47 protein-coding genes (2 of these 47 only partly in view) are annotated in these 57671 nt (G+C 72.2%); 28 read left to right on the plus strand and 19 right to left on the minus strand.

Translation table 11 applies throughout. The annotated features are described in order from the left end of the window. The 5 genes from ctaD to ACFYV1_RS28335 form a co-directional block, all read left to right on the plus strand. Positions 1–560 carry the 3' end of a cytochrome c oxidase subunit I gene (gene ctaD / locus ACFYV1_RS28315; RefSeq protein WP_389398428.1) on the plus strand. The gene continues 1201 nt to the left of window position 1, outside the view, so 560 of the gene's 1761 nt are visible here — the last part of the coding sequence; its start codon lies beyond the left edge, outside the window; it ends in the stop codon at positions 558–560. Further along, a complete protein-coding gene (locus tag ACFYV1_RS28320) occupies positions 557–919 on the plus strand; it encodes a hypothetical protein (RefSeq protein ID WP_389398429.1) in 363 nt (120 codons plus the stop codon). Before ctaD ends, ACFYV1_RS28320 begins: the two co-directional genes overlap by 4 nt. Before the next feature lie 62 nt (positions 920–981). Further along, on the plus strand, positions 982–1863 hold the full coding sequence (locus ACFYV1_RS28325; protein WP_389398430.1) for an oxygenase MpaB family protein: 882 nt from the start codon (positions 982–984) through the stop codon (positions 1861–1863). Positions 1864–1998: 135 nt separating this feature from the next. After that, positions 1999–2829, plus strand: a complete 831-nt coding sequence (locus ACFYV1_RS28330) for a PP2C family protein-serine/threonine phosphatase (RefSeq protein ID WP_389398431.1) — start codon at positions 1999–2001, stop codon at positions 2827–2829. 411 nt (positions 2830–3240) lie between these two features. Continuing rightward, complete coding sequence (locus ACFYV1_RS28335; protein ID WP_389398432.1) at positions 3241–4242, plus strand: MASE1 domain-containing protein; 1002 nt, start codon at positions 3241–3243, stop codon at positions 4240–4242. 69 nt (positions 4243–4311) lie between these two features. Here the strand turns inward: ACFYV1_RS28335 and ACFYV1_RS28340 are convergent, their stop codons facing one another. Next, the gene (locus ACFYV1_RS28340) at positions 4312–4869 is read right to left on the minus strand and encodes a transglycosylase SLT domain-containing protein (RefSeq protein WP_389398433.1); all 558 of its coding nucleotides are present in this window, start codon (positions 4867–4869) and stop codon (positions 4312–4314) included. 431 nt (positions 4870–5300) lie between these two features. Here ACFYV1_RS28340 and ACFYV1_RS28345 point away from each other — a divergent pair, with 431 nt between their 5' ends. After that, on the plus strand, positions 5301–5846 hold the full coding sequence (locus ACFYV1_RS28345; RefSeq protein ID WP_389398434.1) for a hypothetical protein: 546 nt from the start codon (positions 5301–5303) through the stop codon (positions 5844–5846). 179 nt (positions 5847–6025) lie between these two features. On the opposite strand, the gene ACFYV1_RS28350 is transcribed toward ACFYV1_RS28345, so the two are convergent. Next, a complete protein-coding gene (locus ACFYV1_RS28350) occupies positions 6026–6646 on the minus strand; it encodes an L-threonylcarbamoyladenylate synthase (protein WP_389398435.1) in 621 nt (206 codons plus the stop codon). Between the two features lie 258 nt (positions 6647–6904). On the opposite strand from ACFYV1_RS28350, the gene ACFYV1_RS28355 reads away from it, so the two are divergent. The 3 genes from ACFYV1_RS28355 (at position 6905) to ACFYV1_RS28365 (ending at position 12571) form a co-directional block, all read left to right on the plus strand. Beyond that, positions 6905–9103: a discoidin domain-containing protein gene (locus tag ACFYV1_RS28355; protein ID WP_389398436.1), complete on the plus strand. Its 2199-nt coding sequence runs from the start codon at positions 6905–6907 to the stop codon at positions 9101–9103. A gap of 72 nt (positions 9104–9175) precedes the next feature. Continuing rightward, entirely contained in the window at positions 9176–11347 is a 2172-nt protein-coding gene (locus ACFYV1_RS28360) for a discoidin domain-containing protein (RefSeq protein WP_389398437.1), read from the plus strand. A gap of 99 nt (positions 11348–11446) precedes the next feature. After that, the gene (locus ACFYV1_RS28365; protein WP_389398438.1) at positions 11447–12571 is read left to right on the plus strand and encodes a DUF1996 domain-containing protein; all 1125 of its coding nucleotides are present in this window, start codon (positions 11447–11449) and stop codon (positions 12569–12571) included. Positions 12572–12798: 227 nt separating this feature from the next. Here ACFYV1_RS28365 and ACFYV1_RS28370 read toward each other — a convergent pair whose 3' ends face one another. From ACFYV1_RS28370 to ACFYV1_RS28380, 3 genes are all read right to left on the minus strand, one after another. After that, on the minus strand, positions 12799–13839 hold the full coding sequence (locus tag ACFYV1_RS28370; RefSeq protein ID WP_389398439.1) for a LacI family DNA-binding transcriptional regulator: 1041 nt from the start codon (positions 13837–13839) through the stop codon (positions 12799–12801). A gap of 10 nt (positions 13840–13849) precedes the next feature. Beyond that, the gene (locus ACFYV1_RS28375; RefSeq protein WP_389398440.1) at positions 13850–16642 is read right to left on the minus strand and encodes a glycoside hydrolase family 3 C-terminal domain-containing protein; all 2793 of its coding nucleotides are present in this window, start codon (positions 16640–16642) and stop codon (positions 13850–13852) included. A 71-nt stretch (positions 16643–16713) separates the two neighbouring features. Beyond that, positions 16714–18003 (minus strand): ROK family protein, encoded by a 1290-nt coding sequence (locus ACFYV1_RS28380; RefSeq protein ID WP_389398441.1) that lies wholly within the window; start codon positions 18001–18003, stop codon positions 16714–16716. Positions 18004–18197: 194 nt separating this feature from the next. Between ACFYV1_RS28380 and ACFYV1_RS28385 the strand changes: the two genes are divergently transcribed. From ACFYV1_RS28385 to ACFYV1_RS28405, 5 genes are all read left to right on the plus strand, one after another. Continuing rightward, positions 18198–19511, plus strand: coding sequence for an ABC transporter substrate-binding protein (locus ACFYV1_RS28385; RefSeq protein ID WP_389398442.1), 1314 nt, complete (start codon positions 18198–18200; stop codon positions 19509–19511). 11 nt (positions 19512–19522) lie between these two features. Then, positions 19523–20518 carry a carbohydrate ABC transporter permease gene (locus tag ACFYV1_RS28390; protein ID WP_389398443.1) on the plus strand — a complete coding sequence of 332 codons (996 nt, stop codon included), beginning with the start codon at positions 19523–19525 and terminating at the stop codon, positions 20516–20518. A gap of 37 nt (positions 20519–20555) precedes the next feature. Further along, a complete protein-coding gene (locus tag ACFYV1_RS28395; protein WP_389398485.1) occupies positions 20556–21395 on the plus strand; it encodes a carbohydrate ABC transporter permease in 840 nt (279 codons plus the stop codon). Between the two features lie 50 nt (positions 21396–21445). Beyond that, positions 21446–22813, plus strand: a complete 1368-nt coding sequence (locus tag ACFYV1_RS28400; RefSeq protein ID WP_389398444.1) for a GH1 family beta-glucosidase — start codon at positions 21446–21448, stop codon at positions 22811–22813. A 306-nt stretch (positions 22814–23119) separates the two neighbouring features. Beyond that, positions 23120–24595, plus strand: a complete 1476-nt coding sequence (locus ACFYV1_RS28405) for an MFS transporter (protein ID WP_389398486.1) — start codon at positions 23120–23122, stop codon at positions 24593–24595. 6 nt (positions 24596–24601) lie between these two features. On the opposite strand, the gene ACFYV1_RS28410 is transcribed toward ACFYV1_RS28405, so the two are convergent. Further along, entirely contained in the window at positions 24602–25096 is a 495-nt protein-coding gene (locus tag ACFYV1_RS28410) for a MarR family winged helix-turn-helix transcriptional regulator (protein WP_389398445.1), read from the minus strand. A 76-nt stretch (positions 25097–25172) separates the two neighbouring features. On the opposite strand from ACFYV1_RS28410, the gene ACFYV1_RS28415 reads away from it, so the two are divergent. The 7 genes from ACFYV1_RS28415 to ACFYV1_RS28445 all read left to right on the plus strand — a co-directional run bounded on the left by ACFYV1_RS28415 (position 25173) and on the right by ACFYV1_RS28445 (position 34016). Next, entirely contained in the window at positions 25173–27278 is a 2106-nt protein-coding gene (locus ACFYV1_RS28415) for an MMPL family transporter (RefSeq protein WP_389398446.1), read from the plus strand. 43 nt (positions 27279–27321) lie between these two features. Then, a complete protein-coding gene (locus ACFYV1_RS28420) occupies positions 27322–28863 on the plus strand; it encodes an SDR family oxidoreductase (RefSeq protein WP_389398447.1) in 1542 nt (513 codons plus the stop codon). Between the two features lie 9 nt (positions 28864–28872). After that, the gene (locus ACFYV1_RS28425) at positions 28873–29382 is read left to right on the plus strand and encodes an MSMEG_6728 family protein (RefSeq protein ID WP_389398448.1); all 510 of its coding nucleotides are present in this window, start codon (positions 28873–28875) and stop codon (positions 29380–29382) included. Further along, positions 29379–30269, plus strand: coding sequence for an SDR family oxidoreductase (locus ACFYV1_RS28430; RefSeq protein WP_389398449.1), 891 nt, complete (start codon positions 29379–29381; stop codon positions 30267–30269). The genes ACFYV1_RS28425 and ACFYV1_RS28430 overlap by 4 nt, the downstream gene beginning before the upstream one ends. Before the next feature lie 167 nt (positions 30270–30436). Then, entirely contained in the window at positions 30437–31936 is a 1500-nt protein-coding gene (locus ACFYV1_RS28435; RefSeq protein ID WP_389398450.1) for a phytoene desaturase, read from the plus strand. Beyond that, entirely contained in the window at positions 31933–32946 is a 1014-nt protein-coding gene (locus tag ACFYV1_RS28440; protein ID WP_389398451.1) for a phytoene/squalene synthase family protein, read from the plus strand. The genes ACFYV1_RS28435 and ACFYV1_RS28440 overlap by 4 nt, the downstream gene beginning before the upstream one ends. Next, the gene (locus tag ACFYV1_RS28445) at positions 32943–34016 is read left to right on the plus strand and encodes a DUF5914 domain-containing protein (protein ID WP_389398452.1); all 1074 of its coding nucleotides are present in this window, start codon (positions 32943–32945) and stop codon (positions 34014–34016) included. Before ACFYV1_RS28440 ends, ACFYV1_RS28445 begins: the two co-directional genes overlap by 4 nt. Before the next feature lie 58 nt (positions 34017–34074). On the opposite strand, the gene ACFYV1_RS28450 is transcribed toward ACFYV1_RS28445, so the two are convergent. Genes ACFYV1_RS28450 through ACFYV1_RS28460 form a run of 3 tightly spaced genes read right to left on the minus strand, consistent with a single transcriptional unit; the run spans position 34075 to position 37582 of the window. Next, complete coding sequence (locus ACFYV1_RS28450) at positions 34075–35634, minus strand: FAD-dependent oxidoreductase (RefSeq protein ID WP_389398453.1); 1560 nt, start codon at positions 35632–35634, stop codon at positions 34075–34077. After that, positions 35631–36365 (minus strand): class I SAM-dependent methyltransferase, encoded by a 735-nt coding sequence (locus tag ACFYV1_RS28455; RefSeq protein WP_389398454.1) that lies wholly within the window; start codon positions 36363–36365, stop codon positions 35631–35633. Before ACFYV1_RS28455 ends, ACFYV1_RS28450 begins: the two co-directional genes overlap by 4 nt. Next, complete coding sequence (locus ACFYV1_RS28460; RefSeq protein ID WP_389398455.1) at positions 36362–37582, minus strand: lycopene cyclase family protein; 1221 nt, start codon at positions 37580–37582, stop codon at positions 36362–36364. The genes ACFYV1_RS28455 and ACFYV1_RS28460 overlap by 4 nt, the downstream gene beginning before the upstream one ends. Positions 37583–37838: 256 nt before the next feature. Here ACFYV1_RS28460 and ACFYV1_RS28465 point away from each other — a divergent pair, with 256 nt between their 5' ends. Beyond that, the gene (locus tag ACFYV1_RS28465; protein WP_389398456.1) at positions 37839–39623 is read left to right on the plus strand and encodes a bifunctional metallophosphatase/5'-nucleotidase; all 1785 of its coding nucleotides are present in this window, start codon (positions 37839–37841) and stop codon (positions 39621–39623) included. 87 nt (positions 39624–39710) lie between these two features. Here the strand turns inward: ACFYV1_RS28465 and ACFYV1_RS28470 are convergent, their stop codons facing one another. Genes ACFYV1_RS28470 through ACFYV1_RS28485 form a run of 4 tightly spaced genes read right to left on the minus strand, consistent with a single transcriptional unit; the run spans position 39711 to position 43445 of the window. Then, positions 39711–40604 carry an SDR family oxidoreductase gene (locus ACFYV1_RS28470; protein ID WP_389398457.1) on the minus strand — a complete coding sequence of 298 codons (894 nt, stop codon included), beginning with the start codon at positions 40602–40604 and terminating at the stop codon, positions 39711–39713. After that, positions 40574–41824 (minus strand): NAD(P)H-dependent flavin oxidoreductase, encoded by a 1251-nt coding sequence (locus ACFYV1_RS28475; RefSeq protein ID WP_389398458.1) that lies wholly within the window; start codon positions 41822–41824, stop codon positions 40574–40576. Before ACFYV1_RS28475 ends, ACFYV1_RS28470 begins: the two co-directional genes overlap by 31 nt. Further along, the gene (locus ACFYV1_RS28480) at positions 41821–42579 is read right to left on the minus strand and encodes a CoA-transferase subunit beta (protein WP_389398459.1); all 759 of its coding nucleotides are present in this window, start codon (positions 42577–42579) and stop codon (positions 41821–41823) included. The genes ACFYV1_RS28475 and ACFYV1_RS28480 overlap by 4 nt, the downstream gene beginning before the upstream one ends. Continuing rightward, a complete protein-coding gene (locus ACFYV1_RS28485) occupies positions 42576–43445 on the minus strand; it encodes a CoA transferase subunit A (protein ID WP_389398460.1) in 870 nt (289 codons plus the stop codon). The genes ACFYV1_RS28480 and ACFYV1_RS28485 overlap by 4 nt, the downstream gene beginning before the upstream one ends. Before the next feature lie 85 nt (positions 43446–43530). Here ACFYV1_RS28485 and ACFYV1_RS28490 point away from each other — a divergent pair, with 85 nt between their 5' ends. Beyond that, on the plus strand, positions 43531–44373 hold the full coding sequence (locus ACFYV1_RS28490; protein WP_389398461.1) for an SDR family oxidoreductase: 843 nt from the start codon (positions 43531–43533) through the stop codon (positions 44371–44373). On the opposite strand, the gene ACFYV1_RS28495 is transcribed toward ACFYV1_RS28490, so the two are convergent. Then, positions 44358–45269: an SDR family oxidoreductase gene (locus ACFYV1_RS28495; protein ID WP_389398462.1), complete on the minus strand. Its 912-nt coding sequence runs from the start codon at positions 45267–45269 to the stop codon at positions 44358–44360. The genes ACFYV1_RS28490 and ACFYV1_RS28495 overlap by 16 nt on opposite strands. A 107-nt stretch (positions 45270–45376) precedes the next feature. Here ACFYV1_RS28495 and ACFYV1_RS28500 point away from each other — a divergent pair, with 107 nt between their 5' ends. Continuing rightward, complete coding sequence (locus ACFYV1_RS28500) at positions 45377–46132, plus strand: enoyl-CoA hydratase family protein (protein WP_389398463.1); 756 nt, start codon at positions 45377–45379, stop codon at positions 46130–46132. 30 nt (positions 46133–46162) lie between these two features. Here ACFYV1_RS28500 and ACFYV1_RS28505 read toward each other — a convergent pair whose 3' ends face one another. Together ACFYV1_RS28505 and ACFYV1_RS28510 are read right to left on the minus strand one after the other, a co-directional pair. Continuing rightward, positions 46163–47320: an acetyl-CoA C-acetyltransferase gene (locus ACFYV1_RS28505; protein WP_389398464.1), complete on the minus strand. Its 1158-nt coding sequence runs from the start codon at positions 47318–47320 to the stop codon at positions 46163–46165. Positions 47321–47346: 26 nt separating this feature from the next. Continuing rightward, positions 47347–47943 carry a TetR/AcrR family transcriptional regulator gene (locus tag ACFYV1_RS28510; protein WP_389398487.1) on the minus strand — a complete coding sequence of 199 codons (597 nt, stop codon included), beginning with the start codon at positions 47941–47943 and terminating at the stop codon, positions 47347–47349. 173 nt (positions 47944–48116) lie between these two features. On the opposite strand from ACFYV1_RS28510, the gene ACFYV1_RS28515 reads away from it, so the two are divergent. Genes ACFYV1_RS28515 through ACFYV1_RS28525 form a run of 3 tightly spaced genes read left to right on the plus strand, consistent with a single transcriptional unit; the run spans position 48117 to position 51231 of the window. After that, on the plus strand, positions 48117–48965 hold the full coding sequence (locus tag ACFYV1_RS28515) for an enoyl-CoA hydratase (protein ID WP_389398465.1): 849 nt from the start codon (positions 48117–48119) through the stop codon (positions 48963–48965). Next, positions 48965–50134: an acyl-CoA dehydrogenase family protein gene (locus ACFYV1_RS28520; RefSeq protein ID WP_389398466.1), complete on the plus strand. Its 1170-nt coding sequence runs from the start codon at positions 48965–48967 to the stop codon at positions 50132–50134. Before ACFYV1_RS28515 ends, ACFYV1_RS28520 begins: the two co-directional genes overlap by 1 nt. Next, on the plus strand, positions 50134–51231 hold the full coding sequence (locus ACFYV1_RS28525; protein WP_389398467.1) for an acyl-CoA dehydrogenase family protein: 1098 nt from the start codon (positions 50134–50136) through the stop codon (positions 51229–51231). The genes ACFYV1_RS28520 and ACFYV1_RS28525 overlap by 1 nt, the downstream gene beginning before the upstream one ends. A gap of 40 nt (positions 51232–51271) precedes the next feature. Here the strand turns inward: ACFYV1_RS28525 and ACFYV1_RS28530 are convergent, their stop codons facing one another. Further along, positions 51272–51718 carry an SsgA family sporulation/cell division regulator gene (locus ACFYV1_RS28530; RefSeq protein ID WP_389398468.1) on the minus strand — a complete coding sequence of 149 codons (447 nt, stop codon included), beginning with the start codon at positions 51716–51718 and terminating at the stop codon, positions 51272–51274. A 434-nt stretch (positions 51719–52152) separates the two neighbouring features. Here ACFYV1_RS28530 and ACFYV1_RS28535 point away from each other — a divergent pair, with 434 nt between their 5' ends. Continuing rightward, entirely contained in the window at positions 52153–55533 is a 3381-nt protein-coding gene (locus ACFYV1_RS28535) for a pyruvate carboxylase (RefSeq protein ID WP_389398469.1), read from the plus strand. Between the two features lie 154 nt (positions 55534–55687). On the opposite strand, the gene ACFYV1_RS28540 is transcribed toward ACFYV1_RS28535, so the two are convergent. Continuing rightward, positions 55688–57412, minus strand: a complete 1725-nt coding sequence (locus tag ACFYV1_RS28540; RefSeq protein WP_389398470.1) for an acyl-CoA dehydrogenase family protein — start codon at positions 57410–57412, stop codon at positions 55688–55690. Between the two features lie 146 nt (positions 57413–57558). Next, positions 57559–57671 carry the final stretch of a PadR family transcriptional regulator gene (locus ACFYV1_RS28545; RefSeq protein WP_389398471.1) on the minus strand. It continues 511 nt past the right edge of the window, so the window shows 113 of its 624 coding nt (coding positions 512–624); the start codon falls outside the window, past its right edge — the gene reads right to left on this strand; it ends in the stop codon at positions 57559–57561.

Consider the following 57671-nt stretch of genomic DNA (forward strand, 5'->3'; position numbering starts at 1 on the left):
ACTTCCACTACGTCGTCTTCGGCACCGTGGTCTTCGCGATGTTCGCCGGATTCCACTTCTGGTGGCCGAAGTTCACCGGCAAGATGCTGGACGAGCGGCTGGGCAAGATCACCTTCTGGACGCTGTTCGTCGGCTTCCACGGCACGTTCCTGGTGCAGCACTGGCTGGGCGCGGAGGGCATGCCGCGGCGTTACGCGGACTACCTCGCCGCCGACGGGTTCACCGCCCTGAACACCGTCTCCACGATCGCCTCCTTCCTGCTCGGCGCCTCGATGCTGCCCTTCGTGTACAACGTCTGGAAGACGGCGAAGTACGGCAGGAAGATCGAGGTCGACGACCCGTGGGGCTACGGCCGTTCACTGGAGTGGGCCACGTCCTGCCCGCCGCCGCGGCACAACTTCACCACGCTGCCCCGGATCCGCTCCGAGTCTCCCGCGTTCGACCTGCACCACCCGGGCATCGCCACCCTCGACCAGGTCACCGACGCGGGCCGTCGGGACGTCATCGAGCCGGGGAAGGGAATCGCCCCGCCGCTCGGCGAGGGCAAGGAAGGCAAATGAGGGGCCCGGTGCGGCGGCCCGAGTCGGAGGCCGCCGCGGGAATCGCCAGGCTCGAGGGCTATCTGCTGGCGCAGAGCCGGATGCGGGAGGCCGAACGGGAGGCGGAGGCGTTCGCGGGCCGGATGCCGTGGCTGACCACCGCGCAGCGCGAGGAGGTCGTCCGCATCTACACACAGGACCGCATCGCCCTGTCACGGCGCGTCCTGGAAGCCGTGGTGTCCCGGGCACACGAACTGCGGCTGGAGTACGCCACGCGTTACGAGGAGCTCCGCCGCCGGCTGCTGTGCGCCGGGGCCGCCGCACTGCTCGGCTCGGCGGCGCTGTGCGTCCTGGCGGGAACGCTGGTCACCCACCGCTGAGCGCGGTGTCCCGCCCGGCACGCCCGGCACGCCCGGCACGTCCGAAAGCGGATACTGGTGGGATGAGCATGTCGGCGCGCCGGGTCCAGAGTCTGCGGAGACAGCTGGGCAGCAGTCTGTTCACCCGTGTCGCGGGCCCGGCCGGCGCGGAGACCCGTTCCCGTATCCATGACACCCCTGGGCCACGGTGGTTCGGTCCCGACCGGCCGATCCGCACCGTCCACGGTGACGCGTCGATGTTCGTCGGCGGGCTCAGCGCCCTGCTGCTGCAGTCACTGCACCCCTTGGCCATGGCCGCGGTCGCCGCCCACTCCGGGTATCGCGGCGACCCGTGGGGGCGGTTGCAGCGGACCAGCACGTTCCTCGCCGTGACGACCTACGGCACGGCCGACGACGCCCGGGACGCTGTCGAGACCGTACGGGCCGTCCACGAGCGGGTGAGCGGCAGGGCCGGCACCGGAGAGCCGTACAGCGCCGCCGACCCGCACCTGCTCGGGTGGGTGCACGTGGCGGAGGTGGACAGTTTCCTCCGCGCCCACCAGCGCTACGGTGCGCATCCGCTGGACCGCGCCGGCTGCGACGGGTACGTCGCCGACACGGCACGCGTCGCGGCGGCCCTCGGTGTGGTCGACCCGCCGCGTGACCTGGCCGCCCTGGCCGACCGCCTCGCCGCCTACCGTGCCGAACTCCGCCCGTCACCGGAGGCGAGGGAGGCGGCCCGCTTCATCCTGCTCCACCCGCCCCTGCCCCGGCTCGCCCGAGCGCCGTACGCGCTGCTCGCCGCGAACGCCGTCGCCATGCTGCCGCCGTGGGCCAGAGCGCCACTCGGGCTCCCGTACGTGCCGTCGGTCGAGAGGTTCTGCGTACGCCCGACCGGAACGGTGCTGACCCGCACCATCCGCTGGGCCATGACACCGCCTCCCCCGCCCTCCGGGCAGGCGTGACCGGGCGCATCCCGAGCAGGCCCCGGCCCGCGGAAATACAATGAACGCGGGCTCCACGGCCCAACCGGGCCGATTTCCCCGTGCTTCGCACGAGCGACCGGGCCGGCCGGCTTCGGACGCAGTTCGGAGAGGTCCATGATCCGGCGCCGCCCCGTGCGAACGGCGACCGCGGACGAGATGCTGACCGCGCTCGGACGCCTCACCGACCGCGCTCGGAAGGGCGCGGAGCGGCAGAAGGCCCGGGTCGAACTCGCCGAGGCGCTGCAGCGCTCCATGCTCCCGGTGCCGGCGGACCTTCCCACCCTCCCCGGCCTGCGGGTCGCCGCACGGTACGCACCGGCCAGGAACGGTCTCGACATCGGAGGGGACTGGTACGACGGCTTCGTCCTGCCCGATGGCTCCCTGGGCTTCTCCATAGGCGACGTGCAGGGTCACGACGTCGAGGCGGCGGCCTTCATGGGGCAGGTGCGCATCGGCCTGCGCGCCGTCGCCATGGCGACCACCGACCCGGGCGAGGTACTGCGCCGCGCCAACGAGCTGCTGCTCTCCGTCGACCACGGACTCTTCGCGACATGCAGCTTCCTGCGATACGACCCGGTCGCCGGCGAACTCCAGAGCGCCCGTGCGGGCCATGTCCCGGCCATATGGGCGACGGCGGGCGGGCACGGCGGGATCGTCGACGACGAGGCGGGAGTACCGCTCGGCATCCTGCCCGGCGAGGTGTATCCGGTGGCGAGGCGGCGGCTCTCCCCGGGCGATGCGTTCGTCCTGCTCACGGACGGCGTCGTCGAGGGCCCGGCGTACCCGATCGAGGAAGGACTCGAGGCCGTGGCCGGGCTGGTCCGCTCGGCGGCCCGGGAGCACACGGAGGCGGGGGAACTGGCCTCACGGGTGATGAGCACCGCGGCGCTCACCGATCACACGGACGACGCCGCCGTCCTGGTCCTCTTCCACGACCTCGCTTAGCCGGGGCGGAACGGTGGAACGCCGGTCCGCCCGCGGGGGCCGGCCCGCCGGCAGTGGAACGGGTTCTTCCGTCCGCACCGGGACGGATCGGCGAGCCCCCGCATGATCCGGCCTGATGGGCACCGGCTGGACTGATCACGATTGATCACGGGCGGCGTCCTCAGGGACGTCCTTGACGTGCACGAGCCCGTCGGGTCGGGCCGGACGGGCCGAGTCGAAACGGGGAGCAGCCGTAGCAGGGGGAGATGCGAGGGGCGGGCCGTGCGGCACCGAGGACGGCGGCCGCCCCGGGGCCGCCCGGCGCCGACGGGACCGCGCGCGGTCCGTTCGAAAGCGCGTCCGGCCAGATCGGGCCGCTCGCCAGCGCGTGTCACGAGGACGCGGCGACGCTGACGCTGTGTGATGACATGCGTGGTCTGCAGCGAGCAAATCCGACGTCCGGTCGCAGCACTGCTGCGTATCCTCGCCGTCACCGCCGCCTACTGGGCAGGCGGACGGATCGGCCTCTCCCAGGAGGTGGTCGTCGACGGGGCGGTCGTCACGCCCCTGTGGCCGCCCACCGGGGTCGCCCTGGCCTGCCTGCTGTGGATGGGCGCCGGGGTGTGGCCGGGCATCGCGCTCGGTGCGCTGCTCACCGTCGCGACGATCGACCACTCGCTCGATCTCAGCACGCTCGGCATCGTGACCGGCAACACCGTGGCGCCACTGGCCGCGTATCTGATGCTCCGGCGAACCGGTTTCCGCACGGCGCTCGACCGGCTCAGGGACGGACTTGCGCTGGTGTTCCTCGGCGCGCTGGCCGGGATGCTCGTCAGCGCGACGTTCGGCGCGGTGACACTGGTTCTGAGCGGCTCGTTGCCGCTCGGGGAGTTCTGGCCGGTCTGGTCGGCGTGGTGGGTCGGGGACGCGATGGGCGTTCTGGTGATCACCCCGCTGCTGCTCGTCCTGCGCCGGGCGAGGCTGCCGCGCGACACCCGGGCATGGTGGTGGACGGAGGCCGTGGCCCTGTGCGTCACATCGGTCGTCGTGACGCTGGTGGTCACCCGGCTGGAACTGGCCCTGCTGTTCCTGGTGTTCCCGATGCTGATCTGGGCGGCGCTGCGCTTCCAGCTGCCCGGATCCGCCCCGTGCGCCCTGCTGATCTCGGTCATGGCGATCTCGGCGGCGACCAGCACCGAGGGGCCCTTCGCCGACCGGAGCATGCTCGAGGTGATGATCATCCTGCAGGCCCTGAACGGGTCGGCGACACTCACGGCCCTGCTGCTGGCCGCGATCGTCACGGAGCAGAACGCCGTCCGGCACAAGATCGAGGAGGCGTGCTCGGCTCTCGCGGAGGTCGTCGATCAGATCGCGCCGGGCGAGACGGCCCATCTGTGGCCGCCGCTCGACGGCGACAAGCGCTCGGACGGCTGAAGGGCTGTCCCGCAGGATCCTTCGTTCGGATCTTCTGTTCGGGTCTTTCGTTCGGGTCTTTCGTTCGGATCAGTAGGCGGAGTCGACGTTGTCGATGGAGCCGTACTTGTCGGCTGCGTAGTTCGCGGCCGCGGTGATGTTGGCGACCGGGTCGGTCAGGTCGTGCGGGGTGCCGTCGACGTGGTACGCCTCGAAGGTGGGCTGGATGACCTGGAGCAGGCCCTTGGACGGCGTACCGTTCTGGGCGTTCACGTCCCAGTTGTTCTGGGCGTTCGGGTTGCCGCTGGACTCGCGCATGATGTTGCGGTGCAGCCCCTCGTAGGTGCCGGGGATGTCCTCGGACTTCATGATGTCCAGGGCCTCCTTGATCCAGCCGTCGAGGTTGTCGGCGTAGACCTTCTTGGTCTTCTTCGCCTTTTTGGCCTTGTCGCTCTTCTTCGGCTCGTCCTTCTTCGCCGCCGGGACCTCGGACGCCGCGGAGACCGCCGCCGGAGCCGGAGCGGCCTGGGCGGGAGAGGGTGCCAGCGTGAGCGCCACCGCCGCGGCACCGGCGGTTGCCATGCCGGTCAGCGAGAGCTTGCGGAGACGGTCGGTGCGGCGGGCGAAGGTCTGCGTGAAGGCGGTCATACGAAAGGAACTCTCCAGAACGGGGACGTCGTGGGGGCCGGCCATGGTTCGGTCCGACGGGCGACCCGGTGGTGTTCGCCGGGACGTCAGCCATGGTTAGGGGCCCCTCGAGCAGGGCGCAAGAATGTGACCTACTACCCGATTGAAGAGAAATGCCGGAAACTGTCGCCCCTGGCCCGATTTACCGGCGTCTGGACGAGTCGGCGGCAACGACCGCTCTTAGTAAGTGACGCGCCCCCTATGCGCGGCATCACAGCCAAGCGGGCGCGACGAGGACCTGGGCGCACTGTGCGTGAGCGCCCCTCACCCCCGTGAGCGGATATCTGCGCGAAGCCGTGGAAACGGTGCGAGGCATTCGGAACCGTACGTCTTCACCGCATGTCTTCCTGAGTGACAGCACAGCCCCCGCACCGGAAGAAATGGGGGACATCATGCTTTATCAGTCAAAGCTCGCAGCCGCTGCCGCCGGCATCCTTCTCACCGCCGCGGTCGGCGCCACGATCCCAGCGTCCGCGTCCGCGTCCGCGTCCGCATCCGCGCCCCGGTCCGCCGCACCCTCGGTGGCTCCGGCGACCGCGCTCGTCACCAATGCACGGTGGGGTGGCCACGCCTCCTTCGACCGCATCGTCATCGACGTCCGGGGCGAGGTGCCGCCGGTCACCGTGAAACCGGTGAAGGAGTTGCGCCACGACGGCCTCGGAACCAAGGTTCCCCTCGCCGGCAGATACTTCCTCGAGATCAGACTCTCCCCCGCCGCCGCCCACGACGACGACGGAAACTCCGTCTACAAGGGTCCCCGTCTGACGAGGATCTGGCTGCCCGGCCTCAAGGGTCTGGCGCTGACCGGCGACTACGAAGGCGTGGTCACGTTCGGGGCGGCCTTCGACAGCAGGCCCGCGTACACCACGCACCGGCTTCACGCGCCGGAGCGCTTCGTCATCGACATCCGTCACGCACCGCCGGCCTGCGGCCGGTGAGGCAGCGCGGTCCCGGCCGTCGGGCCGGGGCCGCGTCACCGCCGCCCGCCGCCGATGGCGGGACGGTCGGTTTCCGGAACGACCGTCCCGGACCGTCACGCCGAACCGTCACGCCGAACCGTCCCGCCGCATCGTCAGGCCCGGACCCGGTCGACCGGTCACGCCCTGTGCCGCGACCGTCATTCGAACCGTGAGACGTCACCGGCCCCCCGGCGGACGATCTCCGGCTCGTCACCGGAGAAGTCGATGACAGTGGTCGGCTCCGTGCCGCAGTCGCCGGAGTCGATCACGGCGTCCACCACATGGTCGAGCCGCTCCTTGATCTCCCAGCCCTGCGTCAGCGGCTCGTCCTCGTCGGGCAGGAGCAGAGTGCTGGAGAGCAGCGGCTCGCCGAGCTCTGCGACCAGGGCCTGCGCGACGACATGATCGGGGATCCGGACCCCGACCGTCTTCTTCTTCGGGTGCAGCAACTGACGCGGCACCTCCTTCGTCGCGGGCAGGATGAACGTGTAGCTGCCCGGCGTCGCCGCCTTGATCGCGCGGAACACGTCGTTGTCGACGTGGACGAACTGCCCCAGCTGCGCGAAGTTCTGGCAGACCAGCGTGAAGTGGTGACGGTCGTCCAGATTCCGGATGGTGCGGATCCGGTCAATGCCGTCACGGCTGCCGAGCCGGCATCCCAGCGCGAAACAGGAGTCTGTGGGGTACGCGATGAGCGCGCCGGATCGGATGCTCTCGGCCACGGTGCTGATGGTGCGCCGCTGAGGGTTCTCGGGGTGCACGTCGAAATACTTCGCCATCCGGCGAGTCTAGGACCTGCGAGCGATCGAACCCGGCCAGTGGCCGCACGAGTTCACCCACCGGATGCGGCCCCGGCAGAAGCACCCGATGCGGCGGGCGCACCGCGACGAGGGGAAACTTCGCACTTAAAGTCAAGGTCAAAGAAAAGTCTGCCGCGCATATTGACCCCACTCCCGGCGCCGGGCAACCTCTCCGGTTGAAAGCACTCCGGAGAGCGCTCTCCGACTTCATTCCCAACGACCTCGAGGAGTACGGGCATGCCACCAGCCGGCATACCGGTCGCGCCGACGCGACACCTACGACGATCCGACACCGCCGGGCGGCGGGGCATCGCGGGGGCGGTCGTCACCGCGCTGGTGGCCACACTGCTCGCGTTCGCCCCGGCCGCCACCGCCAACGCCGCGCCGGTCCTTCTCTCGCAGGGCAAGCCGGTCACCGCTTCCAGCCAGGAGCACCAGGGCACGCCGGCGGCGGACGCCGTCGACGGGGACAACGGCACGCGCTGGTCGAGCGCGGCCGCCGACCCGCAGTGGCTCCGGGTCGACCTGGGCACGGCGACAGAGCTCGGCCACGTCGAGCTGCGCTGGGAGACCGCGTACGCGAAGGCGTACCGCATCGAGCTCTCGACCGACGGGCAGAACTGGTCGACCGCCTACTCGACCACGAACGGCGCCGGCGGAACGGAGACCGCCGACATCTCCGGGACCGCCCGCTACGTGCGGATGACGGGCACCGAGCGGGCCACGCAATGGGGCTACTCGCTCTGGGAGTTCAAGGTGTTCGGCACCACCGACGACAGCGGGCCGGTCATCCCCGGCGGCGGCGATCTGGGACCGAACGTCCATGTCTTCGACCCGTCGACGCCCGGCATCCAGGCGAAGCTGGACGAGGTGTTCAAGCAGCAGGAGTCGGCCCAGTTCGGCTCCGGCCGCCACGCCTTCTTCTTCAAGCCGGGCACCTACAACGGTCTCAACGCGCAGATCGGCTTCTACACCCAGATCGCGGGCCTCGGCCTGAAACCGGACGACACCACCATCAACGGCGACGTCACCGTCGACGCGGGCTGGTTCAACGGCAACGCCACCCAGAACTTCTGGCGCGCCGCGGAGAACCTCGCCCTCAACCCCGTCAACGGGACCAACCGCTGGGCGGTCTCGCAGGCGGCCTCGTTCCGCCGTATGCACGTCAAGGGCGGCCTCAACCTCGCCCCCGACGGATACGGCTGGGCCAGTGGCGGCTACATCGCCGACAGCAGGATCGACGGCACCGTCGGCCCGTACTCGCAGCAGCAGTGGTACACCCGTGACAGCTCGGTCGGCGGCTGGACCAACGGCGTGTGGAACATGACGTTCTCCGGGGTGGAAGGCGCACCCGCCGCAGGCTTCCCCGACCCGCCCTACACCACGCTCGACACGACGCCGGTCTCCCGCGAGAAGCCGTTCCTCTACCTCGACGGCGACCAGTACAAGGTGTTCGCCCCCGACAAGCGGACCGCCGCACGCGGCACCACCTGGAGCTCCGGCACGCCGCAGGGCCGGTCCATCCCGCTCGAGCAGTTCTACGTCGTCAAGCCCGGCGCCGGCGCCTCGACCATCAACGCGGCGCTCGAGCAGGGCCTGCACCTGCTCTTCACGCCCGGTGTGTACCACGTGGACCGGACCATCAACGTCAACCGCGCGGACACCGTCGTGCTGGGCCTCGGTCTCGCCACGCTCATTCCCGGCAACGGTGTCACCGCCATGAAGGTCGCCGACGTGGACGGGGTGCGCCTCGCGGGCTTCCTCATCGACGCGGGCCCGGTCAACTCGCCGACGCTGCTGGAGATCGGCGGCCCGAACGCCTCCGCCGACCACTCCGCGAACCCGACCACGGTGCAGGACGTGTACATCCGCATCGGCGGGGCGGGCCCCGGCAAGGCGACCACCAGCATGGTGGTCGACAGCGACGACGTGATCATCGACCACACCTGGGTGTGGCGTGCCGACCACGGCGAGGGCGTCGGCTGGGAGACCAACCGGGCGGACTACGGCGTACGGGTGGGCGGCGACGACGTGCTGGCCACCGGGCTGTTCGTGGAGCACTTCAACAAGTACGACGTGGAGTGGTTCGGCGAGCGCGGCCGGACGATCTTCTTCCAGAACGAGAAGGCGTACGACGCACCGAACCAGGCGGCCATCCAGAACGGCTCCACCAAGGGCTACGCGGCCTACCGGGTCGACGACTCGGTCGACACCCACGAGGCCTGGGGCATGGGCAGCTACTGCTTCTACAACGTCGACCCGACGATCCGTCAGGAGCACGGCTTCCGGGCGCCGGTGAAGCCCGGCGTGCGATTCCACAATCTGCTCGTGGTGTCGCTCGGCGGGAACGGCCAGTACGAGCACGTGATCAACCAGACCGGTTCACCGACCTCGGGCACGGCCACCGTGCCGTCCACGGTCGTCTCGTTCCCCTGATCCGCTCATCGGCCGCCCCCGGGTCCCCGTGACCAGGGGCCCGGGGCCGGCCGGCATCCGCCAGGAGCTCATGTGTCCACACCCCCCTCCACGACCTCCCTCGTCCGCCGCGGCACCGTTCCCTTCCTCGCGCTCGGCGCACTGCTCGCCTCCTCGTTCACGGTCGCCGCCGCCCCCGGCGCGCAGGCCGCGGAAACACTCCTCTCCCAGGGCGCGGCCGCCACCGCCTCCTCCCAGGAGGGTGAGGCGTTCGCGGCGACCGCGGCCTTCGACGGCGACCTCACCTCCACTCGCTGGGCCAGCGCCTGGAACGACGCCCAGTGGATCCAGGCCGACCTCGGCTCGAGCAAGGAGCTGAGCCGTGTCGTCCTCACCTGGGAGGCTGCCTACGGAAAGTCCTACGAGATCCAGGCCTCCGACAACGGCACGGACTGGCGGACCCTACGGTCCGTCACCGCCGGCGACGGCGGCACCGACGACCTCGCCGTCTCCGGCACCGGCCGCTACATCCGGATGCAGGGCATCGCCCGCTCCGGCGGCTACGGATACTCCCTGTGGGAGTTCCAGGTCTACGGAACCGACGGCGACACCGACCCACCCGCGGGCGGCGCCGTGCGCGTCACCGGCTCGCAGGGGAACTGGCAGCTCACCGTCGGCGGACAGCCGTACACGGTGAAGGGCCTGACCTGGGGACCGGCGCTCGCCGACGCGGCGCGCTACATGCCCGACGTGAAGTCCATGGGCGTCAACACCGTCCGCACCTGGGGCACGGACGCCGCGTCGAAGCCCCTGCTGGACGCGGCCGCGGACCACGGTGTCCGGGTCGTCAACGGCTTCTGGCTCCAGCCCGGCGGCGGGCCCGGCAGCGGCGGCTGCGTCAACTACGTGACCGACTCGGCGTACAAGGCGAACATGCTCGGCGAGTTCGCGAAGTGGGTGGAGGCGTACAAGAGCCACCCGGCGACGCTGATGTGGAACGTCGGCAACGAGTCGGTCCTCGGGCTGCAGAACTGCTACAGCGGCACGGAGCTCGCAGCCCAGCGCAACGCCTACACCTCCTTCGTCAACGACGTCGCCGAGAAGATCCACTCGATCGACCCGGACCATCCCGTCACCTCCACCGACGCGTGGACCGGCGCCTGGCCCTACTACAAGCGCAACGCCCCCGACCTCGACCTGTATTCGATGAACTCCTACGGCGACATCTGCGGCGTCCAGGAGGACTGGGAGCAGGGCGGCTACACCAAGCCGTACATCATCACCGAGGGCGGGCCGGCCGGCGAGTGGGAGGTGCCGGACGACGCGAACGGCGTACCCGACGAGCCGACCGACATGCAGAAAGCGGAGGGCTACAGCCGGGCCTGGGGCTGCGTCACCGGCCACCGGGGAGTCGCCCTCGGGGCGACGCTCTTCCACTACGGCATCGAGCACGACTTCGGCGGCGTCTGGTTCAACCTGCTGCCCGACGGGCTGAAGCGCCTGTCGTACTACGCGGTGAAGAAGGCGTACGGCGGCTCGACGGCCGCTGACAACACCCCGCCGGTCGTCTCGGACATGACGGTCTCCCCGGCGTCCTCGGCCCCTGCGGGCGGCGAGTTCACCGTCCGCGCCGATGTGCGCGACCCCGACGGCGACCCGGTCAGGTACCGGATCTTCCTCAGCGGCAACTACGCCAACGGGGACAAGCGCCTGGTCGAGGCGGCCTGGCGGGCCACCGGGAACGGCACGTTCGCCGTGACCGCGCCGGACAAGCTGGGCGTCTGGAAGGTCTACGTCCAGGCCGAGGACGGCCGCGGCAACGCGGGCATCGAGACCCGGTCCGTCAGGGTCGTGGCTCCCCCGGTGCAGGGCACCAACGTCGCGCTGAACAAGCCGACGACGGCCAGCTCCTACCAGGCGGAGTACGGCGACTGCCCCTGCCCGCCGGCCAGGGCCACGGACGGCCGCACCGACACCCGCTGGGCGAGCGACTGGAGCGACCCGCAGTCGATCCAGGTCGACCTCGGCGCGCCGACACCGATCCGCCGGGTCCAGCTGGTGTGGGACCCGGCCTTCGCCAAGTCCTACGAGGTTCAGGTGTCCGACAACGGCACCGACTGGCGCACGCTGCACTCGACGACCACGGGCAACGGGGACGTGGACACCGTCGAGTTGTCGGCGACCGCCCGGCACGTACGGCTGCACCTGACGGCGCGTGGCACCGGCTGGGGCTACTCGCTGCACGAGTTCGGCGTCTACAGCTGACGCGCTTCCAAGGCGGAGGGGCAGCCGGGCGCGTCCCTCTCCCGGCGGCCTCGCTCCATCGTGTCCCATCCGTCCCCCACCCTCTGTCAGGAGGAACCTGTGAAAGGCAGTCAGAGAACACTGTCCGCGCTGCTGGTCTGTACGGCGCTGGCAGCGAGCGTGCTCGGCCTCAACCAGATCGCCACGGCCGCGGGCACGGACCCCGCGCCCGCCGCCGCGCCCGCCCACGACCCGGCCGCGGTGGCGGCGTACGCGGGGCACGTGGGGCACGCGGAACCCGTGGGGCACTCGACGGCCGTCTCCGCGTTGCCGTCGGACGACGACCCGGACGGCGACGGCTACATCCCGGCCGACCCGCCGGTGACCGGGGTGACCCCGTCCCACGCCACACCGCCGCCCCGGTACTTCCACGAGTTCCAGGCCAACTGCGCCGTCAGCCACGCCGCCCCGGACGACCCGATCGTGTACCCGGGTCAGCCCGGCAGGTCCCACGACCACACGTTCATGGGCAACACGTCGACGGACGCGGCCAGCACCACGGCGTCCCTGTCGGGCGGCGAGACGACCTGCAAGGTGCCCGGCGACTCGTCGGCGTACTGGATGCCCTCCCTGTACGACGGGGACGAGAAGATCCTCCCGATCGGCGACCAGGTCATCTACTACAAGGCCGGGGTCACCGACTACACCAGTGTCCGGCCCTTCCCAAAGGGACTTCGGTTCGTCGTCGGCAGCCCGGCGCAGAGCCCGCAGGAGTTCCGTGACCATCCCGGCTGGGTCGAGGGCTGGGAGTGCGGCGACAGCTTCGGCAACGTCGCGTTCCCGCAGAACTACCCCTCGGGCACACAGCTCAACCTCCGTATGCAAGCCCCGAGTTGCTGGACCGGTCTGCATCTGGACACGCCCGGCCACCAGAGCCACATGGCGTATCCGGTGGTCAAGCCCGGCACCAACGACAACGTCTGTCCGCCCAGCCACCCGGTGGCGCTGCCGATGATCGAGTTCAAGATGGCGTTCCCGGTGGACGGCGACATGTCCCGCGTACGGCTCGCGAGCGGCGGCGCCCACTCGTTCCACTACGACTTCTTCAACGCGTGGGACGAGCGGACCCTGGACGCGATGGTGGACCACTGCGTCGTGGGCGGCCTGCAGTGCGACGCCCGCGGCTACGACCAGAACCGTCCGGAGGCGGGCGCGGCACTCAACGCCGACTACGAGCTGCCCTAGTCGTTGCTCGGCGCGAGTGGCCCGTTCCCGCGGCGGCGGGAGCGGGCCACTCGTGCTGCCGGGTGGCCGCGCCGACGGTGCAGCTCGACGGTGGTTGTGCGGACGGCGCAGCTCGATGGTGATTGTGCGGACGGCGCAGCTCGACGGTGATTGTGCGGGCTTGCCGCCGCACAGGAGCAGCGCCGGGTCACTGCCGCACGAGCCGCGCCGGACAACTGCTGCCGGGGCTACGCCGACTCGCGGATCACCAGCTCCGCGTCGAAGACGACCGAGGTGGGCTCCTCACGGGTCCCCTCGATCTGCTCCTGGAGCAACCGCGCCATGGTGGCGGCCATCTCCTCCATCGGCTGCCGGACCGTCGTGAGCGGCGGCCGGCAGGCGAGGGCCGCGCTGGAGTCGTCGAAGCCGACCACCGCCACATCGTCCGGCACGCGCCGCCCGCTTTCGCGCGCCGCCTCGCACACTCCCTGCGCCATCAGGTCGTTGGCCGCGAAGACCCCGTCGATGCCGGGATGCTCCGCCAGCAGCCGGTTCATGGCGGCGGCACCGCTGTCGACGGTGAACCGTCCCTCCACGACGGGGATGTACGGCCGGCCGTGCCGGGCCATGGTGTCGCGGAACCCGGCCAGCCGGTCCTGGGCGGCGGGCAGTTCCAGCGGTCCCGCCACCGTGGCGATCCGGCGGCAGCCGCGGGCCAGCAGATGTTCTGCCGCCAGCCGCGCGCCGTCCCGGTGCGCCACGTCGACGAAACTGACGGGCACCTGCGGCACCGGACGCGCGAACAGTGCGCAGGGCAGGCCCTCTGCCGCGAGGAGTCCGGGGAGCGGGTCCTCCGCATGGGTGGAGAAGACGAGCGCGCCGTCCGCGCTGCCCTGCCGCAGATACGCCACGACCTGCTGCCGGGCGGCCTCCGTCTCCGCGAACATCAGTACCGGGTACATGGATCTGGGCCGCAGGAAACCGACCACTCCGCTGACGACGCGGCCGAAGAACGGGTCGGCCAAGGCGCGTGAGGCGAAGGCGTTCTGCTCGCTCTCCGAGTCGTCCCCGGCTCCGGAGACCACCAGGGCGATCGTCTCGGCACGGCGGGTCACCAGGGAGCGCGCGGCGCGGTTGGGCGTGTAACCGGTGCTGCGGATCGCACTGCGCACCGCGTCCTGGATGGCGGGGTCCACGTTGCGGATGCCGTTGACGACGCGGGAGACGGTCGCGCGGGAGACTCCCGCCGCCCGCGCGACGTCCTCCAGCGTGGGCGGCTGTCTGGTCATGCACGGAACCCTATCGGCAGAGCCCTCCGCTCTCGTCGGCCTCCGTGGCGACGACAGTGCTGGTCAGCGGCAGATCGCCGGCCGACCTTCCCACGAGGACCTGGTACCCGCCCGGCTCCAACTCCCAGCGGTGGGACGTAGTCGACCAGTGGGCGAGCGCCCGGGCCGGTACGCGCACGGACGCCGTGACCGTCTCGCCCGGCGCCGCCACGACCGCCGCGTACCCGGCGAGCCAGCGCGCCGGACGCTCCACGGCGGAGCGGGGCCGGGACAGATACACCTGGACGACCTCCCGTCCCGTCCGGCCTCCCGTGTTGCCGACCCGTACGTCCACGGTGAACACCCCCTCTGTTCGGCGCACCCGCACATCCTCGTACCGCCAGGTGGTGTAGCCCAGGCCGTGTCCGAACCAGTAGGCGGGCGTGCGCCCGGTACGCGCCCAGGCGCGATGGCCGATGTGCAGCCCCTCCTCGTACGGGAGTGTGCCGTTCAGGGGGCGGGTACGGGTGACGGGGGCGTCCGCGAGCAGGGCTCCCCAGGTCGTCGGCAGCCGCCCGCCGGGCTCCGTGCGTCCGAAGAGGACGTCGGCGGCGGCCGCGCCGCCTTCCTGGCCCGGGAACCAGGTCAGCAGCACCGCCGCGACCTGGTCGCGCCAGGGCATCTCGACGGGTGCTCCGGCGTTGACGAGGACGACGGTACGGGGGCCGGCCGCCGCCACCACCCGTACGAGAGCGTCCTGGTGACCGGGCAGGGCCAGGCCGGTCCGGTCGTGACCCTCGGACTCGCCGTCCTCCGTGGTGCCGACGCAGACCACCGCGGCGTCCGTGTCGCGGGCGGCCCGGGCCGCGTCGGCGAGGGCCGCCTCCGGTGGGGGCAGTGGCGGTCCGGCGGTCAGCAGGGTGGCGCGGCCGGTACCGGGGGCGAGCTGCCGTCGGGCCACGACGCGCACGGCCCGGCCGGCCGCCAGCGGGACGCGCCCGTGGTGACGAGGCGGGTTGACATGGACCACCGCCGGGTCGTCGGTCTCGCGCGGGAACTCGCCGTCGACCAGGGTCCGCGAGCCGGCGGTGAGCGTGATGCGGCCGAAGCCTCCGACGCCGAGGGTCCACTCGCCGGACACGTCGGGAGTGAGGAGCGCCTCGATCTCGACGGTGTGCGCGCCCGGCGGCGTCGGTGGCTCCAACTGGCGTCCGGACGACCGGTGTTCCGCGTGGAGCTCGCGTCCCTGTGCGTCGAGGACGCGGAGCAGCACGCCGGGCAGACCGCTACGGGGATCGCGGCACAGGCCGGTCCCGACCGGCGGCGGGTCGCCGAGGGACGGTCCGGGTACGTGCAGGACGCGCGCACCGGGGCCGAGCGCCTCCCGGATTCCGTCCAGCGGTGTCGTCACATACGGCGGGAAGACGCCGGCGCTGCCGCCGCCCTGCGCCCGCGGCACCGCCGCATGGGGCCCGATCACCGCCACACTGCGCAGTGTGTGCGCGTCGAGCGGCAGCACTCCGGTGTTGCGCAGCAGTACGGCCCCGGCGGCCGCGGCGGTCCGCAACAGGGCCCGCACTTCCGGATCCGGGGCCGCGGCGGCCCGATTCGACGGCTCGACGACCGGGTCGGGAAGCACGGCAGCCGACACCGGCGGCTGAGGGACCGGGACCGCGGCAGGTCCGGGAGGGGCGACGCCCGAAACCGGCGGCTGAAGGACCGGGACCGGGACCGCGGCAGGTCCGGGAAGAGCGGCAGCCGGCACCTGCGGCTCGACGACCGGGTCAGGAAGCACGGCAGCCGACACCGGCGGTTCGACCGCCGGGTCGGCAGCGCACCCGCCCGCCAGCGGCGGCCCGGCGGGCCGGTCCAGGCTCACGACCGGTGTCGCGGCGCCGGGGCCGGCCGTCCCCGCCGGGCCGAGCGCGTCCAGCGCGCCGACGCGCGCGGCCAGTCGCAGCAGCCGGCGCACCTTCTCGTCGACGACCTCCTCCGGCACGGTCCCCTCCCGTACGGCCCGCAGCAGTGCCTCGCCCCACGGGCCCTCCGGCCCGGGCATCACGAGGTCCTGGCCGGTCAGCGCCGAGGCCACGGTGGAGCGGACCGCGCCCCAGTCGGAAACGACGACTCCGTCGAAGCCCCACTCGGTCCTGAGCGGAACGTCGAGCAGCCTGCTCTCGGTCATCGTGGTGCCGTTGACGCCGTTGTATCCGGCCATGACGAGCCACACCCCGGCTTCCACCGCGGCCTCGAAGGGCGCGAGACAGACCTCGCGCAGAGTGCGCCCGTCGACGCGGACGTCCACCGTGAGGCGTTCGGTCTCCGAGTCGTTGGCGACGTAGTGCTTGGCGGTGGCGGCGACGCCCTGCGCCTGGATGCCCCGGATCAGGGCGGCGCCGGTCCGGCCGGTGAGCAGCGGGTCCTCCGAGAAGCACTCGAAGTGGCGGCCGGCGAGGGGTGAGCGGTGCAGATTGAGGGTGGGTGCGAGGACCACGTGCACCCGTTTGCGCCGGGCCTCGGCGGCCAGCAGGCCACCGAGGCGTTCAACCAGTTCGTCGTCCCACGTCGCAGCGAGCGCGGAGGCGGAGGGCAGCAGGGCGGAGGTGTTCCGCTCGTCCCAGGACTCTCCCCGTACGCCGGCCGGACCGTCGGAGAGGGACAGGGCGGCGAGGCCGGCGGACGGATCGGGGTGGGTTCGCCAGGTGGTCGCCCCGGTGAGAAGGCGGACCTTCTGCCGGATGTCCAGCTTGTCCACCAGCCGTGCCGGCTCCTCCTCCGACCGTGGCAGCTCCCCTTCCAGCCGTGCCGGATCTTCCGCGGACATGGTCGGCATGGTTCCCCCTACGCCGTTCGGAGAGCGCTCTCCGAGATCATGGGGAACGCCACGCCGGACTGTCAATGCACCGCCCGGCCCTCCAGGGCCGCCCGCCACGCCGGCGCTACGATCTCGCGGACCGGCCGGGCCCTTCTGCCACCGGCCGCGAGGAAGTGCGCGAGCGGCAGGGTCGCCGCGCCGAGTGTCACCGCGTCGGGCCCCAGCGCACCGAGCTCGATCGTGACGCGCCCGGCGGGGTACCCCAGCGAGTACGCGGTGGCGTGCTCACGGACGGAGGCGAGGAACCGCCGGCCGAGTTCGAGACCGGCCCAGCCGCCCATGAGGATCCGCTCGGGCTGGAACAGGTTGATGAGGCCGGAGAGACCCGCGCCCAGATACTCGGCGGTCTCCTGGAGCACCGCGAGGGCCACCGGGTCGGCGGCGCCACCGCCGTCCGGGTACGCCGCGGCCAGCAGGGCACCGAGCGCGGTCTCCTCGTCGGAGCCCTCCGGGCAACACCCGCCCGCCTCACGCCAACGCTCCAGCAGCGCCTCCGCCCCCGCGTACGCCTCCAGGCAGCCCAGCGCGCCGCAACGGCACCTGCGACCCTGGACCTTGACCGTGAGGTGGCCCCATTCGAGGGCGCGGCCCTGTTCGGCCACATCGGTCACATGGCAGGCGCCGACACCGGAGCCGAAGAGGATCACGGCCACGCTCTGGGCGCCCCGCCCCGCACCGAACCACATCTCCGCCTGCCCCAGGGTCCTGGCGCCGTTCTCGATGAAGTACGGCACCGTCTCGGGCAGTCCGCAGGCCTCGCGCAGCAGTTCCTCCAGCGGGACGGCGTCCCAGCCGATCGTCTGGCCGTGGACGACGGCCCCTTCCTGCTGGGTCCTGGCGACGATTCCCGGTACGCCCACCCCGACGCCGACGAGCTGCCCGGCGGTGGCTCCCGCGTGGCGCAGCACGTCCCCGATGGCGTCGCGGATGTGGTCCACGATGACGCGGACGTCGTATCCGTCACCGGCCAGGACCCTTTGCGCGCGCGACAGTTCGGTGAGGGTCAGGTCGAAGAGTTCGACGCGGACCCGGGTCTCTCCGACGTCGACGCCGATGAGATGGCCGCTGGCGGGGACGATGCGCAGCAGGGTACGCGGGCGGCCACCTCCGGAGTCGACACTGCCCGCCTCCTCCACCAGCCCGTCGGCGGTCAGTTCGCCGACGACGTTGCTGATGGTGCCCGAGCTGAGTCCGGTGGCCGGACCCAGCGCCTGCCGGCTCATCGATCCGTCGAAATACAACCGTTGCAGTACCGCGGCTCGGTTGCTCCGCCGCAGGTCGTTGACCGTCCGTCCGGCCTGTCCAGCCATGCAGTGCTCCTCGGATCCGCGCGGGATCCGCGCGCTTGGAAGTCAGCTTCGCGCCACCCCTTGACGCCGTCGCCCCCAGGAGCTTAACTCACGTCCTAAATTAAGCCGTGAGGTCACCCAGGAGTCGCGCCGTTCACTGTCGGCCCCCTGCCCGCGGCGCTCGACGCTCCGACAGGAAAGGGACACCTGGAGCCATGCGCGGATTCAGAGCAGTAGCCAGTGGTGCAGTCGCCGTCTCCTTGCTCGCAACCGCCACCGCGTGCGGTGGCGGTTCGTCGACAGGAGGCTCCAACGAGTCCCCCAAGACCCTCACTTACTGGGCGTCCAACCAGGGCCCGAACATCGAGGCCGACAAGAAGATCCTCGAACCCGAGCTGAGGAAGTTCGAGGAGCGGACCGGGATCAAGGTCAAGCTCGAGGTGGTCCCCTGGAGCGACCTGCTCAACCGGATCATGACCGCCACGACCTCCGGGCAGGGCCCGGACGTCCTCAACATCGGCAACACCTGGTCGGCCTCACTGCAGTCCACGGGGGCGCTGCTGCCGTGGGACGAGAAGAACCTGGAGAAGATCGGCGGCAGGGACCGGTTCGTCGAGGCCGCCCTCGCCTCCACCGGAGCGCCCGGCTCCGACCCGGCGGCGATCCCGCTGTACTCGATGTCGTACGCCCTCTACTACAACAAGAAGATGTTCGCCGACGCGGGCGTCGAGAAGCCGCCGGCCACCTGGGACGAGCTGGTGGCCACAGGCAGGAAGCTGTCGAAGGACGGCAAGTGGGCGCTCGGCGCCGAGGGCTCCAACCTCTCGAACAACATCCACCAGGTGTTCGTGCTCGGCAAGCAGCACGGCGCCGACTTCTTCGACGCGTCCGGCAAGCCCGACTTCACCTCCGACGGCGCCGTCGCCGCGGTCAAGCAGTACGTGGACTTCATGGCGACCGACAAGATCATCGCCCCGGGCAACGCCGAGTACGCCCAGAACCAGTCGCTCAGCGACTTCGCCAAGGACAAGACGGCGATGGTGCTGTGGCAGGCCGCCGCCTCCACCTTCAAGTCCCAGGGCATGGCCGACGACGAGTGGGGGGTGGCCCCCGTCCCCGTACAGGCGGGCGCCCCCGGTCAGGGCAAGAGCCTCAACTCGATGGTCGCGGGCATCAACATGGCCGTCTTCAAGAACACCAAGAACCTCGACGGGGCCCTGGAGTTCGTCAAGTTCATGACGAGTGACGAGGAGCAGAAGCTTCTCTGCAGGACCTACGGCTCCATACCGCCGGTCAAGGCCGCGCAGAGCGACCCGGCCTTCGACCGTCCGGAGCTGAAGGTGCTCCGCGACACCCTGGCGACCAGCGCCGCGCCCCTCCCCCAGGTTCCCAACGAGTCCCAGTTCGAGACGGTCGTCGGCACCGCCGTCAAGAACCTCTTCGCCGCGGCCGCCGGCGGCGAGCCGGTGACCACCGGGTCCGTCAAGGCCGAACTGGCCAAGGCCCAGCAGCAGATGCCCCAGCAGTGAGTGACACCCTGATGAACACGACCGCCGACTCGGAAGTCCGGGAGCGGGCCGTGCGCAAGGACACCCCCGGGGCGGCGCGTGGTCCGCGCCGCCCCGGGCGGCTGAGGCGTTCCGCGCTGCCGTACATCCTGCTGCTCCCGGCCCTCCTCCTGGAACTCCTGATCCACCTGGTGCCGATCGCCCTCGGCATCGCGATGAGCTTCAAGGAGCTCACGCAGTTCCACCTCCGCGACTGGGGATCGGCTCCCTGGTCCGGGCTGGACAACTTCGAGGTCGCCGTCGACTTCGACGCTCCTGTCGGGCAGGCCCTGCTCACGTCGTTCTTCACCACATGCCTGTTCACCGTGCTGTCGGTGGGGCTGTGCTGGCTGCTCGGTACGGCCGCCGCGGTCTGCATGCAGGAGAGCTTCAAGGGCCGCGGCGTCCTGCGGGCGCTGTTCCTCGTCCCGTACGCGCTGCCGGTCTACGCGGCCGTGATCACCTGGGCGTTCATGTTCCAGCGGGACAACGGTCTGATCAACCACGTACTGCACGATCAACTCGGTCTGACCGACAGCCCGTCGTTCTGGCTGATCGGCGACAACAGCTTCTGGGCACTGCTGATCGTGTCCGTGTGGAAGGGCTGGCCGTTCGCGTTCCTCATCGTGATGGCGGGACTTCAGAACATCCCCAAGGAGCTGTACGAGGCCGCCGCGCTCGACGGGGCCGGCGTGTGGCAGCAGATCCGGCGGATCACGCTGCCGTCGCTGCGGTCGGTCAACCAGGTACTGGTGCTGGTGCTGTTCCTGTGGACGTTCAACGACTTCAACACGCCGTTCGTGCTGTTCGGCAAGGCGGCTCCGGAAGCGGCGAACCTCATCTCGATCCACATCTACCAGTCGTCGTTCGCCACCTGGAACTTCGGCACGGGGTCCGCCATGTCCGTACTGCTGCTGGCATTTCTGCTGCTGGTGACCGCCGTCCATCTCGTCGCCACCTCGCGCGGGAGGAAGGTGTCCGATGTCTAGCACCACGACGCACCGGCCGCGGACGCGCCGGTCCCCCATGGCGGCTCCGCGTTCCTTCGTCTGGACCCGGCGCGTCTTCCTGACCCTGCTGACGGGCTTCGTGCTGCTGCCCGTCTATGTCATGGTCTCGAGTTCCCTCAAACCGCTGGAGGACGTCTCCGGTGAATTCCGCTGGATACCGAACGGGCTGACGATCCGTCCCTACTTCGACATCTGGGAGACCGTCCCGCTGGCGAAGTACTTCGTGAACTCGCTGATCGTGGCGGGCGCGGCCACGCTCTGCTCGGTAGTCATCGCCGTGTTCGCGGCGTACGCGGTCAGCCGCTACCGCTTCCGCGGCCGGCGGCTGTTCACTGTCTCCGTGCTGTCGACGCAGATGTTCCCCGGCATCCTCTTCCTGCTGCCGCTCTTCCTCATCTTCGTCAACATCGGGAACACGACGGGTGTCGCCCTCTTCGGATCGCGCGGCGGTCTGATCCTCACCTATCTCACGTTCTCGCTGCCGTTCTCCATCTGGATGCTCATCGGGTACTTCGACTCGGTGCCCAGGGAGCTGGACGAAGCCGCGCTGGTCGACGGCTGCGGCCCGGTCAAGGCCCTCTTCCGGGTCGTCGTGCCGGCCGCCGTCCCGGGGATCGTCGCCGTCGCCGTCTACGCGTTCATGACCGCGTGGGGCGAGGTCCTCTTCGCCTCCGTCATGACGAACGACACGACCAGGACCCTCGCCGTCGGCCTCCAGGGCTACTCGACACAGAACGACGTGTACTGGAACCAGATCATGGCCGCCTCCCTGGTCGTCTCCGTCCCCGTGGTGGCGGGGTTCCTGCTGCTCCAGCGCTATCTGGTCACAGGACTCACCGCCGGCGCCGTGAAGTGACCGGCGCGCCGCCCTCCCCCCGCTCCGTTCCCCCATCCGAAAGGACGTCCGTGACCGAGTTCACCGACCTTGCCGCCCTCCCGCACGACTTCGCCTGGGGCACCGCCACCTCGGCGTACCAGATCGAGGGCGCGGTCGCCGAGGACGGCCGCTCCCCGTCGATCTGGGACACCTTCTCGCACACGCCCGGCAAGACCGACAACGGCGACCACGGCGACGTCGCCTGCGACCACTACCACCGCTGGCGCGAGGACATCGCGCTGATGAAGCAGCTCGGTACGAACGCGTACCGCCTCTCCGTCGCCTGGCCGCGCGTCGTCCCCGGCGGCGACGGCCCGGTCAACGCGAGGGGGCTGGACTTCTACGACCAGCTGGTCGACGGGCTCCTCGAGGCCGGCATCACGCCTTCCGTGACCGTCTACCACTGGGACCTGCCCCAGGTCCTCCAGGACCGCGGAGGGTGGACCGAGCGGGACACCGCCCACCACCTCGCCGCCTACGCCTCCGCGGTCGCGGAGCGCCTCGGCGACCGCGTCAACCACTGGGCCACCCTCAACGAGCCGCTGTGCTCGGCCTGGATCGGGCACCTGGAAGGCAGGATGGCGCCCGGTCTGACCGACCTGGCGGCCGCCGTGCGCGCCTCGTACCATCTGCTGCTGGGTCACGGACTGGCCGCCCGAGCCATCCGGGCGGCCTCGCCCGGCGCGCAGGTCGGGATCGTCAACAACCTCTCCACCGTGGCGCCGGCGAGCGACAGCGACGCGGACGTCGCCGCCGCTCGACGGATGGACGGCCACACCAACCGCTGGTGGCTCGACCCGGTCCACGGCCGCGGCTTCCCCGCCGACATGCTCGACGTGTACGGGGTCGAACTGCCCGAGCGGGCCGGTGACCCGGAGACCATCGCGGCGCCGCTGGACTGGCTGGGTCTCAACTACTACTTCCCCGCCGTCGTCACCGACGACCCGACGGGCCCGGCGCCGTACGCCCGGCAGATCGACCGGCCGGGCGTGCCCCGCACCGGCATGGACTGGGAGGTCGACGCGAACGGCATCGAGTCGCTGCTGCTCCGCCTCACCGACGAGTACGGCGCCCGCCGGCTCTACGTCACGGAGAACGGCTCCGCCTACCCGGACACCGTTCGCGCCGACGGCACGATCGACGACCCCGAGCGCGCCCGCTACCTGGAGGAGCACCTTGCCGCCTGCGCCCGCGCCGCCGGCAAGGGCGCCCCGCTGGCCGGCTACTTCGCCTGGTCGCTGCTCGACAACTTCGAGTGGGCCTACGGCTACGACAAGCGCTTCGGCCTCGTCCACGTCGACTACGAGACCCAGCGCCGCACGGTCAAAGGCAGCGGCCGGCACTACGCCGGCCTGATCCGCGCCCACGCGGCGAGCAGGTCCGGCCGGGCGGCCTGACACTTCCCGCCAGGCCCCGGGAGGCCGGCCCCGGGGGGGGGGGGGCGGGGGGGCGGGGGGGCCCCCCCCCCCCCCCCCCCCCGCCCGGGGGGGCCCGCCCCGGGGGGGGGGGGGGGGGGGGCCGGGCGCGCCCGCCCCCCCCCCCCACGACGCGCCCGTTCCCGAGCCGCCCGGCCGTGGAGCTGCCACAGTGGCGGGGAAGGAGTCCGTGCCGCTCCGCGGATCCGGGCACGGACGAGGGCGCAGGAGAGGGTGGTCGCTGTGACATCGGCTTCCTCCGGCGGTGATCCGCCCAGCGGTGTCCGACTGCCCGACGGTGACGGTGACGGCGACAGGGCCGACCGGCAGCGGTGGAAGGCACTCGCCGTCTGCCTCGTCGCCGGATTCATGACGCTCCTGGACGTGTCCATCGTCAATGTGGCGCTGCCGTCCATCGGCGAGGGCCTCGACGCGCCCGAGTCGATCCTGCAGTGGGTGCTGTCGGGTTACGCCCTGGCGTTCGGACTGCTGCTGGTTCCGGCGGGGCGTCTGGGGGACGCAAGGGGCCGGCGTGCGGTGTTCATGGTGGGGCTGGCCCTGTTCACACTCGCCTCCGCCGCCTGCGGTGCCGCGCAGTCCGGCACATGGCTGGTCGTCGCCCGTGTGGCGCAAGGTTTCGCGGGAGCTCTGATCTCGCCGCAGATCTCGGCGCTGATCCAGCAGATGTTCTCCGGCGCGGAACGCGGCCGGGCCTTCGGCATCTTCGGCACCGTCGTCGGGATCTCCACCGCCGTCGGGCCCCTGCTCGGCGGGCTCATCATCCACGTCGCCGGGGCGCAGGAGGGATGGCGCTGGGTCTTCTACGTGAATCTGCCGCTCGGCGCGGTCTGTCTCGTCCTGGCCAGGAGGCTGCTGCCGGACACCCCGTCGGCGGGCCGGGTCTCCGTGCGCCGGCTCGATCCCGTCGGTGTGCTGCTGCTCGGGCTGGGCGTGCTGACGCTGCTCCTGCCGTTCGTCCAGGCGCACCAGTGGCCCGGCTCCGCCAAGTGGCTGCTGATCGTCGTGGCCCTGCTGCTCCTGGCCGGCTTCGCGCGCTGGGAGAACCGGTGGCGGAGCCGCGGCAGGGAGCCCGTGCTCGACCTGTCGCTGTTCCGGATCCGCAGCTACTGGCTGGGCTGTCTGCTCATCGTGTTCTACTTCGCCGGATTCACCTCGATCTTCTTCATCAGCACGCTGTATCTGCAGAGCGGTCTCGGCTTCAGCGCTCTGCTGGCCGGCGCCGCCATCACCCCTTTCGCCGTCGGCTCCGGTCTGTCGGCCGGGATCGGGGGCCGCCTGGTGAGCCGGTTCGGCAGGCCCCTCATCAGTGTCGGTCTGACGATGGTCGCGCTCGGACTCGCCGGGACTGCGGTGGCCGTCCGGCTGGTTCCCGGTCCGGGGGTGGGCTGGGCCATGGCCGCCCCGCTGCTCCTGGCCGGACTGGGCAGCGGCCTGGTGATCGCGCCCAACCAGACGCTGACCCTGGACCGGGTGCCGGTCGGGTCGGCCGGCAGCGCGGCCGGAACGCTGCAGACCGGGCAGCGGGTGGGCTCGGCGATCGGGATCGCCGCGGTCGGGTCGGTCTTCTTCGCGCATGTCGGCCCCGACGACTGGGCTTCCGCGTACGACGCCGGCTTGATCGTGTCGGTGGCCTTCGTCGTCGCGGCGCTCGCCATCTCCCTGGCCGACATCGTCGAGTGCCGGCTCCGCCCCGGCCGATCGGCGGCGAAGGCGCCCGACCGGACCGCGGGGACCCGGCGCTGACGTGGCTCAGCGTCGCAGTTGCGCGAGTTCCTGGTTCATGGCGCCGAGGAAGCGCACCACCACCAGCAGTTCGTCTTCGCTGAACCGCCGACGGGCCGCATCGGTGCTGCGGGCGAGCGGCATGAAGTACTCGCGGGCCACGGGCTTGGCCGCGGCGGCGTAGTGGAGATGCACGACGCGGCGGTCGTCGGGCGCCCTGACGCGCTGGACGTGGCCGGACCGCTCCAGCCGGTCGAGGCAGGCGGTCACCGCGCCCGAGGTGAGGTTGAGTTGCGTCCGCAGCCTCCCCGGGGTCATCGGCTCGTCTTCCTCGCCCTGGTCACTGTCCATGATCGCGACGAGCGCCTGGACATCCGTGAGGTGCAGCCCCTGCGACTGCGCGAACTCGTGGGCGATGCGGTTGAACTCCGAGTTCATCCGGCGCAGCAGGACGGCGAAGCCCTGCAGGCTCGTGGGGCCGTCCGGGGAGGGCTCGGTCGGGGTGTCGTCAGTGCTGCGCATGCGCCCAGGATATGATCTCTCAACAATTGAGATACTCGATGATTGAAATACTCCACCTCATGACTTGGGGAAAGCAATGACAGGCGCGTCCCGCGGGGCCCGATGGCTGGTCCCGCTCGCACTGCTGATCGTGTGGCTGGGCGTGGGCGGCGCCCTCGGGCCGTACGCCGGAAAGCTGGGCGAGGTCTCCACCAACGACCAGGCCGCCTTCCTGCCCGAGAGCGCCGAGTCCACGCGGGTCCTGAACGCGCAGAAGGCGTTCGACCAGTCGGAGACGGTGCCCGCGATCGTCGTGTGGACCGTGTCCGAGGGCCGGGTGACCCCACGGCAGCAGACCGAGGCGACCGCGCGGTTGGCGGCTCTGCGGGGCACGGAGGGAGTCGTGGGCGGTCCGTCCCCCGCCGTTCCGTCCGAGGACGGCGCGGCGCTTCAGGCGGTCGTGCAGCTCGAGCCCGACCTCGGGGACGAACTGCCCACGGTCCTCGCGGAGATCAGGGACGCCGCCGAACGGGTGCCGGGCGCCGAGGCGCAGCTCGCGGGCCCGGCGGCGAGCCGGGCCGACCTGTCGGACGCGTTCTCCGGCATCGACGGCCTGCTGCTGGGCGTCGCCCTCCTGGCGGTTCTGCTGATCCTCCTGCTCGTGTACCGCAGCGTGCTGCTGCCGCTGGTGATCATCGTCGGCGCCGTGTTCGCCCTGGCCCTCGCCTGCGCCGTCGTGTACGCGCTGGCCGACAACGGCGTCGTCAGGGTCGACGGCCAGGTGCAGGGCATCCTGTCGATCCTCGTCATCGGAGCCGCGACCGACTACGCGCTGCTGCTGGCCGCACGGTTCCGCGAGGAGCTCGCCGCCGGCGGGGACCGGGCGGCGGCGGCACGGGCCGCCGTGCGCAGGTCCTTCGGCGCGATCACCGCGAGCGCGGCCACGGTCGCCCTGGGCCTGCTCGCCCTGCTGGCCAGTGACCTGACCAACAACCGGGCGCTGGGGCCGGTCGGCGCGATCGGCATCGTCTGCGCCGTGCTCAGCGCCCTGACGTTCCTGCCCGCCGTCCTGTGCCTGCTCGGCAAGGCGGCGTACTGGCCCGCGAAGCCGCGTCCCGCGGACCCCACCGGGCGGGGCGGGGGCGTCTGGCGCCGCGTCGCGTCCCTGGTCGGCCGTTCTCCGCGACGCGTGTGGGTCACCACGGCGATCGTGCTCGCGGCACTCGCCGCCTTCTCGCCGACACTGTCGTCGAAGGGCGTGCCGCTGGACGAGATCTTCGTCGGTGACGCTCCGTCCGTCGCCGCCCAGAAGACCCTGGGCGAGCACTTTCCCGCCGGCGCGGGCAATCCCGCCGTGATCATCACATCCGCGGGCCGGGCGGCGGAGGTCGCAGCTGCCGCGACGCGGACGGACGGGGTGGCGTCGGCCGGCGCGGTCGACGCCAGCGGCAGGCCGGGCGCCGGGCAACCACAGGTGGTGGACGGCCGGGTACGGATCCACGCCACCCTCGAGGACGCGGCCGACAGCGACGCGGCCAAGCGGACGATCGAACGGCTGCGTGACGCCGTCCGTTCCGTCTCCGGCGCCGACGCGCTCGTGGGCGGCTACACGGCCCAGCAGTACGACACCCAGCGCACCGCCTCCCACGACCGGACGGTCATCGTCCCCGTGGTGCTGGCCGTCATCCTGCTCATCCTGATCCTGCTGCTGCGCTCGGTGCTCGTCCCCCTGCTGCTGGTGGCCACCGTCGCGCTCAACTTCGTCGCCACCCTGGGCGTGTCGGCGCTCGTCTTCCGGCACGCCTTCGGGTTCAGCGGCACGGACGCCTCCGTTCCGCTGTACGGATTCGTCTTCCTGGTGGCCCTGGGCGTCGACTACAACATCTTCCTCATGTCCCGGGTACGGGAGGAGACACTCGTGCACGGCGTCCGTGAGGGCGTCTTGCGCGGGCTCACCACCACCGGCGGAGTGATCACCTCCGCCGGAGTGGTGCTGGCGGCCACCTTCGCGGCCCTGACCGTGATCCCGCTGGCCTTCCTGGTCCAGATCGCCTTCATCGTCGCCTTCGGCGTCCTGCTCGACACCCTTGTCGTGCGCTCGCTCCTCGTTCCCGCACTGGTGCTCGACATCGGCCCCCGGGGATGGTGGCCGAGCCGGCTCTCCCGCGCCGGAACCGCGACGCCGGGACATGATCGGGCCTGAGCGGGACACTCAGGGACGAACCGACCACCCGAGGAGGCCACCGGTGAGCGCCGGCCAGCGACAGGACACGGAACGGCTCCACTGCCTGGTGACCGGGGCGACCGGCTACATCGGCGGGCGGCTGGTCCCGGAGCTGCTGGCAGCCGGGCACCGTGTCCGCTGCCTGGCCCGCTCCCCCGGCAAGCTGCGCGACCACCCGTGGGCCGGGGACATCGAGGCAGCCGAGGGCGACGTGACCGACCCCGGTTCCGTCGAAGCCGCCATGCGGGGCGTCGACGTCGCCTACTACCTGGTGCACGCGCTCGGCACGGGCGCCGGATTCGAGGAGACGGACCGCCGGGCCGCCCGGATCTTCGCGGAACAGGCCCACGCGGCCGGGGTGCGGCGCATCGTCTACCTCGGCGGGCTGACCCCGCGGGGTGTGCCGCCGCGGCAGTTGTCACCGCATCTGAGGTCCCGCACCGAGGTCGGGCGGATCCTCCTCGACGGCCCCGTGCCCGCCGTGGTGCTGCGGGCGGCCGTCATCATCGGGTCGGGCTCCGCGTCGTTCGAGATGCTGCGCTACCTGACCGAACGGCTGCCGGTCATGGTCACCCCCAGCTGGGTACGCACCCGGATTCAGCCGATCGGCGTACGGGACGTCCTGCGATACCTGGTGGGTTCCGCCCGCATGCCGGCGGACGTGAACCGGACCTTCGACATCGGCGGGCCGGACGTGGTCACCTACCTGGACATGATGCGGCGCTACAGCGCGGTCGCCGGGCTGCGCAAGCGCCTGATCGTCCCGGTGCCGGTGCTCACGCCCCGGCTGTCCAGCCACTGGGTGGGGCTGGTGACGCCCGTACCGCACTCCATCGCCCGGCCGCTGACCGAGTCGCTGCGCCATGAAGTCGTCTGCCACGAACACGACATCGCCGAGTACGTGCCCGACGGCGACGGCCGGCCGCTGCCGTACGACCAGGCACTGGCCCTCGCGCTGCGGCGGGTGCGGGACGCCCAGGTCGCCACCCGATGGTCGTCGGCAGCCCTGCCCGGCGCGCCGAGCGATCCGCTGCCCACCGACCCCGACTGGGCCGGCGGCAGTCTCTACCGCGACGAGCGCGAACTCGTCGTGGACGCCCCGCGGGAGGCTCTGTGGAAGGTGATCGAGGGCATCGGCGGGGACAACGGCTGGTACTCGTTCCCCCTCGCCTGGGCGATCCGGGGATGGCTGGACCGTTTCGTGGGCGGGGTCGGGCTGCGGCGCGGGCGCCGGGACGCCGAGCGGCTGCGGGTGGGCGACTCGCTCGACTTCTGGCGGGTGGAGGAGATCGAGCCCGGCCGTCTGCTGCGCCTGCGCGCCGAGATGCGGCTGCCGGGTCTCGCGTGGCTGGAGATGTACGCCGAGGAGGACGACTCGGGCCGCACCCGGTTCCGGCAACGGGCGCTGTTCCACCCCAGGGGGCTGTTCGGGCACGCCTACTGGTGGAGCGTCTCCCCGTTCCACGCTGTGGTCTTCGGCGGCATGGCACGCAACATCACCCAGGCGGCGGCCAGAGGCATGAGCGCGCGCGAGCCCCGCGCGCGGCGGCGCCCACGGGGATAGGTGTGTTCTGTGCAGACTTTTCTTCCCTATGCGGACTTCACGCGGTCGGCCGCGGCACTGGATCCCAGGCGGCTCGGAAAGCAGCGGGTCGAGGCGCTGCAGGTGCTGCGCGGACTCACGGTGCCCGGATACGGCTGGCGCAGGCATCCGGCCGTCCGCATGTGGGTGGGCTACGAGGAGGCGCTCGTGCGGTACGGGCTGGACGTCTGCGGTGTGTGGACGGCGGAGGGGAGGTCGGACACCTGCGCCGCCACCCTGGTGAACGACTTCCTGTTCTGGCGTCCGGGTGTGACGGTGCGCTCCCAGGACCGCCTCGCGGCCGACGGCGACCTGCCGCCCTGGTTGGGCGACACGGCCTTTCACCGCAGCCACCGGTCGGCGCTGGTGCGCAAGGACCCCGGTTTCTACCGGCGCGAGTTCCCCGGTGTGCCGGACGACCTGCCGTACGTCTGGCCCACGTCCGACCGCGAAGCGGAACCGGGGCCCGGGCCGGGGCCCGCCAAGAGGAGGACCACATGACGGATCCAGCACGCTTTCTGCACGGCCGCGTCGCCGTCGTGACCGGCGCCGCCCGCGGGGTCGGAGCGGCGACCGCACGGGAACTGGCCCGGCGCGGCGCCACGGTGGCCCTGCTCGGCCTGGAGGAACCAGAACTCGCCGGGGTGCGGGACGGCCTCGCCGGGCAAGCCCTGTGCTGGGAGGTCGATGTCAGCGACGAGCCCGCGATGCGGCGGGTGGCCGCCGACGTCCGCGACCGTCTCGGCCCCGCCTCTGTCGTCGTGGCGAACGCGGGAGTCGCCGAGGGCGGCCCCTTCGCGGAGTCCGACCCGGCGGTGTGGCGCCGGGTGATCGAGGTCAACCTGATCGGCAGTGCGATCACCGCGCGCGCCTTCCTCCCGCAACTGCGCACGACGCGTGGCTACTACCTGCAGATCGCGTCGCTTGCCTCGATGGGAGCGGCGCCCATGATGAGCGCCTACTGCGCCTCGAAGGCCGGCGTGGAGTCGTTCACCCATTCGCTGCAGGCCGAGGTGGCCCACACCGGCGTCGGGGTCGGCATCGCCTACCTGAACTGGACCGACACCGACATGATCCGCGACGGGGACCGGTACACCGTCCTGCGGGAACTGCGGGGGCACATGCCGCCGCCGGCCCGCAGGGTCCACCCGGTGGAAACCGTGGCGGCGCGCATCACGCGAGCCGTCGAGCACCGCAGCGCGGCCGTGTACGCGCCGGCCTGGCTCCGTGCCGTCCAGGTCGTCCGCGCTGCCCTGCCCCCGGTGGTCACACGGCTCTGCAGGCGCGAACTGCCCAGGATCGAACGCAGGACCGCGTTCACGGACACGGGCCTGCTGGGCGCCGGCGGCCGGGCGGACACCGAACGCCACCGGCGCACGGGCCGCTGAGCCGCCTCGGGTACGCACGCTTCTAAGAGCGCACGGCCGTCGCCGATTGGGCCACCTCGGTGAAAGCCTCCGGGCCGCGTAGCCCGGCGGGCCCGCCCCGGCGGCGGTGCTCGGCAGTCTGGACCGCACAGCGGCGGTCCGGACGCGCCGCACGAGGAGGCCGCCCGATGAGAACCGTCCCCGGCCGCACCGACCATGTGGTCGTCGTCGGCGCCGGGCTGTCCGGTCTCGCGGCGGCGCTGCACCTGCTGGGCAGCGGCCGCCGGGTGACCGTGCTGGAACGCTCGGACCAGCCCGGCGGACGGGCGGGACGCATCCGCGCGGGGGGTTATCTCCTCGACACCGGTCCGACGGTGCTCACCATGCCTCATCTGGCCGACGAGGCCTTCGCCGCGGTGGGGGACTCTCTGGCGGACCGGGTCGAACTCGCCGAACTGCGTCCCGCCTACCGGGCGCGGTTCGCCGACGGTTCCGGCCTCGACGTGCACACCGACGGCGACGCGATGGCCGAGGAGGTGCGCGCGTTCGCCGGGCCGGCCGAGGCCGCCGGATACCGCCGGCTGCGGCAGTGGCTCCGTTCCCTCTACGAAGCCCAGATGCGGCGGTTCATCGACACGAACTTCGACTCCCCGTTCGGACTGCTCCGTCCCGAGCTGGCGCGGCTCGCCGCGCTGCGCGGCTTCGGCCGGCTGGACACGCAGGTCGGCAGGTACATCAAGGACCCGCGGCTGCGCAGGGTGTTCACCTTCCAGTCCCTCTACGCGGGGGTGCCGCCCGCACGGGCGCTCGCCGCCTATGCCGTCATCGCCTACATGGACACCGTGGCCGGGGTGTACTTCCCCAGGGGCGGTGTGCACGCACTGCCGACGGCGATGGCGGACGCCGCCCAGGGCGCGGGGGCCGAGTTCCGCTACGGAAGCGAGGTCGTCGGCCTGCGGATCGCGGCGGGCCGCGTCACCGCGGTGCGGCTCGCCGGCGACGAGCGGGAGGAAGTCGGCTGCGACGCGGTGGTGCTGACTCCCGATCTGCCCGTCGTCCACCGCCTGCTGGGCCGCAGCCCACGCCGCCCGGTGCGGCTCACCCACTCGCCGTCGGCGGTGGTCCTGCACGCGGGCACGCGCCGCACCTGGCCCCAACTGGGGCACCACACGCTCTCCTTCGGCCACGCGTGGGAACGCACCTTCGAGGAGATCACCCGTGGCGGACGCCTGATGAGCGACCCGTCGTTGCTGATCACCCGGCCCACCGCACACGACCCGGCGCTGGCTCCCGAAGGCCGGCATCTGCACTACGTGCTCGCACCGTGCCCCAACACCGAGACCGGCCCGTCGGCGGAGCAGTGGGCCCGTCTCGGACCGCGTTACCGCGACGGACTCGTCGCCGAGCTGGAGAAACGGGGGCTCGAGGGCTTCGCCGACTCGGTGGAGGAGGAACGTCTGGTCACGCCCGCCGACTGGACGGCACTGGGGCACGCGGCGGGCACTCCGTTCTCCGTGGCCCACACCTTCGCGCAGACCGGCCCGTTCCGGCCGCGGAACCTCGTCGCGGGTGTCGAGAACGCCGTGCTCGCCGGCTGCGGGACGGCCCCGGGCGTCGGCGTGCCCACCGTACTGATCAGCGGCAAGCTCGCGGCGGCCCGCATCGGCGCGGGTGGGAGGCGTTCATGACACGACGTGAACTCGACGCGGCCCGGATCTCGGACCCGGCGCTGCGCGCGGCGTATCTGCACTGCCGGCGCCTCAACGCCCGGCACGGCAGGACGTACTTCCTGGCGACACGCCTGCTGCCCGTCCATCGCCGTCCGGCGGTGCACGCGCTCTACGGCTTCGCGCGCTGGGCGGACGACATCGTGGACGACCTGGCGTCCGGACAGACACCGACGGTGCGCGAGCGGCGGCTCGCATCGCTCGGACGCGAACTCGCCGAGGGGCTGCGAACCGGCCTGAGCACGGAGCCCGTGGTGCGGGCGGTCGCCGACACGGCCCGGACGTACGCCATCCCGCACGAGCACTTCGCCGACTTCATGACCTCCATGCGCGACGACCTGACGGTCACGGACTATCCGACGTACGACGACCTCCGCGCGTACATGCACGGGTCCGCCGCGGTGATCGGACTGCAGATGCTGCCGGTGCTGGGCACGGTGGTGCCGCGGGAGGTGGCCACGCCCCACGCCGCCGCGCTGGGCATCGCGTTCCAGCTCACCAACTTCCTCCGCGACGTCGGCGAGGACCTCGACCGGGGGCGGGTGTATCTGCCGGCCGACCTGCTCGCCGCGCACGGCGTCGACCGCGGGCTGCTCGAATGGAGCCGCGCCACCGGGCGGACCGATCACCGGATCCGAGCGGCGCTGGAGGCCGCCGCCGCGCTCACCCGCGGCGTCTACCGGGAGGCGGAACCCGGGATCGCGATACTGGAGCCGCGCGTCCGTCCGTGCATCCGGACGGCGTACACGCTGTACGGCGGGATTCTCGACGCGATCGCGGACGACGGCTACGCCGTGGTCCAGCGGAGGGCCGCGGTGCCGCGTCGGCGGCGGGCGCGGGTGGCGCTGGCCGGGCTCGCGGGCGTCGTCACGGCCCGCCTGCGTCCGCGGCGCCACCGGGCGCCCGGGAGGCAGGCGGGCGCGCCGACGGGCGTCGCACCGGTCGCGGGCCGCGGGAGGCAGGGCACATGACGGACGTTCGAGGACAGCTGCGACGCGGCCTGCCGCTGAGGTCGCGGCGCCCGGTCCGCTGGGAGAGGCAGACGCCCACCTGGCACGAGGCGAGGCCGTCCCTCATCGCGGACGCCCTGAAGCGTTCCGCGGCACGGCCGTCGGGCAACTGGTACGTGATCGGGGCCTCACGCGACATCGGCCGCGGCGGGCGGCCCTTCGCCCGAAGCGTCGGGGGTACGGAGGTCATCGCCTGGCGCTCCGGCACGGGTGAACTGCTGGCCGGGCCGGGGGCCTGTCCGCATCTCGGCGCTCCGCTGCGGGACGGGCGGGTGGTGTGCGGCACCGTCGTGTGCCGCTGGCACGGACTCGCCCTGGACGGCGGCCCCTTCGCGGGCTGGGACCCGCTGCCCGCCCACGACGACGGCCTGCTCGCCTGGGTGCGCCTGGACGAGCTCGGCGGGGAGCCGCCGCTCGAGCGTCCGGTCGTGCCGGACCGTCCACGCAACGGTGCTGTGGACGCGGTGTTCTCGGCGGTGGGCCGCTGTGAGCCGGAGGACGTCGTGGCCAACCGCCTGGATCCGTGGCACGGTTCGTGGTTCCATCCGTACTCCTTCGCCGATCTGACCGTCGTGTCGACACCGGGGGAGGCCGCGGCGGCGGCCGGGTCCGGCGACCGCTCCGCCGACGTCGGCGCAGACCCCGACCTCGAGCCCGACCCCGATACCGACGCGTTCACGGTCGACGTGTCCTTCAGGGTCGCCGGACGCTTGGTCGTCCCCGTACGGGCCGTGTTCACAGCACCCGGGCCGCGGACGGTCGTCATGCGCATCACCGAGGGCGAGGGCGCGGAATCCGTCGTGGAGACGCATGCCACTCCCCTGGGCCCTGACCGGTACGGCACCCCGCGCACGGCCGTCACGGAGGCGATCGTCGCCGTGTCCGACCGGCGCGGGTTCGCCGCCGCGCGCGCCGCGGCTCCCGCGCTCAGGCCGCTGATGCGGTGGGCGGCGGGACGCCTGTGGCGGGACGACCTCGCCTACGCGGAGCGGCGCCGGCTGCTGCGCAGCACCGGCCGCTTCCCCGGATGAGGAGCGCCGGGATCAGCGACGCCGGGATCAGCGACGCCGGGCGGCCGGGGCGCCGGGATCAGGAACGCCGGGCGGCCAGGGCGGCCATGCCTCGGAGCATCGGGGAGCGCCCTCTGCGGGGGACCGTCCACAGCGGGTGGCCCCGTACGCCCCAGCGCCGCAGCAGAGCGTTGGCGGCGAGGAACCCGGTGGTCGCCGCTCGCTCCATGAGCGCCACGGGGAGGTCGGTGCGGACGAGGTCGCCGGCCACCATCAGGGCGGGGTGCGGGGTGCGCACCGTCGGGCGCGTGGGGTGGCCGCCCACGGGGAACATCGGGCAGTCCGCCCGCCACTCGTGGCGGACGTCGACGATCCTGGCGGCCGCCGTCTCCGGGTAGACGTGGTGGAGCTGCCGCAGCAGCCTCCGCTCGACCTCCTGGCGGTCGGCCCGTGCCTCGACCGCGTACGCGTGCAGTTCCACGACGCTGCCGCCGGTGCGCCGCGCCCACCGCGCGGCTTCCCCCTCCCAGCGGTCCAGGACGCTGACGTTGTCCAGCCCGTCGAAGCCGCTCGTACCGAGGAAGCCGGCCCGGCCCGGCTCGACGGGCCGGTCGAGCCACAGCCGGGACACGAGGAACGCGGGCGCGCTGCGCTGGGCGGCGATGCCCTCGCGCCACGGCCGGTCACCCAGCCCGGGCGAGGACGCGACGAGACGCCGCAGACCCGGCACGTCCAGGGCCAGGACGACGGCGTCGTAGTCGGTGCACCTGTCGGCGGCCTCGACGCACAGCGCCGTCCCGGCGGTCTCGCGGACGGACTCGACGGGGGTGCGGGTCAGGATGTCGACACCCAGCCGGCCGAGACGGCGGGCCAGCGGATCCCACAGTGCCTGCGGGTAGGGCTCGTCGGGCACGTCGAAGAGCAGTCCCTCTGAGGAGCCGAGGAAGTAGATGTGGAACATCAGCAGCAGTTCCGCGGCCGACAGTTCCCGTGGGTCCGAGAAGAAGCTGCGGGAGAAGACCTCGAACGCCAGATGGTGGGCGGCCGGGGGGAAGTTGACCGCGGCGAGGAAGTCGCGGGCGCTGACACCGTCATGGCGTTCGTAGACGTCCGGTACACGGACGTCGAACAGCGGGAGGGCCGCTTCGGGGTTCATGGCGGCGAGGTCACGCCATCCGAACGTCGGGCTGAGCGCGGCGAAGCCGAGGGCACTCCAGGGAGGTGTGCGGGGTACACGGGCGAAGCTGTCGGTGAGTCCGCCGCGGTGGCGCAGCGGGTAGTCGGGCAGCGGTCGCAGGACGGAGAGGGTGGGGTCGGCGCGGCGCAGCAGGCCCCGCAGGTTGTAGTACTGGCGGAAGAAGGCGTGGAAGCCGCGGCTCATCGTCGCCGTTGTGCCGTCGGAGAGTTCGGTCCGCCAGCCGGCGAGGCGGCCGCCGAGTACTGGCTCCCGCTCGTGGAGCGTGACGCGCACGCCGCGCTCCGCCAGGGCGGTGGCGGCGGCCAGACCGGCGATGCCGCCGCCGACGACCGCTGCCCGCGGCCCCGGGCCGTGCGGACGGTCCAGGCCGGGTTCGGGCATCAGGATCTGCGCCTTGCGGTCCCTTCCCCGGCGGGGGGTGTACGTGGCCCGCCCGGTCATCGGGCACCGCCGCCCGACTCGTGCACGGGGCGGCGTCCCAGGAAGGTGTGGACGATGCCGGTCTGCCAGCCGGGGACGGGCAGGACGCGGACGCCGGTGAATCCGGCGCCGGTGAGCCTGGCCGCGAAAGCGGGTGCCGTGTCGAAGTCCAGCACGCTGCGGCGCAGATGACGGTACAGGTCGGTGTCGCCGAAGAGCGCGCCCGCCGGGACGATCACCGATGCGCACACGGCCGACCACAGCGCCCGGTGCGCGACGCGGCCGCTGAGGGTGTACTCGTGCACGGCGATCCTGCCGCCGGGGCGCAGCAGCGAGCGGGCGGTGGCCAGTACGGCGCCGGGGTCCGCCACGTTGCGGAACAGGTAGCCGGCGAAGACCGCGTCGTAGGGACCGGTGACCGCTGCGGCGGTCAGCCGCTCCACCGGCGAGTGGACGAACGACACTCCGGCGGGCCACGGCTTGGCGGTCGCGCGCTCGAGCATCCCCGCCGAGGCGTCGACGGCGGTGATCCCGGCGAGCGGGGCGGCGCGGAGCAGGGCCGCCGTGGAGGCGCCCGTACCGCAGCCGAGGTCGAGGATGTGCAGGCCGGCACCGCCGCCGGGCAGGCGCAGCCGGCGCGCGGACCGTCTCAGGTCGGCGTGGTAACCGGCGTTGAGGCCGACGAGACGGTCGTACGCCGGGGCCGCGTGGTCGAAGGCGTCTGCCAGTTCCGCGTCCCGCATCACGGTCATCGGGTGCTCTCCTCATGGGTGGCCGGGCTGGTTCTCCGCGGCAGGAAGGGGAGTTCGGCCGCGGTGCGGATCATGGGGGCGACGGGCGTGGAGAAGCCGATGAGGACGTCCTCCCACAGTCGGGTGCGGCCGTCGAGGAACCGCAGGACCCGCTCGGCCGGTGTCCGGCGGAACAACCGGGTGAAGAAGTCGGGGCCGTCGACACGTCCGGTGTCCAGGGCCCGCAGCATGACCGCGTCCATGGCCAGTGCCCGTCGTGCGTGGGGCGCCGGCGGCCCCGGGTTCCTGCCCGCGCGCAGTGCGGCGGCGATCGCCCCGCTCTGCCGCTGCACGGCCGAGAACGTGTAGCCCGTCGCCGGGCGGGTGGCGCCGCCGGCCGCTCCGATGCGGTGGACGGCGGCGCCGGCTGCGCGGGGGAAGCGGGCATCGGTCATGGGGATGACGCCGGTTTCCGCGGCGGTCACCTCGAACGGACCGAGGCGCAGGACGCGGTGGGTGTAGTGGTCCAGTGCCGCCTCGTACGCCTGCCGGGTCAACGGGGCGCGGGAGAACTGGGTGTACTCGACAAGGGCCTCTCTCGGTCCGAGCGGGAGGACGTACCCGAAGGCGAGGCCGTGGGACGGCTGCGGGACGCGGAAGTCCATCAGTTCCACCACCTCCTCCTCGAAGGCGTCGGCGGACGTGCGGACGAACCAGCCCCGGAAGTGCTGGAGCAGGGTGCTGCGGGCCGGTGGCAGCGATCGGACGGGCCGCGAGTCGAACAGGTGCCTGCCCGCCAGGGTGAGGCGGCCGCCGTCCGCGCCGGTGCAGAGCGCTTCGGCTCCGCCGGGCACGTCGCGTACCGTCTCCGCCGTCGCCTCCACCAACCGCACCTGGGGCAGTGCCGCGAGGCGCGACCGCACCAGGGCCTCGAAGGTGTCCGAGCGGAGCATCCGGTACCGCAGCGCCCGCAGTTCGCCGTCGGTGACCTCGCCGTCCCGGCCGCGGACCCGCAGCCGCCGCCAGGAGGCGACGACGGCGTCGTCGAAGTCGCCCGTGCCCTCCTGCCAGTAGCACCAGGTGCGCCGGGCGGGGCGCAGGGACCGCAGCGGAGTCTCCACGAGCGTCACCGTCGGCGGGCGTGCGGCGCCGGGCGCGGTGATCGCGTGGGCGAGGGAGAGGCCGGCCGCGCCGGCACCGACGATCACGACGTCGGAAGCGACCCGCTCATGGTTCACCGGTCCTCCTCGTGCATGCGCCGCTGCGCCGAGTCTGCCGGTCCGTGGCCTCGGGAAGTGGCTTCCGGCCGTCGCCCGCGTGGCGGCGCGTCCTTTCCCGTGGCCCCTGGGCGGGAGGCGAGCCGGCGGGTGGCTCTCCGCCATGCCCCATGCGGCTCTGCGCAGCACGGATTTCATGGCCCTGACACCAGGGGGAGTTGGGATGAGTCAGCCCGTCCAATGAGTCAGCCCGTCCAACTCCGAAGGGGGTACCACCTTGAGAAGCGTCCTTCGCCGGCTCGGCGTCGTCGTCGCGGGCGCCGCCCTGATCGGCGGCGCACTGTCCGTCTCACCGGCGGCGGCAGACGACGCCGTCGACGTGCAGCTGCTCAGCATCACCGACTTCCACGGCTATCTGCAGCCGCCCACCGCCGGGCAGGGAGGCCGAATACCCGCGGGGAACGGCACCTCGGTCACCGTCGGCGGCGCCGCCTATCTGGCCACCCACCTCGAGCGGCTGCGGTCCGGTCACCGCAACTCCGTCTTCTTCTCCGCCGGTGACAACTTCGCCGGCTGGCCCTTCGAAGTGGACGCCTTCCAGGACGAGCCGACCGTCGAGGTCCTCAACAAGCTGGGCCTGAGCTTCTCGGCCATGGGCAACCACGAGCTGGACGTCTCACCGGACTTCCTCGTCAAGCACATGGAGCGGGGCCACTGCTTCGGTACCGTCGGGGTCGACAGCTGCTACCCGGACTCCTCCGGACGGCGGTTCAGGGGGGCGAACTTCGACTTCCAGTCCGGCAACGTCGTCTCCGCCCGCACGGGCCGCACGGTCGTGGACCCGTACCGCATCGAGTGGTTCCGCGGCGCGAACGGCAGGCACGTCCCGGTCGGCTTCATCACGACGACCGTGCCCGGCACGGTCACCGGCTCGACCTCGTACCAGCCGGGGCTGCGCGAGCTCGACCAGGTGGCGACCGCCGACCGCTACGCCCGGGAACTCAAGCAGCGCGGGGTCGAGGCCATCGTGCTCAACGTGCACGACGGCGGATCGACCAGGTCCGCCGCGACAGCGGGCTTCAACGAGTGCGACTCCCCCTACGGCCCGGTGATCGACCTGGCGAAGAAGGTGTCGCCGGAGATCGACGCGGTGATCACCGGCCACTGGCACTCCCGGTTCAACTGCACGCTGCCCGACCCGGACGGGAATCCGCGCCCGGTCGTCGAAGCCGGTCACCACGGCGGCCTGATCAACGAGATCAACCTGTCCATCGACGCACGCACCGGTGAGGTGGACCGCGGCCGCACGACCTCGGTCAACCACGCGGTGACGCGCGACGTGGCACCCGACCCCGAGGTGCAGAAGATCGTCGACCACTGGGCCGAGCGCGGGGCCCAGCGCTTCGCCGAGCCGCTCGCCACTCAGACCGGCTCCTTCACCCGGACACAGAACGCGGCCGGGGAGAGCACGGCGGCCGACCTGTTCGCCGACGTCCACTACTGGGAAGCCAACCGCACCCGTGCCACCCGGGCCGATCTGGCACTGGTCGCCGCGAAGCCCGCCATCGGCAGCACCGCCGTCCGCGGGGACCTGCCCTTCGCCAAGGGCAGTCACCCCGCCGACGCCGACGGCCGGATCCTGTTCGGCGAGTCGTGGAACGTCTACGGCTACGGAAACCCGGTCCTCACCGTCTCGGTGACCGGCAGCCGGCTCGACGCGATCCTCGAGCAGCAGTGGCAGCAGCAGACGGACGGCAGCGTGAAAGCGGCGCCGCTGGCCGTCTCCCGCAATGTCGCGTACGCCTACGACCCGACGAAGGCCCCGGGCGACCGGATCGAGCCTGCCGACGTGCTGATCGACGGTCGGCCCCTGGACCCCGCACGCACCTACCGCGTGGCCGCTCTCGCGTACACGGTGATCGGAGGAGACGGCTACACCGCCTTCGCGGGCGCCACGGACCCGGCACGAGGCGGACCCGACCACGAGGTCTTCGTGGACTATCTGAGGGCCCACAAAAAGATCTCCCCGGCACCGCTCGACCGGGTCCGGATCAAGGGCTGACCGGCCCCGCCCACGAGTCCGCCCGGGCGGCGGCACGCCACGCCTCGCATCCGCGAGCGGGCGCGGCCCGCCCGGGCGGTTCGCCGCTCAGGCGTGCTGACTGCTGACGGAGACGACTTCGCCCGTCATGTACGACGAGTAGTCGCTGGCGAGGAAGACCATCACGTTGGCCACCTCCCAGGGCTCCGCGGCGCGGCCGAACGCCTCACGGGAGCTGAGGTCGGCCAGCAGTTCGTCGCTGGTGACCCTGGCGAGGTGGGGGTGCATGGCGATGCTCGGCGCGACCGCGTTGACGCGGACGCCGTGCGGCGCGACGTCCAGGGCGCTGCAGCGGGTCAGCGCCATCACACCGGCCTTGGCGGCGGCGTAGTGGGCCTGTCCCCGCTGGGCACGCCAGCCGATCACCGAGGCGTTGTTGACGATCACACCGCGCCCGGCCGGGAGCATGTGGCGCAGCACGGACCGGGTGGCCTTGAAGGTGCCGGTGAGGGTGACGGCCAGGACGGTGTCCCACTGATGGTCCGTCATGTCGGCGACGCCGGCGGTGCCGCCGAGTCCCGCGTTGTTGATCAGGACGTCGATGCCCCCGAACTCCTCGGCCGCCGCGTCCATCAGGCGGTCGATCTGCGCGCCGTCGGTGACGTCGCAGGGTACGGCCAGGGGGCGTTCGCCGGTGAGCTCGTGGAGGCGGTGGGCCGCTGTCTCGAGACGCTGTTCGTGCCGGTCGCTGACGACCAGCCTGGCGCCTTCCTCCGCGCACCGCCGGGCGGCCGCGAAGCCTATGCCCGTACCGGCGGCGGCGGTGACGACGACCGTGCGTCCCGCGAGCAGGCCGTGGGAAGGACCGGGGCCGGCCGGGGCGGGGTCGCGGCCGGCCGGGGCGGGGTCGCGGCCGGCCGGGCTCGGATCACGGTCGGCCCGGCTCGGGTCGCGGCCGGCCGGGGCGGCCGTCACTTCTGGACGTTCGTCCGGTGCGGACATCCGTGCTCCTCTCCTCGCGGCGGAGTCGTCGTTCCGGTGTGGGCCGTGGTGTCACGGCCGTCTGAGCTCTCCGGGGCACGGCCTTCGGAGCCGTCCGGGTGGCCAAGGCCGTGGACGCCCGCCGGGGCACGCTCGTCTGAGCCGTTCGGGCTGCCGAGGCGCACCAGTACCTCGTCCGCCGAGGCCACGATCCGTGCGATCAGCTCGGCGCAGCTGGGCAGGTCGTCGATCAGGCCCACCACCTGACCGGTGGCCATCACACCCATGTCGGTGCGCCCTTCGAGCAGTGCCGCGCGGTAGAGCATCGGCGCGTTGGCCGCCATCACGACCTGGCTCCAGGTGAGTCCGTGCGCCTTCCTCATGGCGAGGCCCTCCCTGACCAGGGCGGGCCACGGGGTGCCGGAGAGGTCGCGGAAGGCGACGGCGTTGCGCACGGCACGCAGCATCCGCCCGGTGGCGGTGCCGCTCTCCAGCCGCTCGACCGTGCCGGTCCGAAGGACCCTCTGGGGTATGCCGTCGATCTGCAGCGTCAGCACCGTGTCGGTGACGGTCGTGGCGAGGTAGGCCTCCTTGACCCGCTGGGCGACCGGCGAGTCGCTGGTGAGCAGGAACCGGGTGCCCATGGCGATCCCGTCCGCGCCGTAGGCCAGTGCGGAGACCAGGCCCCGTCCGTCGAAGTAGCCCCCGGCCGCGACGACCGGGATGTCCACGGCGTCGACGACCTGGGGCAGCAGGAGGCTGGTCGGCACCGGGCCGGTGTGCCCACCGCCCTCACCGCCCTGGACGATCACCGCGTCGGCGCCCCAGGCGGCCACCTTCTCCGCGTGGCGCCGCGCGCCGACGGAGGGCACGACGACCAGGCCGCCCTCCTTGCAGCGTTCGACGAGTTCCCGCCTGGGCGCGAGGGCGAAGGACGCGACCTTCACACCGTTGCGGATGAGGACGTCGATGCGGCGCTCCACGTCCGGCTGGTCGGCGCGCAGGTTGACGCCGAAGGGCCTGTCCGTCGCCGACCGCACGGCGGCGACGGCCTGTTCGAGCTCGAAGAGACCGAGAAGCCCGGCGGACAGGATGCCGAGACCGCCCGCCTCCGCGGTCGCCGCGGTGAGGACGGCGTCGGAGACGTACCCCATGCCGGTCTGGACGATCGGGTACTCGACACCGAACAGTTCGCAGGCCCGGGTGCGCAGCGCCGGATGCGGCGCCACCGGCCGGCTCACCCCGCGACCTCCGTGCCGCGCAGCCCCTTCGGGTCGATCACCTCGCGGATCAGGCGGAGTTCGTCCTCGGTCGGCTGTCTGGTGGCGGGCACCTCGTCTTCGCCGAGCAGGGGGAATCCGGTGCGCTCGCGGACCTCGTCGACGCCGGTGCCGGGGTGTACGGACACCAGTCGCATCGTTCCCGACCGCGGTTCGAAGTCCAGCACGGCGAGTTCGGTGACCACTCGGCGCAGGTCGTGGTGGCGGCTCGCGGCGGGTCCGGCCTTGGCGGCGGAGTCCGTGCCGACGCCCGCCACCATGTCGACGCCGGGGACGAAGACCCTGGTGCTGTGCCGGGGCACCCAGTAACTGACGGGGTGACAGACGGTGTTGCCCGGGGCTCCCCTGACGCCGACCAGCTGCGCCTTCGGCCTGGCGTGCGGTCCGATGGCGGAGATGTTGACGTTTCCGTGGGCGTCGATCTGGGTCGGGATCATCATGGCGTGGCGTTTGCCGCTCCACACCAGGTCGAAGACGGTCCGGAACGGCGACCAGCCCTCGATCGTGCCCTCGGCCCGTGCGCCGACGGGCCATGTCCCCTGCACCAGGTACGCCTCCCCGTCGGTCAGCAGCAGTTCGGGCGAGAAGGTGTGCCTGGCCAGCCGGACGCCGATCGCGGGAATCGTGCCGAAGGCGCTGGCGAGGATCTCGCCGTTGTCCCGGAAGGCCTCCGCGCAGGCGACGGCGCAGATCTCGGCCCGGGTCGCGCCGCTCATGCCGGCTGCTCCTCACCGCGGCGGCCGCCGACGGTGCTTCGAGGGCGCTCCCGGTCGTCGGCGAGGAGGCGCCGGTGGAACGCAGCCCATGTTCCGGGGTCGCGGGCCGCGGTGACGTACTCCTTCTGGAAGGTCTCGTCCCGTTCGTAGTCGGGGGCGCACGAGGTGAAGTGCGCCCCGCCAGGGGCCTCGACGACACCGGTCACGGCGAGCCGCCGGATCACGATCGTCGAGGGGTGGGCCCCGGTGGTGAGTTCGGCGGTGGGCACGATCCGCTCGCAGGAGACGAACGCCTGTTCCGCGGCGTTGCAGAAGACGTCGTCGAAGTACGGGTCGGGCCCGAGACACTGGGCGTTGCCCGCAGCGTCGGCGCGGTTCATGTGGACGAGCGCGACGTCGAGGGGGATCGCCGGCACGGCGAGCATCTCCTCTCCGCTGCCGTACGGGTCGGCGACGGTGCACAGGTCCGGGTTCACCGACATGACGTCGGAGCCAAGGCCCGCGCGGGTGGGCAGGAACGGCAGGCGCAGCGCGGCCGCGTACAGGCCCCACTGGAGCATGCCCTCGTCGTACTCGGCCACCTCGATGCGGCCGGTCTGGCGGGCGGCCCTGAAGTGCGGGTCGAGTGCGACGGTGTCCAGCGAGACGAACCCGAACACCAGCTTGCGGATCTTGCCGGCGGCGCAGAGCAGTCCGACGTCGGGGCCTCCGTAGGAGACGACGGTCAGATCGTCCAGGTCGGAGCGCAGGATCTCGCGTACCAGTGACATCGGTTTGCGACGGGAGCCCCAGCCGCCGATGCCGATGGTCATGCCGGATCTCATCCGGCCGACCACCTCTCGCTCGGTCATCCTCTTGTCGCGCATGCGGCAGCTCCTGACGGGCCGTCAACCTAGCAAATGTTTGGTAGAAACCTTAGGCTGGTCCGACCGGACTCGGAAGGGGCTCACCATGGGCACCGGCAATCCGCTGGACTTCACAGGCCGGGCGGTGGTCGTCACCGGGGGGACCAGGGGCATCGGCCGGTCGATCGCCGGCGCGTTCCTGGCCGCCGGAGCGGACGTCGTCGTGTGCGGACGCCGCGAACCGCCGCCACTCCCCCGCGCGGACGGACGGAGCGCGCTGTTCCACCCCGCCGACGTCCGCGACCCGGCGGCGGCCGAGGAGCTCGTCGAGAGCGCTGTGAGCCGCTACGGCAGGCTGGACGTGCTCGTCAACAACGCCGGGGGTTCACCCGACGCCGACGCGGCCACCGCCTCGCCCGGATTCGCCGAGCGGGTCGTGGCACTCAACCTGCTGGCCCCGTACTACACCGCGAGGGCCGCCCACCGGTTCATGCGGCAGCAGGCCGACGGCGGCTGCGTCATCAACATCGGCAGCGTCTCCGCGCACTGCCCCCAGCCCGGCACGGCCGCCTACTCGGCGGCGAAGGCCGGTCTGCTGGTGCTGACCAGGGCGCTGGCCCTCGAGTGGGGGCCCGCCGTGCGCGTCAACCACATCACCGCCGGGCCGGTCCTCGCCGAGGACGCCGTGCCCGTTCCCGCCGAGGACGGCGCACCCGCTCCCGGCGAGGACGGCGCACCTGTCCCCGCCGAGGACGGTGGCGGCGGCATGGCCCGGGTCGTCGCCCTGGAGCGGCTGGCCGCTCCAGGGGACATCGCCGGAGCCTGCCTGTATCTGGCGGGCCCGCTGGCCTCCTATGTCAGCGGCGCGGACCTGGCCGTGCACGGAGGTGGCGAACTGCCCGCCCGCTATCTCGCGGCCAGGCGGCAACTGCGCTACCCCGCCCCGTAGACGGCACCGGGAGGCTCCGCCTCGGCCAGCAGCTCGCGGGCCGTCTCCCCCGCCTCCGCCGGCGTCCGGCGGGCGGCAGCGTCGGCGCTCGGCCCCGGCCGCCAACCCTCCATGACGGTGATCCGGCCGCCCTCCGCCTCGAAGACCCGGCCGGTCACGCCCGCGCAGGCGGCGGAGCCGAGCCACACCACCAGCGGGGAGACGTTCTCCGGCGCCATCGCGTCGAACTCCCCCTCGGCAGGCGCCGCCATCGCCTGGGCGAAGGCCTGTTCCGTCATACGGGTGCGAGCGGCCGGGGCGATCGCGTTGACCTGGACGCCGTAGCGGGCCGTCTCGGCGGCGGCGACTAGGGTCAGCGCCACGATGCCGGCCTTGGCGGCCGCGTAGTTGCCCTGCCCGACGCTGCCCAGCAGACCCGCGCCGGAACTCGTGTTGACGACCCGGGCCTTCGGGGTGCGGCCCGCCTTCGCCTCGGCGCGCCAGTGCTCGGCCGCGTGCCGCAGCGGCAGGAAGTGGCCCTTGAGATGGACCCGCACGACCGCGTCCCAGTCGTCCTCGTCCAGGTTGACCAGCATCCGGTCGCGCAGGAAGCCCGCGTTGTTGACGAGGGTGTCAAGGCGGCCGAAGGCGTCGAGGGCCGTGGCGACGAGTGACGCGGCGCCCTCCGCGGTCGCCACGTCACCGCCGTGGGCCACCGCCTCGCCGCCGAGGGACCGGATCTCGTCGACAACCTTCCGGGCCGGGGCCGCGATCCCGCCCGTGCCGTCGAGTCCGACACCGAGGTCGTTGACGACGACCCGTGCTCCCTCGGCGGCGAAGGCGAGGGCGTGGGCGCGCCCCAGCCCCCGGCCGGCTCCCGTGACGACGACGACGCGCCCCGTGCACAGTCCACTCATGGTTTGCATCCTCTCGGCGGCGGAACGACGACGGGGACCGGACCGGGACCCGCCCCCCTGCTACCTTTTACCTAACTAACGTTTGGTGAAGGGTAGTTGATCCGCTCATGGGTGTCTCCACCTCCGTCGCCGAACCGGGCGTCGCCGTCGTCACCGTCGACTTCCCCCCGGTCAACGCCCTGCCGGTGCAGGGCTGGTACGACCTGGCCGGCACGCTGCGCACCGCGGGCGCCGACCCCGCGGTCCGCTGTGTGGTGCTCACCGCCGCCGGTCGTGGTTTCAACGCGGGCGTCGACATCAAGGAGATGCGGCGCACCGCCGGTCACGAGGCGCTCATCGGTGCCAACCGCGGCTGCTACGAGGCGTTCGCCGCGGTCTACGACTGCGAGGTCCCGGTGGTCGCCGCCGTGCAGGGCTTCTGCCTCGGGGGCGGTATCGGGCTCGTCGGGAACGCCGACGCGATCGTCGCGAGTGACGACGCGACCTTCGGCCTGCCCGAACTCGACCGCGGCGCGCTCGGGGCCGCGACGCATCTCTCCCGGCTGGTCCCGGCGCATCTGATGCGCACCCTGTACTACACCTCACGGACCGTCACCGCCGAGGAGCTGCACCGGCACGGCTCCGTGTGGCGCGTGGTGCCGCGCGCACGGCTTCACGAGGCGGCGCTGGAACTGGCACGCGAGATCGCCGCCAAGGACGGCTGCCTCATCCGCCTCGCGAAGGCCGCGATCAACGGCATCGATCCCGTGGACGTCCGCCGCAGTTACCGGTTCGAGCAGGGTTTCACCTTCGAGGCGAACCTCGGCGGAGCCGGGGCCAGGCACCGGGCGGCCTTCGGCTCGTCCGGGGAGAACGGACGATGAGAAGGAGGCCCGGCGCCGCACCGGAGCACGTCAGAGGCGTTCGAGGACGGTGACGTTCGCCTGGCCGCCGCCCTCGCACATGGTCTGCAGCCCGTAGCGGCCGCCGGTGCGCTCGAGTTCGTGCAGCAGTGTGGTCATCAGCCTGGTGCCCGTGGCTCCGAGGGGGTGCCCCAGGGCGATCGCGCCTCCGTTGACGTTGACCTTCGCGGGATCGGCGCCGGTCTCCTTCAACCAGGCGAGGACGACGGAGGCGAACGCCTCGTTGATCTCGACGAGGTCGATGTCGTCCATCGACAGGCCGGTCCTCTTGAGCGCGTAGGCGGTGGCCGGGATCGGCGCGGACAGCATCCGGATCGGGTCCTCGCCGCGTACGGAGAGGTGATGGATGCGGGCGCGGGGGGTCAGTCCGTGTTCGCGGACCGCCCGCTCGGAGGCGAGCAGCATCGCGGAGGCGCCGTCGGAGATCTGCGAGGAGACGGCGGCTGTCAGCCGCCCGCCCTCGACCAGGGGCGGCAGGGCCGCCATCTTCGCCGGCGTGGTGTCCCGGCGCGGCCCCTCGTCGGCCCGCATGCCGGGGAACGGCACGATCTCGCGTTCGAAGCGGCCCTCGTCGGCCGCCCTGACCGCCTGCCGGTGGGACCGCAGGGCGAACTCCTCCATGGCCTCGCGGCTGATGTCCCACTTCTCCGCGATGAGTTCCGCGCCGTGGAACTGGTCGACCGGCCGGTCGCCGTAGCGGGCCCGCCAGCCCCGGGAGCCTGCGTACGGACCTTCGGTGAGGCCGAGGGGCTCGGCCGCCCGGCGGCTCGCGAAGGCAATCGGTATCTGCGACATGCTCTGGGTGCCGCCCGCGACGACGAGGTCCTGGGTGCCGGAGAGCACTCCCTGCGCGGCGAAGTGGACGGCCTGCTGCGAGGAGCCGCACTGACGGTCGACGGTCACGCCCGGCACTTCCTGCGGGAGCCCGGCGGCCAGCCAGCAGGTGCGCGCGATGTTCCCGGCCTGGGGGCCGACGGTGTCCACGCATCCGAGGACCACGTCCTCGACGGCCGCCGGGTCGACCCCCGAGCGCTCCATGAGGGCCGTCAGCACATGCGCGCCGAGATCCGCGGGGTGGACGGCGGACAGGCCGCCGCCACGCCTGCCCACCGGGGTGCGGACCGCTTCGACGATGTACGCCTCTGACATGGCTTCGGCTCCTTCTCGGGATCCTGCTACGGGTGACGGCCCCCGAGTGCGATGCCGTCGAGCACCATGGACAGGTACTGGCGGGCGATCTCGTCGGGGCTGTGCAGTCCGCCCGGCCGGTACCAGGACGCGGCGACCCAGACCGTGTCGCGCACGAAGCGGTAGGTGAGCCGGACGTCGAGGTCGGCGCGGAACGCCTCGGTGGCGACACCGCGCTCCAGGGTTCCCAGCCAGGCCTTCTCGAACTTCCGCTGCGATTCGGCGAGATAGCCGAAACGAGGCTGCACGGACAGGTACTTCGACTCCTTCTGGTAGATCGCCACGGCGGCGCGGTGCCGGTCGATCTCCCGGAAGGACTCGACGACGAGCGCCTCGAGCGTCTCCCGCGGGCCGAGGCCCGCGGCCAGCACCGCGTCGTAGCCGGCCCACAGCTCGTCGAGGAAGGTGGACAGGATCTCGTCGAGCATCGACTCCTTGGAGTCGAAGTGGTAGTAGAGGCTGCCCGCCAGCATTCCGGCCGCGTCCGCGATCTTGCGGACGGTGGTGGCGTTGTAACCCTGCTCGGCGAAGACCTCCGCGGCCACACCGAGGAGTTCACCGCGGCGCTCGGGCGAGGGGCTCATCGACTTCTTCTTGCCTGTGGTCGGCACATTGCTTTTCGGCACGCTGCCATTGTCGTCCCCCGTTGCCGTGCCCCGTCGAGGTGACGGACCGGCGGACCTGACCTCCCCGCCGTTCTCGACGGCCGGCGATCCGCAGGTTAACCTACCAAACACTTGTTAGGGAAGGAGGGCGGATGTCCGCTGCCCCGACGGAGCCTGTCCGCTACGAGACCCGCGGCCCCGTGGCCGTGGTCACCATGGACCGTCCCGAGTACCGCAACGCCCAGAACTCCGCCATGACCTACGCACTGGACCGGGCGTTCTACCGCGCCGCCGACGACGACGAGGTCCAGGTCGTCGTCCTCGCCGGAGAGGGCAGGCACTTCTCGGCCGGTCACGACATCGGCACCCCGGAACGCGACGCCCATGTGCCCTTCGACCGCCGGGCCGGCCTGTGGTGGGACCACTGCGGCAAGCGGGGCGCGGAGAGCCGCTTCGCCCGCGAGTCCGAGGTCTATCTGGGCATGTGCCGGCGCTGGCGCGAACTGCCCAAGCCGGTGATCGCCCGCGTCCAGGGCGCCTGTGTCGCGGGCGGGCTGATGCTCGCCTGGATATGCGATCTGATCGTCGCCTCCGAGGACGCGTTCTTCGCCGACCCGGTGGTCCGCATGGGCATCCCCGGTGTCGAGTACTTCGCCCACCCCTGGATGATGCCGCCGCGTGTCGCCAAGGAGTTCCTCTACACCGGGGACCGGATGAGCGCACGGCGCGCGTACGAGGTCGGCATGGTCAACCGCGTGGTGGCGCGTGACGAACTCGTGGACGCCTCCATGGAATTGGCGCTGCGGATCGCCGAGATGCCACGGATGGGGCTCGCGCTCACCAAGCGGGCGGTCAACCAGGCGGAGGATCTGCAGGGCATGCACGCCGGGATGGACTCGGTCTTCGGCCTCCACCACCTCGCGCACGCGCACAACGCGGAGACCGCCGACGACCCGCTCGGCGGCATGGACGTCAGGGCGATGAAGGAGGCCGGATCCTGATGGACCTCGACCTCACCGCCGCACAGCACGCCTTCCGCGCCGAGGCACGCGACTGGCTCGCCGCGCACGTCCCCGGCACTCCGCTGCCGTCCCTGGAGACAGCGGCGGGTTTCGCCGCCCACCGCGAGTGGGAGCGGACACTGGCCGCGGACCGCTGGTCGGTCGTCTCGTGGCCGAAGCGGTACGGCGGCCGCGGGCTCTCCGTCGTCGAATGGCTGATCTTCGAGGAGGAGTACTACGCGGCGGGCGCGCCCGGCCGGGTCGGCCAGAACGGCATCAGCCTCCTCGCCCCCACCCTCCTCGCGCACGGCAGCGCCGAACAGTGCGCCAGGATCCTGCCCGGCATGGCGAGCGGTGAGGTGATCTGGGCGCAGGCCTGGTCGGAACCGGGGGCCGGCTCCGACCTCGCGTCCTTGCGCTGCACCGCGACCCGCACCGGCGGCGGCTGGCTGCTCGACGGGCAGAAGACGTGGTCGTCCCGTGCCGCGTTCGCCGACCGCGCCTTCGGACTGTTCCGCAGCGCGCCACGCACCGACCGGCCGCACCACGGCCTCACGTATCTGATGTTCGCGCTCGACGCCCCCGGCGTGACGGTCCGTCCGATCGCACGGCTCGACGGGAAGCCCGCGTTCGCGGAGCTCTTCCTCGACAGCGTCTTCGTCCCCGACGAGGACGTCATCGGGGAGCCGGGTCAGGGCTGGCGCCTGGCCATGAGCACGGCCGGCAACGAGCGCGGGCTCACCCTGCGCAGCCCCGGCCGCTTCACGGCCGCCGCCGAGCGGCTGACCGCGCTGTGGCGCGAGCGGGGCGAGACCCTCGGCACCGCGGTGCGGGACCGGGTGGCGGACGCGGTCATCGGCGCGGAGGCGTACCGCCTCTTCACGTACGCCGCCGCCTCGCGCATCGCCGAAGGCGCCGCGACCGGCGCCGAGTCCAGCCTCAACAAGGTGTTCTGGTCCGAACTGGACATCGCGCTGCACGAGACCGCGCTCGACCTGCTGGGGCCGTACGGGGAGCTCGCCGACACGGCCGATGAGGCCCCCGCCCACGGCAGTTGGGCCGAGGGGCACGTCTTCGCGCTCGCCGGCCCGATCTACGCGGGCACCAACGAGATCCAGCGCGACATCATCGCCGAGCGGCTGCTCGGCCTGCCCAAGGGACGCCGCTGATGCGGTTCCTCCTTGACGACGAGCAGCGTGAGTTCACCCGCTCGCTCGACGCGATGCTCCGCGCGGCCGGCACCCCGGCGGCCGTACGGGCCTGGGCGGCCGGCGACACCGCACCGGGCCGCGCCCTGTGGACCCGGCTCGCCGGGGCGGGGGTCTTCGCCCTGGCCGTTCCCGAGCGCCACGGAGGTCTCGGTCCGCGCCCGGTGGAACTCGCCGCGGCCTTCGTGGAGCTGGGCCGCCACGCGGTCCCCGGACCGCTGGTCGAGACCGTCGCCGCTGCGGCCCTCCTGGACAGGACGGATCGGGTGGGCCGGACGGACGGGGCGGAGACGGCGGGCGGAACGGACCAGGCCGGCGGGACGCAGACGGCAGGCGGAACGGACCAGGCCGGCGGGGCGGACCCGGCGTACGAAGGCACCTGGGCGGGACGCCAGTTGGCAGGCATCGCCTCCGGCCGGACGGTCGCGTCCCTGTGCCTGCTCGGCGCCGGAAACCCGTTCGCCCTGGACGCCGACAGCGCCGACACCGTGCTCGTCGTCGAGGGCGACACCCTGCGGCTGGCCCGGACGGCGGGCCCCGTACAGCAGTCGGCCGACCCAGCCCGCCGGCTGGCGCGGCCCGGTGACGGCCCCGTCCTCGCGCACGGTCCCGAGGTGCCCGCGGCGGCCGCCCACGCCGCCGATCTCGCCGCGCTGTCCACCGCGGCCCAGGCCCTGGGCCTGGGCCGTGCCCTGCTCGACGCGACGGTCGCCTTCGCCGGGCAGCGCGTCCAGTTCGGCGTCCCCATCGGCTCGTTCCAGTCCGTCAAGCACCGGCTGGCCGACACACTCGTCGCCCTCGAGTTCGCCCAGCCGCTGCTCTACGCCGCCGCTCTCGACCTCGCCGCCGGCGAACCGGGCAGCGGCCGCAGGGTGTCGGCGGCCAAGGTGACGGCCTGCGAGTCGGCGTACGCGGCCGCCCGTACGGCCCTGCAGATCCACGGAGCCGTCGGCTACACCGACGAACTCGATCTCTCCCTGTGGATCCGCAAGGCCCGGGCGATCCGGGACGCCTGGGGAACCCCTGCCTCGCACCGCGCCCGCGTCCTGACGCCGTGACCCGGCCCGACGGGCTCCCGCGCGGGCGCCGCTTCGGCGGTCAGGCGCCGCCCGGCGAGCCGGTGAACGTGTCCCAGTCGATGAACTCGGCCTCGGTGCCTGGCGGTACGAGGGTGCAGCTGCGGGCCAGCCAGCGGCTCAGCGCGCTCCGGTCGACGGCGAACAGGGCGTGACTGTGCACAGTGCCCAGGCGCAGATGGACCAGGCCGTCGCGGCCGGGACCCGGAGCGGGCCGGACACGGGCGTCGCCCACGCCGCTCAGGACGCGGGTGCCGGAGATCAGCAGCTCGCGCGCGAGGTACCAGACGACGGGCGGCGCGTGCGGCGGCCGGAAGGCGATCCGGACGGCGAAGGGATCCGCCGTCGTGTAGCGGAAGGTCGCGGTCACGGGGACGCTCAGGCAGCCGCGGAGCTGGTGGACCCTCGCCTCCCAGGTCATGGTGCGCCGGGGTGTGCGACGTACGGCTGCTCGGCTGTCTCGTGGCATGCGGCACCGCTTCCGGGTCGGGCGCCGTCCCGGTCGTGGCAGCGCGTCCGGTCCGAGTTGCCGCCGCGGGCCCGCTCATTCCCGGCGGCCGTGCAGATGCTGTGACGGTACGTTCACATCCCGGCCCGCTCGCGGGCCGCCACGCCACAGAGGGTTCATCACGCTCGATGTCGGACATGAGCGCCAGGTAACCGAAAAGGACCGGTCCATGCCGTTCGGGGACGGTCGGAACACGGTCACGAACCGGCTGGGGCCGTGCCGGCGGGAGCGGCGGGCGGCAGCAGATGACCTTGTCGGCGGAAAAGTGACGCACGCCCTGGCTGCCCGGGCCCCGTTCCTGGTAGCCAGGGCCATACGCTGAGCGCAACGGAGCGTTCCCATGTCACAGCGGTCGCCCGGGCTTCCTGAGCGGCCATCACAGGAGACGGAGCGACATGTTCGGCAAACTACTGGTGGCCAACCGCGGCGAGATCGCGATCCGGGCCTTCCGGGCGGCATTCGAGCTCGGTGTCTCCACCGTGGCCGTCTTCCCTCACGAGGACCGCAACTCGCTGCACAGGGCGAAGGCGGACGAGGCCTACCGTATCGGCGAGCCGGGTCACCCCGTGCGCGCCTACCTCTCCGTCGACGAGATCGTGAAGGCCGCCCGCCGCGCGGGCGCGGACGCGGTCTACCCCGGCTACGGGTTCCTTTCCGAGAACCCGGAACTGGCCGCCGCGTGCGCGGAGGCCGGCATCACGTTCGTGGGACCGCCGGCGGCGGTGCTGAACCTGACGGGCAACAAGGCGCGTGCGGTGGCCGCCGCCCGCGAGGCCGGGGTGCCGGTCCTGCGGTCCTCGGCACCCACCAACGACGTGGACGAGCTGGTCGAGGCGGCCGGGGACATCGGCTTCCCCGTGTTCGTCAAGGCCGTCGCGGGCGGCGGCGGGCGCGGCATGCGACGGGTCGAACGTCCCGGTGACCTGCGGGAGGCGGCGGAGGCCGCCATGCGGGAGGCGCGCTCGGCCTTCGGTGACGCGACCGTGTTCCTCGAGCAGGCCGTGATCGACGCCCGTCACATCGAGGTGCAGATCCTCGCCGACGCGGCGGGCAATGTCGTCCATCTCTACGAGCGGGACTGCTCGGTGCAGCGGCGCCACCAGAAGGTGGTCGAGATCGCCCCTGCGCCCGACCTCGATCCGCAGCTGCGGGACCGTATCTGCGCCGACGCCGTCGCGTTCGCCAGGCACATCGGCTACGTCAACGCCGGCACGGTGGAGTTCCTCGTCGACGCGCGCGGCAACCACGTCTTCATCGAGATGAACCCGCGCATCCAGGTCGAGCACACGGTGACCGAACAGGTCACCGGACGGGACCTGGTCATCGCGCAGTTGCGCATCGCGTCGGGCATGACGCTGCCCGAACTCAACCTGACGCAGGACCAGATCACGCTGTCCGGTGCCGCGCTGCAGTGCCGGATCACCACCGAGGACCCGGCCAACGGCTTCCGCCCCGACACGGGGACCATCTCGGCCTACCGCTCCCCCGGCGGCCCCGGCGTACGGCTCGACGGTGGCACCGTGCACACCGGCGCGTCGGTCTCGGCGCACTTCGACTCCCTGCTGGTGAAACTGACCTGCGAGGGCCACGACCACGCGAACGCGGTCCGGCGGGCCCGGCGGGCCATCGCCGAGTTCCGCATCCGGGGCGTGTCGACCAACCTGCCGTTCCTCGGCGCCGTGCTGGACGACGCCGACTTCCAGGCCGGGCGGGTGACCACGTCCTTCATCGACGAGCGCCCGCACCTGCTGCGCACCCGGCCGCCGGCCGACCGTGGCAGCCGCATCCTGGGTCACCTCGCGGAGACGACCGTCAACCGCCCGCACGGCCCCCGGCCCGTCGTCGTGGAGCCGGCCGACAAGCTGCCCTCGGTCGACCTCTCGGCGGCACCGGCCGACGGCTCGCGGCAGCGGCTGGCCGCCCTCGGGCCGGAGCGGTTCGCACAGGAACTGCGCAGGCAGTCCGCCGTCGCCGTGACGGACACGACCTTCCGCGACGCCCACCAGTCGCTGCTGGCGACGCGGGTGCGCACCCGCGACCTGCTCGCCGTGGCACCGCATGTGGCCCGAACCGCACCGCAGTTGCTCAGCCTCGAGTGCTGGGGCGGCGCCACCTTCGACGTGGCCCTGCGGTTCCTCGCGGAGGACCCGTGGGAGCGGCTGGCGGCCCTGCGCGAGGCGGTGCCGAACATCTGCACGCAGATGCTGCTGCGGGGCCGCAACACGGTGGGGTACACGCCCTATCCGACGGAGGTGACCGACGCGTTCGTGGCCGAGGCCGCCGCCACCGGTATGGACGTCTTCCGGATCTTCGACGCGCTCAACGACGTGTCGCAGATGCGTCCCGCGATCGACGCCGTACGGGCGACCGGGACATCGCTGGCCGAGGTGGCCCTCTGCTACACAGCCGATCTGTCGAACCCGGCCGAGAAGCTCTACACGCTGGACTACTACCTGCGTCTGGCCGAGCAGATCGTGGAGGCGGGGGCGCACGTACTGGCCATCAAGGACATGGCGGGCCTGCTGCGTCCGCACGCCGCGCGCACCCTCGTGACGGCGCTGCGGGAACGGTTCGACCTGCCCGTGCACCTCCACACGCACGACACGGCGGGAGGCCAGCTCGCCACCCTGGTCGCGGCGATCGACGCCGGCGTCGACGCCGTGGACGCGGCGGTCGCGTCGATGGCCGGCACGACCAGTCAGCCGTCGCTGTCGGCGCTGGTCGCGGCGACGGACCACACCGAGCGGGCGACCGGCCTGTCGCTGCAGGCCGTCGGTGACCTGGAGCCGTACTGGGAGGCGGTCCGCAAGGTGTACCGGCCGTTCGAGTCGGGGCTCGCGTCGCCGACCGGCCGTGTCTACCACCACGAGATCCCCGGCGGGCAGTTGTCGAACCTGCGCCAGCAGGCCATCGCGCTCGGGCTCGGCGACCGGTTCGAGCTGGTCGAGGAGTACTACGCGGCGGCGGACCGCATGCTGGGACGCCTGGTCAAGGTCACGCCGTCCTCGAAGGTCGTGGGCGACCTGGCGCTGCACCTGGTGGGCGCCGGCGTCTCGTCGGACGCGTTCGAGTCGTCCCCGGAGAAGTTCGACGTCCCGGACTCGGTGATCGGCTTCCTGCGCGGCGAGCTGGGCGACCCGCCCGGGGGCTGGCCGGAGCCGTTCCGCAGCCGGGCGCTCGAGGCCCGGCCGCCGCAGGCCGAGCCGCCGCGACTCTCGGAGGAGGACCGGCAGGGTTTGCGCCAGGAGCGCAGGTCCACACTCAACCGGCTGCTGTTCCCCGGCCCGGCCATGTCGTTCGAGTCGCACCGGGAGAACTACGGCGACACGTCGGTACTGTCGACGAAGGACTTCTTCTACGGGCTCGAGCCCGAGACGGAGCACACCGTCACCCTGGAGCCGGGGGTGACGCTGCTGATCGAGCTGGAGGCCATCTCGGAGGCGGACGAGCGCGGCTACCGCACCGTACTGACCCGGCTGAACGGGCAGATGCGCCCGGTGTCGGTGCGCGACAGTTCCGTCACCACGACGGTGAAGGCGGCACAGAAGGCGGAGCAGGGCAACGACCGCCATGTGGCCGCGCCGTTCGCGGGTGTGGTCACGCTCCAGGTCGCGGAGGGCGCGTCGGTGAGCGCCGGTCAGACGGTCGCCACCATCGAGGCGATGAAGATGGAGGCGTCGATCACGGCGCAGAGCTCCGGCACGGTGCGGCGGGTCGCGATCGGCGAGGTCCAGCAGGTGGAGGCCGGTGACCTGCTGATCGAGATCGCGCCGTGACGCGGCGGCACGGGAGGCGCTGAGGAGGGCAGGCGCGCAGCGTTCCCCCGGGGCGCTGCGCGCCCGCGCTCCCGCGGGGTCCCGTCGGCGGCGGCATGGCGGCGGGCGGTGCGGGCCGGGAGCCCGTACCGCCCACCGCCGTCTCACCTGCGGTTCACGGCTTCATCTCGTACGCCCCGGACAGCGCCTCGACACGCGCCCAGACACGCGCCGACCTGCCCTCGTCGACGACGGAGCGCCGTACGGCGTCCAGGGCCCAGCGCTGCTGCTGCGCCGTGGCGGAGTCCTTGCCGTGCAGTTCGACGGCGTGCGCGGAGAAGTCGCGTACGAGGACGGCGAACAGTTCGTCGAGCACGTCCTCGTCCGGGTTCGTCAGCCCCGACTGCTCCAGGATCAGCTGACCGTGCACGACCAGCGCGAACAACTGACCCACGGCCAGGAGCAGGTCGAGGTCACGGCTCTGCTCCTCGTCGGGGGCGGCGGTGGCGACGAACTCGCACAGTGCCTCGGCCTGTTCGCGGAAGCGGCCGACGTTGGGCAGGTGGGCGTAGGCGTCGAAGGCGGGACGCCAGTCGTGGAAGCGGACGGAGCCGAGGCCACGGGCCGGTCCCTGCCGGAAGAGGAACGCGTCGTCGGCGGCGTCGAGACGGGTGGGGACGGGCGCGTGGTCGACCGGGTTCAGCAGGTGGTTGCGCATGAACTTGAGGATCAGCGCGAGATTGACGTGGACGGTCCCCTCGAGCTTGGGCAGCCCGCGGATCTCGACGGCGGCCTGGGCGAAGTACGTGTCCTTCTCGAAGCCCTTGGCGGCGATGACGTCCCAGAGCAGGTCGATGACCTTCTCGCCCTCCGTGGTCACCTTCATCTTCGTCATCGGGTTGAAGAGCAGGTACCTGCGGTCGTCGGGGCCCGCGGAGCGGAAGTAGTCGACGGCGCGGTCGCTGAACAGTTTCATGCCGACCAGGCGGACGTACGCGTCGGCCAGCTCGCGGCGCACGTGCGGGAAGGCGGTGACGGGGCGGCCGTACAGGATCCGGTTGTGGGCGTGGGTGACCGCCTCGTACATCGCGTGCTCGCAGATGCCGATGGAGGCGGTGCAGAGGTTGAACTTGCCGACGTTGACGGTGTTGAGCGCGGCGTCGAAAGCGGCACGGCCGGTGTGCAGCACGTCCTCGGGGGCGACGGGGTAGTCCTCCAGCCGGAACTCGCTGACGTACTTCGACGAGTCCACCACGTTCTGCACGAGGTGGTAGGCGGGGTGGCGGCTGTCCGCGGCGAAGAAGACATAGCCCTCGGGGCCCTCGACGTCGGTGCGGCGTCCGAAGACGGAGACCAGCCCGGCGGCGTTGCCGTTGCCGATGTAGTACTTCGATCCCCGGGCCCGGAAGCCGCCGTCGCCGTCGGGCTCCAGCAGCATGTCGGTGGAGTAGATGTCGGCGCCGTGGGACTTCTCCGACAGGCCGAAGGCGAACACCTCGCCCTGGGCGAGCAGTTCGGCGGCACGGGAGCGGGCCGCCGTGTTGCCGCTCTGCCAGACCGGTCCGAGGCCGAGGACGGTGACCTGCCAGGCGTACCAGTAGTCGAGCCCGTAGAAGCCGAAGATCTCGTTGAGGGCGGCGATCCGCGCCGTGTCCCAGCGCTTGTCCTGCCCGGCGTCACCCGCCTCGGAGGCGGGGGTGAGGAAGGTCGCGAACAGCCCTTCCTCCGCGGCGAACGCGAGGAAGTCGGCCAGCCAGGCACGCGTGCGGTAGTCCTCGATCAGCCGGCGCCTGCCGCGGGTCTCGAACCAGTCGACGGTGGCACGCAGCAGCCTGCGGGTCTCCGGGTCGAAATGCGCCGGGTCGTACGTGCGGGGATTGAACAGCAGCGGGTCGGTCATGGGTGTTCGCCTTTCCGGCTCGTTGTCGTCGGGAGGTCGGCGGTCGGGAAGAGAGGTCGGTCGGGAAGAGGTGCGGTGGTGAGCGGCGAGGGCGAGGAGACCGGGCCGGCGCGGGGACGGTGGCCGGCCGTGGGCGGGACGCCGGGTCACCGGCCGGGGCGGAGCCGGTGCAGGGTGGCGAGTACGTCGTCGAGCCAGGCGATCATCATCCGCTCGTACGCGATCCCGCCGCGCAGGACCGCGTGCTGCAACTCCCGCC

Source organism: Streptomyces sp. NPDC003023, from assembly GCF_042888225.1.
GTDB lineage: Bacteria > Actinomycetota > Actinomycetes > Streptomycetales > Streptomycetaceae > Streptomyces.

Coding starts and splice junctions, on each gene's coding strand:
- ACFYV1_RS28490 (WP_389398461.1), top strand. CDS start 43,531: ATGGGCACCGGCAATCCGCTGGACTTCACAGGCCGGGCGGTGGTCGTC.
- ACFYV1_RS28385 (WP_389398442.1), top strand. CDS start 18,198: ATGCGCGGATTCAGAGCAGTAGCCAGTGGTGCAGTCGCCGTCTCCTTG.
- ACFYV1_RS28510 (WP_389398487.1), bottom strand. CDS start 47,943: ATGAGCCCCTCGCCCGAGCGCCGCGGTGAACTCCTCGGTGTGGCCGCG.
- ACFYV1_RS28355 (WP_389398436.1), top strand. CDS start 6,905: ATGCCACCAGCCGGCATACCGGTCGCGCCGACGCGACACCTACGACGA.
- ACFYV1_RS28520 (WP_389398466.1), top strand. CDS start 48,965: ATGGACCTCGACCTCACCGCCGCACAGCACGCCTTCCGCGCCGAGGCA.
- ACFYV1_RS28325 (WP_389398430.1), top strand. CDS start 982: ATGAGCATGTCGGCGCGCCGGGTCCAGAGTCTGCGGAGACAGCTGGGC.
- ACFYV1_RS28495 (WP_389398462.1), bottom strand. CDS start 45,269: ATGAGTGGACTGTGCACGGGGCGCGTCGTCGTCGTCACGGGAGCCGGC.
- ACFYV1_RS28530 (WP_389398468.1), bottom strand. CDS start 51,718: ATGCCACGAGACAGCCGAGCAGCCGTACGTCGCACACCCCGGCGCACC.
- ACFYV1_RS28440 (WP_389398451.1), top strand. CDS start 31,933: ATGACACGACGTGAACTCGACGCGGCCCGGATCTCGGACCCGGCGCTG.
- ACFYV1_RS28370 (WP_389398439.1), bottom strand. CDS start 13,839: ATGACCAGACAGCCGCCCACGCTGGAGGACGTCGCGCGGGCGGCGGGA.
- ACFYV1_RS28410 (WP_389398445.1), bottom strand. CDS start 25,096: ATGCGCAGCACTGACGACACCCCGACCGAGCCCTCCCCGGACGGCCCC.
- ACFYV1_RS28390 (WP_389398443.1), top strand. CDS start 19,523: ATGAACACGACCGCCGACTCGGAAGTCCGGGAGCGGGCCGTGCGCAAG.
- ACFYV1_RS28375 (WP_389398440.1), bottom strand. CDS start 16,642: ATGTCCGCGGAAGATCCGGCACGGCTGGAAGGGGAGCTGCCACGGTCG.
- ACFYV1_RS28535 (WP_389398469.1), top strand. CDS start 52,153: ATGTTCGGCAAACTACTGGTGGCCAACCGCGGCGAGATCGCGATCCGG.
- ACFYV1_RS28395 (WP_389398485.1), top strand. CDS start 20,556: ATGGCGGCTCCGCGTTCCTTCGTCTGGACCCGGCGCGTCTTCCTGACC.
- ACFYV1_RS28320 (WP_389398429.1), top strand. CDS start 557: ATGAGGGGCCCGGTGCGGCGGCCCGAGTCGGAGGCCGCCGCGGGAATC.
- ACFYV1_RS28540 (WP_389398470.1), bottom strand. CDS start 57,412: ATGACCGACCCGCTGCTGTTCAATCCCCGCACGTACGACCCGGCGCAT.
- ACFYV1_RS28445 (WP_389398452.1), top strand. CDS start 32,943: ATGACGGACGTTCGAGGACAGCTGCGACGCGGCCTGCCGCTGAGGTCG.
- ACFYV1_RS28345 (WP_389398434.1), top strand. CDS start 5,301: ATGCTTTATCAGTCAAAGCTCGCAGCCGCTGCCGCCGGCATCCTTCTC.
- ACFYV1_RS28470 (WP_389398457.1), bottom strand. CDS start 40,604: ATGTCCGCACCGGACGAACGTCCAGAAGTGACGGCCGCCCCGGCCGGC.
- ACFYV1_RS28505 (WP_389398464.1), bottom strand. CDS start 47,320: ATGTCAGAGGCGTACATCGTCGAAGCGGTCCGCACCCCGGTGGGCAGG.
- ACFYV1_RS28380 (WP_389398441.1), bottom strand. CDS start 18,003: ATGGCTGGACAGGCCGGACGGACGGTCAACGACCTGCGGCGGAGCAAC.
- ACFYV1_RS28350 (WP_389398435.1), bottom strand. CDS start 6,646: ATGGCGAAGTATTTCGACGTGCACCCCGAGAACCCTCAGCGGCGCACC.
- ACFYV1_RS28330 (WP_389398431.1), top strand. CDS start 1,999: ATGATCCGGCGCCGCCCCGTGCGAACGGCGACCGCGGACGAGATGCTG.
- ACFYV1_RS28340 (WP_389398433.1), bottom strand. CDS start 4,869: ATGACCGCCTTCACGCAGACCTTCGCCCGCCGCACCGACCGTCTCCGC.
- ACFYV1_RS28480 (WP_389398459.1), bottom strand. CDS start 42,579: ATGAGCGGCGCGACCCGGGCCGAGATCTGCGCCGTCGCCTGCGCGGAG.
- ACFYV1_RS28485 (WP_389398460.1), bottom strand. CDS start 43,445: ATGCGCGACAAGAGGATGACCGAGCGAGAGGTGGTCGGCCGGATGAGA.
- ACFYV1_RS28430 (WP_389398449.1), top strand. CDS start 29,379: ATGACGGATCCAGCACGCTTTCTGCACGGCCGCGTCGCCGTCGTGACC.
- ACFYV1_RS28525 (WP_389398467.1), top strand. CDS start 50,134: ATGCGGTTCCTCCTTGACGACGAGCAGCGTGAGTTCACCCGCTCGCTC.
- ACFYV1_RS28500 (WP_389398463.1), top strand. CDS start 45,377: ATGGGTGTCTCCACCTCCGTCGCCGAACCGGGCGTCGCCGTCGTCACC.
- ACFYV1_RS28515 (WP_389398465.1), top strand. CDS start 48,117: ATGTCCGCTGCCCCGACGGAGCCTGTCCGCTACGAGACCCGCGGCCCC.
- ACFYV1_RS28450 (WP_389398453.1), bottom strand. CDS start 35,634: ATGACCGGGCGGGCCACGTACACCCCCCGCCGGGGAAGGGACCGCAAG.
- ACFYV1_RS28435 (WP_389398450.1), top strand. CDS start 30,437: ATGAGAACCGTCCCCGGCCGCACCGACCATGTGGTCGTCGTCGGCGCC.
- ACFYV1_RS28455 (WP_389398454.1), bottom strand. CDS start 36,365: ATGACCGTGATGCGGGACGCGGAACTGGCAGACGCCTTCGACCACGCG.
- ACFYV1_RS28415 (WP_389398446.1), top strand. CDS start 25,173: ATGACAGGCGCGTCCCGCGGGGCCCGATGGCTGGTCCCGCTCGCACTG.